This is a genomic window from Pseudogemmobacter humi (assembly GCF_900609055.1).
GTDB classification, from domain to species: domain Bacteria; phylum Pseudomonadota; class Alphaproteobacteria; order Rhodobacterales; family Rhodobacteraceae; genus Pseudogemmobacter; species Pseudogemmobacter humi.
On sequence record NZ_UXAW01000142.1, the window covers coordinates 1 to 54,213 of the forward strand.

62 protein-coding genes (1 of these 62 only partly in view) are annotated in these 54,213 nt (G+C 63.7%); 35 read left to right on the forward strand and 27 right to left on the reverse strand.

Features of this window, described 5'->3' with window-relative positions:
* The 3 genes from XINFAN_RS21250 to XINFAN_RS22085 form a co-directional block, all read left to right on the forward strand.
* Nucleotides 1-240, forward strand: a 240-nt coding sequence (locus XINFAN_RS21250) for a hypothetical protein (RefSeq protein ID WP_233352466.1), incomplete at its 5' end; no start/stop codon positions are given.
* 43 nt (nt 241-283) lie between these two features.
* Nucleotides 284-535, forward strand: a complete 252-nt coding sequence (locus XINFAN_RS21255; RefSeq protein WP_124088841.1) for a hypothetical protein — start codon at nt 284-286, stop codon at nt 533-535.
* Between the two features lie 55 nt (nt 536-590).
* Nucleotides 591-929 carry a hypothetical protein gene (locus tag XINFAN_RS22085; protein WP_199286504.1) on the forward strand — a complete coding sequence of 113 codons (339 nt, stop codon included), beginning with the start codon at nt 591-593 and terminating at the stop codon, nt 927-929.
* Nucleotides 930-1,160: 231 nt separating this feature from the next.
* Here XINFAN_RS22085 and XINFAN_RS21265 read toward each other — a convergent pair whose 3' ends face one another.
* Nucleotides 1,161-1,535: an ArsR/SmtB family transcription factor gene (locus tag XINFAN_RS21265; RefSeq protein WP_124088842.1), complete on the reverse strand. Its 375-nt coding sequence runs from the start codon at nt 1,533-1,535 to the stop codon at nt 1,161-1,163.
* A gap of 42 nt (nt 1,536-1,577) precedes the next feature.
* Here XINFAN_RS21265 and XINFAN_RS21270 point away from each other — a divergent pair, with 42 nt between their 5' ends.
* From XINFAN_RS21270 to XINFAN_RS21290, 5 genes are read left to right on the forward strand one after another with little or no spacing between them, the layout of a single operon-like run.
* A complete protein-coding gene (locus tag XINFAN_RS21270; RefSeq protein WP_124088843.1) occupies nt 1,578-2,099 on the forward strand; it encodes a DUF6428 family protein in 522 nt (173 codons plus the stop codon).
* Nucleotides 2,100-2,104: 5 nt separating this feature from the next.
* Nucleotides 2,105-2,641, forward strand: a complete 537-nt coding sequence (locus XINFAN_RS21275; protein WP_124088844.1) for an arsenate reductase ArsC — start codon at nt 2,105-2,107, stop codon at nt 2,639-2,641.
* 9 nt (nt 2,642-2,650) lie between these two features.
* Nucleotides 2,651-3,082, forward strand: coding sequence for an arsenate reductase (glutaredoxin) (arsC, locus tag XINFAN_RS21280; RefSeq protein ID WP_124088845.1), 432 nt, complete (start codon nt 2,651-2,653; stop codon nt 3,080-3,082).
* 15 nt (nt 3,083-3,097) lie between these two features.
* Nucleotides 3,098-4,189, forward strand: coding sequence for an ACR3 family arsenite efflux transporter (gene arsB, locus XINFAN_RS21285; RefSeq protein WP_124088846.1), 1,092 nt, complete (start codon nt 3,098-3,100; stop codon nt 4,187-4,189).
* 11 nt (nt 4,190-4,200) lie between these two features.
* The gene (locus tag XINFAN_RS21290) at nt 4,201-5,364 is read left to right on the forward strand and encodes an MFS transporter (RefSeq protein ID WP_124088847.1); all 1,164 of its coding nucleotides are present in this window, start codon (nt 4,201-4,203) and stop codon (nt 5,362-5,364) included.
* Nucleotides 5,365-5,416: 52 nt separating this feature from the next.
* On the opposite strand, the gene XINFAN_RS21295 is transcribed toward XINFAN_RS21290, so the two are convergent.
* Nucleotides 5,417-6,484, reverse strand: coding sequence for a helix-turn-helix domain-containing protein (locus XINFAN_RS21295; RefSeq protein ID WP_233352468.1), 1,068 nt, complete (start codon nt 6,482-6,484; stop codon nt 5,417-5,419).
* Nucleotides 6,485-6,604: 120 nt separating this feature from the next.
* Here XINFAN_RS21295 and XINFAN_RS21300 point away from each other — a divergent pair, with 120 nt between their 5' ends.
* Nucleotides 6,605-7,675 (forward strand): tyrosine-type recombinase/integrase, encoded by a 1,071-nt coding sequence (locus XINFAN_RS21300; protein ID WP_124088848.1) that lies wholly within the window; start codon nt 6,605-6,607, stop codon nt 7,673-7,675.
* Between the two features lie 30 nt (nt 7,676-7,705).
* Here XINFAN_RS21300 and XINFAN_RS21305 read toward each other — a convergent pair whose 3' ends face one another.
* The gene (locus tag XINFAN_RS21305) at nt 7,706-8,128 is read right to left on the reverse strand and encodes a type II toxin-antitoxin system VapC family toxin (RefSeq protein WP_124088849.1); all 423 of its coding nucleotides are present in this window, start codon (nt 8,126-8,128) and stop codon (nt 7,706-7,708) included.
* Nucleotides 8,118-8,372, reverse strand: coding sequence for a type II toxin-antitoxin system VapB family antitoxin (locus XINFAN_RS21885; protein WP_160144703.1), 255 nt, complete (start codon nt 8,370-8,372; stop codon nt 8,118-8,120). Before XINFAN_RS21885 ends, XINFAN_RS21305 begins: the two co-directional genes overlap by 11 nt.
* A gap of 864 nt (nt 8,373-9,236) precedes the next feature.
* Here XINFAN_RS21885 and XINFAN_RS21315 point away from each other — a divergent pair.
* The gene (locus tag XINFAN_RS21315) at nt 9,237-10,121 is read left to right on the forward strand and encodes an ArdC family protein (RefSeq protein ID WP_124088851.1); all 885 of its coding nucleotides are present in this window, start codon (nt 9,237-9,239) and stop codon (nt 10,119-10,121) included.
* 141 nt (nt 10,122-10,262) lie between these two features.
* Here the strand turns inward: XINFAN_RS21315 and XINFAN_RS21320 are convergent, their stop codons facing one another.
* The 3 genes from XINFAN_RS21320 to XINFAN_RS21330 are packed head-to-tail and all read right to left on the reverse strand — an operon-like array spanning nt 10,263 to nt 12,131.
* A complete protein-coding gene (locus tag XINFAN_RS21320; protein ID WP_148087165.1) occupies nt 10,263-10,664 on the reverse strand; it encodes a hemin uptake protein HemP in 402 nt (133 codons plus the stop codon).
* An 8-nt stretch (nt 10,665-10,672) separates the two neighbouring features.
* On the reverse strand, nt 10,673-11,407 hold the full coding sequence (locus XINFAN_RS21325) for a hypothetical protein (RefSeq protein ID WP_124088853.1): 735 nt from the start codon (nt 11,405-11,407) through the stop codon (nt 10,673-10,675).
* Entirely contained in the window at nt 11,397-12,131 is a 735-nt protein-coding gene (locus XINFAN_RS21330; RefSeq protein WP_124088854.1) for a ParA family protein, read from the reverse strand. The genes XINFAN_RS21325 and XINFAN_RS21330 overlap by 11 nt, the downstream gene beginning before the upstream one ends.
* Nucleotides 12,132-13,231: 1,100 nt before the next feature.
* Between XINFAN_RS21330 and mobC the strand changes: the two genes are divergently transcribed.
* The 5 genes from mobC (at nt 13,232) to XINFAN_RS21360 (ending at nt 18,828) form a co-directional block, all read left to right on the forward strand.
* Nucleotides 13,232-13,723 carry a plasmid mobilization relaxosome protein MobC gene (gene mobC, locus XINFAN_RS21340; protein ID WP_124088856.1) on the forward strand — a complete coding sequence of 164 codons (492 nt, stop codon included), beginning with the start codon at nt 13,232-13,234 and terminating at the stop codon, nt 13,721-13,723.
* Nucleotides 13,713-16,019, forward strand: a complete 2,307-nt coding sequence (locus XINFAN_RS21345) for a relaxase/mobilization nuclease domain-containing protein (protein ID WP_160144704.1) — start codon at nt 13,713-13,715, stop codon at nt 16,017-16,019. Before mobC ends, XINFAN_RS21345 begins: the two co-directional genes overlap by 11 nt.
* 11 nt (nt 16,020-16,030) lie before the next feature.
* Nucleotides 16,031-18,070 (forward strand): type IV secretory system conjugative DNA transfer family protein, encoded by a 2,040-nt coding sequence (locus XINFAN_RS21350; RefSeq protein WP_124088858.1) that lies wholly within the window; start codon nt 16,031-16,033, stop codon nt 18,068-18,070.
* A 177-nt stretch (nt 18,071-18,247) separates the two neighbouring features.
* Nucleotides 18,248-18,559 (forward strand): type II toxin-antitoxin system RelE/ParE family toxin, encoded by a 312-nt coding sequence (locus XINFAN_RS21355; RefSeq protein WP_199286505.1) that lies wholly within the window; start codon nt 18,248-18,250, stop codon nt 18,557-18,559.
* The gene (locus tag XINFAN_RS21360) at nt 18,556-18,828 is read left to right on the forward strand and encodes a helix-turn-helix domain-containing protein (RefSeq protein WP_124088860.1); all 273 of its coding nucleotides are present in this window, start codon (nt 18,556-18,558) and stop codon (nt 18,826-18,828) included. The genes XINFAN_RS21355 and XINFAN_RS21360 overlap by 4 nt, the downstream gene beginning before the upstream one ends.
* Here XINFAN_RS21360 and XINFAN_RS21365 read toward each other — a convergent pair whose 3' ends face one another.
* From XINFAN_RS21365 to XINFAN_RS21425, 13 genes are all read right to left on the reverse strand, one after another.
* Entirely contained in the window at nt 18,829-19,896 is a 1,068-nt protein-coding gene (locus XINFAN_RS21365) for a TrbL/VirB6 family protein (protein WP_124088861.1), read from the reverse strand. It lies immediately after the preceding gene.
* Nucleotides 19,897-19,898: 2 nt separating this feature from the next.
* Complete coding sequence (locus XINFAN_RS21370) at nt 19,899-20,327, reverse strand: hypothetical protein (RefSeq protein WP_124088862.1); 429 nt, start codon at nt 20,325-20,327, stop codon at nt 19,899-19,901.
* Between the two features lie 12 nt (nt 20,328-20,339).
* A complete protein-coding gene (locus XINFAN_RS21375) occupies nt 20,340-21,350 on the reverse strand; it encodes an ATPase, T2SS/T4P/T4SS family (protein ID WP_124088863.1) in 1,011 nt (336 codons plus the stop codon).
* The gene (locus XINFAN_RS21380) at nt 21,350-22,699 is read right to left on the reverse strand and encodes a TraB/TrbI/VirB10 family type IV secretion system protein (protein WP_199286507.1); all 1,350 of its coding nucleotides are present in this window, start codon (nt 22,697-22,699) and stop codon (nt 21,350-21,352) included. Before XINFAN_RS21380 ends, XINFAN_RS21375 begins: the two co-directional genes overlap by 1 nt.
* Nucleotides 22,696-23,388 (reverse strand): TrbG/VirB9 family P-type conjugative transfer protein, encoded by a 693-nt coding sequence (locus XINFAN_RS21385; RefSeq protein WP_124088864.1) that lies wholly within the window; start codon nt 23,386-23,388, stop codon nt 22,696-22,698. The genes XINFAN_RS21380 and XINFAN_RS21385 overlap by 4 nt, the downstream gene beginning before the upstream one ends.
* Before the next feature lie 17 nt (nt 23,389-23,405).
* Nucleotides 23,406-24,056 (reverse strand): VirB8 family type IV secretion system protein, encoded by a 651-nt coding sequence (locus tag XINFAN_RS21390; RefSeq protein ID WP_124088865.1) that lies wholly within the window; start codon nt 24,054-24,056, stop codon nt 23,406-23,408.
* A gap of 10 nt (nt 24,057-24,066) precedes the next feature.
* Nucleotides 24,067-24,876: a type IV secretion system protein gene (locus XINFAN_RS21395; protein WP_124088866.1), complete on the reverse strand. Its 810-nt coding sequence runs from the start codon at nt 24,874-24,876 to the stop codon at nt 24,067-24,069.
* Complete coding sequence (locus XINFAN_RS21400; RefSeq protein ID WP_124088867.1) at nt 24,873-26,015, reverse strand: lytic transglycosylase domain-containing protein; 1,143 nt, start codon at nt 26,013-26,015, stop codon at nt 24,873-24,875. Before XINFAN_RS21400 ends, XINFAN_RS21395 begins: the two co-directional genes overlap by 4 nt.
* A gap of 165 nt (nt 26,016-26,180) precedes the next feature.
* On the reverse strand, nt 26,181-28,562 hold the full coding sequence (locus XINFAN_RS21405) for a VirB4 family type IV secretion/conjugal transfer ATPase (RefSeq protein ID WP_233352471.1): 2,382 nt from the start codon (nt 28,560-28,562) through the stop codon (nt 26,181-26,183).
* A complete protein-coding gene (locus XINFAN_RS21410) occupies nt 28,552-28,830 on the reverse strand; it encodes a VirB3 family type IV secretion system protein (protein WP_124088868.1) in 279 nt (92 codons plus the stop codon). The genes XINFAN_RS21405 and XINFAN_RS21410 overlap by 11 nt, the downstream gene beginning before the upstream one ends.
* Nucleotides 28,831-28,832: 2 nt before the next feature.
* Nucleotides 28,833-29,126 (reverse strand): TrbC/VirB2 family protein, encoded by a 294-nt coding sequence (locus tag XINFAN_RS21415; protein WP_124088869.1) that lies wholly within the window; start codon nt 29,124-29,126, stop codon nt 28,833-28,835.
* Complete coding sequence (locus tag XINFAN_RS21420; protein ID WP_124088870.1) at nt 29,126-29,734, reverse strand: lytic transglycosylase domain-containing protein; 609 nt, start codon at nt 29,732-29,734, stop codon at nt 29,126-29,128. Before XINFAN_RS21420 ends, XINFAN_RS21415 begins: the two co-directional genes overlap by 1 nt.
* Before the next feature lie 49 nt (nt 29,735-29,783).
* Nucleotides 29,784-30,179 carry a hypothetical protein gene (locus XINFAN_RS21425; protein ID WP_124088871.1) on the reverse strand — a complete coding sequence of 132 codons (396 nt, stop codon included), beginning with the start codon at nt 30,177-30,179 and terminating at the stop codon, nt 29,784-29,786.
* Nucleotides 30,180-30,359: 180 nt separating this feature from the next.
* Here XINFAN_RS21425 and XINFAN_RS21430 point away from each other — a divergent pair, with 180 nt between their 5' ends.
* Entirely contained in the window at nt 30,360-30,656 is a 297-nt protein-coding gene (locus tag XINFAN_RS21430; RefSeq protein ID WP_124088872.1) for a hypothetical protein, read from the forward strand.
* A gap of 351 nt (nt 30,657-31,007) precedes the next feature.
* Here XINFAN_RS21430 and XINFAN_RS21435 read toward each other — a convergent pair whose 3' ends face one another.
* Nucleotides 31,008-31,454 (reverse strand): hypothetical protein, encoded by a 447-nt coding sequence (locus XINFAN_RS21435; protein ID WP_124088873.1) that lies wholly within the window; start codon nt 31,452-31,454, stop codon nt 31,008-31,010.
* A gap of 350 nt (nt 31,455-31,804) precedes the next feature.
* Between XINFAN_RS21435 and XINFAN_RS21440 the strand changes: the two genes are divergently transcribed.
* Nucleotides 31,805-32,497 (forward strand): hypothetical protein, encoded by a 693-nt coding sequence (locus XINFAN_RS21440; RefSeq protein ID WP_124088874.1) that lies wholly within the window; start codon nt 31,805-31,807, stop codon nt 32,495-32,497.
* A gap of 370 nt (nt 32,498-32,867) precedes the next feature.
* Nucleotides 32,868-34,040 carry a replication initiation protein RepC gene (gene repC / locus XINFAN_RS21445; protein ID WP_124088875.1) on the forward strand — a complete coding sequence of 391 codons (1,173 nt, stop codon included), beginning with the start codon at nt 32,868-32,870 and terminating at the stop codon, nt 34,038-34,040.
* Nucleotides 34,041-34,404: 364 nt separating this feature from the next.
* Here repC and XINFAN_RS21450 read toward each other — a convergent pair whose 3' ends face one another.
* Nucleotides 34,405-35,334: a hydrogen peroxide-inducible genes activator gene (locus XINFAN_RS21450; RefSeq protein ID WP_124088876.1), complete on the reverse strand. Its 930-nt coding sequence runs from the start codon at nt 35,332-35,334 to the stop codon at nt 34,405-34,407.
* Nucleotides 35,335-35,553: 219 nt separating this feature from the next.
* Between XINFAN_RS21450 and XINFAN_RS21455 the strand changes: the two genes are divergently transcribed.
* The 10 genes from XINFAN_RS21455 to XINFAN_RS21500 are packed head-to-tail and all read left to right on the forward strand — an operon-like array spanning nt 35,554 to nt 44,769.
* The gene (locus tag XINFAN_RS21455) at nt 35,554-36,258 is read left to right on the forward strand and encodes a universal stress protein (protein ID WP_160144705.1); all 705 of its coding nucleotides are present in this window, start codon (nt 35,554-35,556) and stop codon (nt 36,256-36,258) included.
* Nucleotides 36,259-36,265: 7 nt separating this feature from the next.
* A complete protein-coding gene (mbhE, locus tag XINFAN_RS21460; protein ID WP_124088878.1) occupies nt 36,266-38,521 on the forward strand; it encodes a hydrogen gas-evolving membrane-bound hydrogenase subunit E in 2,256 nt (751 codons plus the stop codon).
* Nucleotides 38,518-38,919 (forward strand): MnhB domain-containing protein, encoded by a 402-nt coding sequence (locus XINFAN_RS21465; RefSeq protein ID WP_124088879.1) that lies wholly within the window; start codon nt 38,518-38,520, stop codon nt 38,917-38,919. Before mbhE ends, XINFAN_RS21465 begins: the two co-directional genes overlap by 4 nt.
* Nucleotides 38,919-39,281, forward strand: a complete 363-nt coding sequence (locus XINFAN_RS21470) for a Na+/H+ antiporter subunit C (RefSeq protein WP_124088880.1) — start codon at nt 38,919-38,921, stop codon at nt 39,279-39,281. Before XINFAN_RS21465 ends, XINFAN_RS21470 begins: the two co-directional genes overlap by 1 nt.
* On the forward strand, nt 39,278-40,780 hold the full coding sequence (locus tag XINFAN_RS21475; RefSeq protein WP_124088881.1) for a Na+/H+ antiporter subunit D: 1,503 nt from the start codon (nt 39,278-39,280) through the stop codon (nt 40,778-40,780). Before XINFAN_RS21470 ends, XINFAN_RS21475 begins: the two co-directional genes overlap by 4 nt.
* Entirely contained in the window at nt 40,777-41,259 is a 483-nt protein-coding gene (locus XINFAN_RS21480; protein ID WP_124088882.1) for a Na+/H+ antiporter subunit E, read from the forward strand. Before XINFAN_RS21475 ends, XINFAN_RS21480 begins: the two co-directional genes overlap by 4 nt.
* Nucleotides 41,259-41,555, forward strand: a complete 297-nt coding sequence (locus XINFAN_RS21485; protein ID WP_124088883.1) for an MrpF/PhaF family protein — start codon at nt 41,259-41,261, stop codon at nt 41,553-41,555. The genes XINFAN_RS21480 and XINFAN_RS21485 overlap by 1 nt, the downstream gene beginning before the upstream one ends.
* The gene (gene mnhG / locus XINFAN_RS21490; RefSeq protein WP_124088884.1) at nt 41,548-41,838 is read left to right on the forward strand and encodes a monovalent cation/H(+) antiporter subunit G; all 291 of its coding nucleotides are present in this window, start codon (nt 41,548-41,550) and stop codon (nt 41,836-41,838) included. The genes XINFAN_RS21485 and mnhG overlap by 8 nt, the downstream gene beginning before the upstream one ends.
* Before the next feature lie 47 nt (nt 41,839-41,885).
* A complete protein-coding gene (gene trkA / locus XINFAN_RS21495; RefSeq protein ID WP_124088885.1) occupies nt 41,886-43,247 on the forward strand; it encodes a Trk system potassium transporter TrkA in 1,362 nt (453 codons plus the stop codon).
* A 19-nt stretch (nt 43,248-43,266) separates the two neighbouring features.
* A complete protein-coding gene (locus XINFAN_RS21500) occupies nt 43,267-44,769 on the forward strand; it encodes a TrkH family potassium uptake protein (protein WP_199286508.1) in 1,503 nt (500 codons plus the stop codon).
* An 84-nt stretch (nt 44,770-44,853) separates the two neighbouring features.
* On the opposite strand, the gene XINFAN_RS21505 is transcribed toward XINFAN_RS21500, so the two are convergent.
* Nucleotides 44,854-45,246, reverse strand: a complete 393-nt coding sequence (locus tag XINFAN_RS21505; protein ID WP_124088886.1) for a DUF6768 family protein — start codon at nt 45,244-45,246, stop codon at nt 44,854-44,856.
* Nucleotides 45,243-45,917, reverse strand: coding sequence for an RNA polymerase sigma factor (locus XINFAN_RS21510; protein ID WP_233352473.1), 675 nt, complete (start codon nt 45,915-45,917; stop codon nt 45,243-45,245). Before XINFAN_RS21510 ends, XINFAN_RS21505 begins: the two co-directional genes overlap by 4 nt.
* Before the next feature lie 732 nt (nt 45,918-46,649).
* On the opposite strand from XINFAN_RS21510, the gene XINFAN_RS21515 reads away from it, so the two are divergent.
* Nucleotides 46,650-47,036, forward strand: a complete 387-nt coding sequence (locus XINFAN_RS21515; protein ID WP_233352475.1) for a DUF3768 domain-containing protein — start codon at nt 46,650-46,652, stop codon at nt 47,034-47,036.
* A gap of 90 nt (nt 47,037-47,126) precedes the next feature.
* Entirely contained in the window at nt 47,127-48,578 is a 1,452-nt protein-coding gene (locus tag XINFAN_RS21520) for a DUF4942 domain-containing protein (protein WP_124088887.1), read from the forward strand.
* A 351-nt stretch (nt 48,579-48,929) separates the two neighbouring features.
* Here XINFAN_RS21520 and XINFAN_RS21525 read toward each other — a convergent pair whose 3' ends face one another.
* On the reverse strand, nt 48,930-49,151 hold the full coding sequence (locus tag XINFAN_RS21525; RefSeq protein WP_124088888.1) for a hypothetical protein: 222 nt from the start codon (nt 49,149-49,151) through the stop codon (nt 48,930-48,932).
* Between the two features lie 83 nt (nt 49,152-49,234).
* Nucleotides 49,235-49,564 carry a single-stranded DNA-binding protein gene (locus XINFAN_RS21530; protein WP_124088889.1) on the reverse strand — a complete coding sequence of 110 codons (330 nt, stop codon included), beginning with the start codon at nt 49,562-49,564 and terminating at the stop codon, nt 49,235-49,237.
* A gap of 760 nt (nt 49,565-50,324) precedes the next feature.
* Here XINFAN_RS21530 and XINFAN_RS21535 point away from each other — a divergent pair.
* The 5 genes from XINFAN_RS21535 to XINFAN_RS21555 all read left to right on the forward strand — a co-directional run bounded on the left by XINFAN_RS21535 (nt 50,325) and on the right by XINFAN_RS21555 (nt 53,576).
* Nucleotides 50,325-52,199, forward strand: a complete 1,875-nt coding sequence (locus XINFAN_RS21535) for a ParB/RepB/Spo0J family partition protein (RefSeq protein WP_124088890.1) — start codon at nt 50,325-50,327, stop codon at nt 52,197-52,199.
* A 50-nt stretch (nt 52,200-52,249) separates the two neighbouring features.
* A complete protein-coding gene (locus XINFAN_RS21540; RefSeq protein WP_124088891.1) occupies nt 52,250-52,564 on the forward strand; it encodes a theronine dehydrogenase in 315 nt (104 codons plus the stop codon).
* Between the two features lies 1 nt (nt 52,565).
* Entirely contained in the window at nt 52,566-52,802 is a 237-nt protein-coding gene (locus XINFAN_RS21545) for a zinc finger domain-containing protein (RefSeq protein ID WP_124088892.1), read from the forward strand.
* Nucleotides 52,803-52,917: 115 nt separating this feature from the next.
* Nucleotides 52,918-53,163 carry a type II toxin-antitoxin system Phd/YefM family antitoxin gene (locus tag XINFAN_RS21550; protein WP_124088893.1) on the forward strand — a complete coding sequence of 82 codons (246 nt, stop codon included), beginning with the start codon at nt 52,918-52,920 and terminating at the stop codon, nt 53,161-53,163.
* Nucleotides 53,160-53,576, forward strand: coding sequence for a hypothetical protein (locus XINFAN_RS21555; protein ID WP_124088894.1), 417 nt, complete (start codon nt 53,160-53,162; stop codon nt 53,574-53,576). Before XINFAN_RS21550 ends, XINFAN_RS21555 begins: the two co-directional genes overlap by 4 nt.
* 272 nt (nt 53,577-53,848) lie before the next feature.
* Here the strand turns inward: XINFAN_RS21555 and XINFAN_RS21560 are convergent, their stop codons facing one another.
* Nucleotides 53,849-54,213: the 3' portion of a hypothetical protein gene (locus XINFAN_RS21560; protein WP_124088895.1), read on the reverse strand. The gene runs 259 nt beyond the window's last position; only the last 365 of its 624 coding nucleotides appear in the window; the start codon falls outside the window, past its right edge; the stop codon is at nt 53,849-53,851.

Here is a 54,213-nt window from a genome sequence, read left to right on the forward strand (position 1 = left end):
CACCATAGGAGGCCACAAATGGCGACATATCGGCTCGGCTCATCTTCCGCCGTTCACACCCCCGGCATCATCGCATGGGCGATCAACGGCTATCACTTTGAGCGGGACCGCGAGCAGCTTCTGACCATCGTTTCGAGCACCTTCACACAGGTGCCCGTCGAGGCTATCGAGCAGCTTCTGTCCAAGGCGGTGCCCTACACCGTCGAGGGCGAAACGGTCGTGTTCACGGTTGAGGGCTGACGCCCACCCCTCCCCCCCAAATTCGCACCACAGGAGGCCGGACATGGCTTTTCAGATTGTCCAGAAGATCGACGGCTGCCACACGACCGTCTTTTGCGACCGGATCGAGGAGGCGATTGACCGCCTCGGGCTGGCTGTCACCGGCGTCGAAACCCGCACCAGCCTGCGGCTCTGCCTGCAAGGCAAGCCCAAGCTGGCGGGCTTCGTCGGCCCCTGTTTCGGCGGCGTGACCGACGATGGCGTCGAAATCATCCGCTACGAGGACACCGAAACCTACCGGGACTTTTCGCAATGAAGCCGGTCACGGGCGGGGTGCAGCAGCCCCGCCCGCTGCAAGGGAGACAGGAACCATGAACGACTACGAACGCCAGTTGCGCGAGCTTTGGACCGAGGCCGGGGTTTCCGAAGAGCGCCAGAACCAGATCCTCGCGGAGATATACGCCAAGGCGCAGCCGGGTGCCATGGTCGGACCGTTCAGGATTCCCGGAGGGCGGGACACGGACCAGCCGCCCGAACCGGACCCGAAGCAACAGGCCGCGCTTGCCGCCTTCGCTGCCCTGCACGGCCACCTCTGGAAGGCAGAGCTTCGCCGCCAATGGGAAGCTGCCAGCGCCGAACCCGAACTGCATCGGCTGCGTAACACGCACGGCCCGACATGGCTGGAGAACTACCGCCTGACAATAGGTTGATGCGAGCCAGACCTTGGCCCCGCCTTCGTGCGGGGCATTTGCATGTCTGGAGGGGTCGCGGCCTCTGCCATCAGGTTGTCCTGCCTTCCTCGGGGCGCAAGCGCCTCGAGGAAGGCAGGACCGGCGCTACCCGCGCCGGGGCCGCTTTGCGGCGAGTGTCCGGCGACAGGTTAATTGTTCGATCGACAGCCTTTTTCCCCTTCGGACAGAGGAAAGCTACCTAGCTGGAGGTCAACGCTCAGCTGTTTGACCGCCACCCTGCTGGTCGATCATGCGTGTGTCACACACTACCGTTTCCTCCGCATCGACGCACAGGCCGATCTGCCCGGCGCAGCAATCCTCCATCAGGAACCGCACCAGGCCGTTCAGCGCCCCGAAATCGACGCTGTAGAGGATCGAACGGCTCTCGCGCCGTGAGGCCACCAGCCCGGCGCGCTCCAATTCCTTGATGTGGAAGCTGACGTTGGAGGCAGATACCCCCGCCTGGTCCGCGATCAGCCCGGCGGCCAGCCCCTCGGGTCCGGCGACGACCAGCAGGCGCAGGATGCGCAGGCGGGTTTCCTGGGACAGCGCGGCGAAGGCGGCGAGGGCTTGACGCTCCTGCATATTTCTACAATCCTAAAAGTGTCGAATCGAAAGGTATCGCAGATGACCATTCAAGGCAACCTCGGCGCGCTGACCGGCGCGGCCGACCCCGAAGACATTACCATCGGCGAGCTGCTGGCGGCACTGGACGGCGTAGCCGATCTACCACTGGTGTTCAGCTATGACGGCCGGGACGTGAAGCCCGGCTACCACGTCACCGAAGTCAAGGCTGGCCGCTTCGAGGCGCTGGACTGCGGCGCGAACCCGGAAAGCTGGACGGAGATCTTCATCCAGCTCTGGGACGTGAATGAGGACCGCAGCCATATGCCTGCGGGCAAGTTCGTGAAGATCATCGGAAAGGTGATCGAGCATGTCGATCTGGACCCCGGCGCGAAGCTGACCTTCGAGGTTAGCGACGGGGTGCAGCCGATGCAGCTTCACCGGGCTAGGCTGCCCCGGATCGAAGGCGGGCAGGTCCGCGTGGCGCTCTCGCCGCGACCGGCGAGCTGCAAGCCCCGCGACCGCTGGCTTCAGGACCAGAAGAGCTGCGCCGCCCCGGCCGGGGCGCAACCCTGCTGCGGGTGAACGCGATGCCGGACCAAACCTCGCGCGTGTTCAACGTGCTCTTCCTCTGCACCGGCAATTCGGCCCGGTCGATCATCGCCGAAAGCGTGTTGCGCCAGGACGGGGCCGGGCGCTTCCGCGCCTTCTCGGCCGGAAGCCATCCGAAGGCGGAAGTCCATCCGACCGCCTTGCAGGTGCTGGAAAACTTCCACTACCCGACCGATGGCCTGCGCTCGAAGAGCTGGGACGAGTTCGCCCGCCCGGACGCGCCGGTGATGGATTTCGTGTTCACCGTCTGCGACAACGCCGCCGGGGAGGTCTGCCCACTCTGGCCCGGCCAGCCGATGACCGCGCATTGGGGGATCGAAGACTCTGCGGCTGCTGTCGGCACCGAGCTTGAGCGCAAGATGGCCTTCATCAATGCGCTGCGCTACATGAAAGCCCGCATCGCGGCCTTCTCGGCTCTGCCGGTGGCCTCGCTGGATCGGTCGAGCCTTGCGACCAGGCTGCGCGAGATCGGCCGGGCCGAGGGCGCAACCCGGCCCCGGCCGGATGTGGCGTGAGGGCGGATCATGGATGTGGTGATCTACCACAACCCCGACTGCGGCACGTCCAGGAACACCCTCGGCCTGATCCGCAACGCGGGCGTCGAGCCGCATGTGGTCGAATACCTGAAATGCCCGCCGTCGCGGGAACTGCTGGTGCAGCTTGTCGCCCGCATGGGCATCCCCGTGCGGTCGCTCCTGCGCGAGAAGGGAACGCCCTTTGCAGACCTCGGCCTTGGCGATCCGGCGCTGTCCGAGGACCAGCTTCTGGATGCGATGATGGCGCATCCGATTCTCATCAACCGGCCCATCGTGGTCAGCCCCAAGGGGGTGCGGCTCTGCCGTCCCTCCGAGGCGGTGCTGGACCTGCTGCCGCCGCAACGGGCCGCGTTCTCGAAAGAGGACGGGGAAGCCGTGGTGGGGGCTGACGGCCACCGCCTGAAGCCCACCACAAGTTGACCGGAGACGAAGCCCATGACTGCCCACGCGCCGCCCTCACGGCTCTCTTTCCTCGACCGCTGGCTGACGCTGTGGATCTTCGCCGCGATGGCGCTCGGCATCCTGCTCGGGACGGTGTTCCCCGGCCTGCCGGGCGCCCTCGATGCGCTCTCGGTCGGGACCACCAACATTCCCATCGCCATCGGCCTGATCCTGATGATGTATCCGCCGCTGGCGAAGGTGCGCTACGAGGAACTGCCCCGCGTGTTCCAGGATCGGCGGGTGCTGATCCTGTCGCTGGTGCAGAACTGGATCATCGGCCCGGTGCTGATGTTCGCGCTCGCCGTGATCTTCCTGCGCGACCAGCCGGAATACATGACCGGCCTGATCCTGATCGGGTTGGCGCGTTGCATCGCCATGGTGCTGGTCTGGAACCAGCTCGCCCGAGGCGACGGTCAGTATGTCGCGGCGCTGGTCGCCTTCAACTCGGTGTTCCAGATCCTGTTCTTCTCCACCTATGCCTGGGTCTTCCTCTCGGTGCTGCCGCCGCTGTTCGGGCTGGAAGGCAGCGTGATCGACGTGAGTTTCTGGACCATTACCGAGGCGGTGCTGATCTATCTCGGCATCCCCTTCGCGGCCGGGTTCCTGACCCGGCGCATCCTCGTCTCCCGCAGGGGCGAGGGCTGGTATGAAACCTCCTTCCTGCCCCGCATCGGGCCGATCACGCTGGCGGCGCTGCTGTTCACCATCGTTGCCATGTTCAGCCTGAAAGGCGGCGACGTGGTGCGGCTGCCGGTCGATGCCCTGCGGATCGCGGTGCCGCTGGCGCTCTACTTCGTCATCCAGTTCATCGTCAGCTTCGCCATGGGGCGGCTGATCGAGGCGGATTATCCCCGCACCACCGCCATCGCCTTCACGGCGGCGGGCAACAACTTCGAGCTGGCGATTGCCGTCGCCATCGCCGCCTTCGGCCTGGCCTCCCCGGTCGCCTTCGCGGCGGTGATCGGCCCGCTGGTCGAGGTGCCCGCGCTGATCCTGCTGGTTCATGTCGCCTTGCGGCTGGGTGCCCGATGGTTTCCAGATGATGCAAAGGCCCGCGAGGCGACGGATATGGCGAAGGCAGGATGACAGCCGCTGGAATGCCAAGCGTCCGGCGCTGGCCGGTGATCTCTGCCCTCGGGATCGTCCAGATCTTCGCCTGGGGCAGTTCCTACTACCTGCTCGCGGTCTTCGCCGCACCCATTGCCGCCGATACGGGCTGGCCGCTGTCATGGATCGTCGGTGGCCTGTCCCTTGGTCTCTTTGTCGCCGGACTGGCCTCGCCCCGCGTGGGCGAGGCGATCCGGCGTCATGGCGGCAGGCCCGTGCTGGCGCTGTCGAGCCTCCTGCTCTCCGCCGGGCTGCTGATCCTTGCCACCGCGCCGGTGCTGCCGGTGTTCGTGGCGGGGTGGGTCGTTCTCGGGATCGGGATGGGCGCGGGCCTCTATGACGCGGCCTTTGCCACCCTGGGCGGAATCTACGGCCGCGAGGCCCGATCCGCGATCACCACGCTGACACTCTGGGGCGGGTTTGCCAGCACGGTCTGCTGGCCGCTGTCGGCACTCTTCATCGAACATCTGGGCTGGCGCTGGTCCTGCGCCGCTTATGCGGCGATCCAGCTCGGGCTGTGCCTGCCGCTGATCCTCTTCGTCCTGCCGGGGAACGGCCGCGCCGCTCCCGCCCCCGAAGATCGGCATGGCCCGATCCGGCTTTCCGGCCCGGAGCGGCGAGCCTATGTCACCATGATGGCGATCATGGTCCTGGCGGGCCTCTCCGTCACCATCGTTTCGGTCCATCTGCTGACCATGCTGCAAGGCCGGGGCCTGTCCCTGGCCGAAGCCGTCGCCCTCGGGGCCTTAATCGGCCCCGCCCAGGTGACGGCCCGGCTGATCGAGATGGCGAGCGGCGGACGGCATCATCCGATCTGGACGCTGGCCGGGGCGGTGGGCCTGTCCGCCGTGGGCCTGGTCATGCTGGCCCTCGGCCTGCCACTCGTCGGGGCTGCGATCTTCCTCTATGCGGCCGGGAACGGCATCTTCTCGATAGCCAGGGGCGCGCTGCCACTGGCCCTGTTCGGGCCGGACCGCTACGCCCCGGTGATGGGCAGGCTGGCGCGGCCTTCACTGGTCGCGCAGGCTCTTGCGCCAGCCTTGGGCGCAATGCTGCTCTCCGCTGCCGGGACCGATCTGACTCTGAAGGTGCTGGCGCTTCTGGCCGCTGCCAATGTCGCATTAGTTCTATTCCTGTGGAAGGGTATCGACTAAGAAACCATCCCGTCGGGTGTGGCGGGTATCCGTATCGCCCGACACCTAGTGATCAAATCTTCACCGTCCAGACCTTGAACCTTCCCTGCCCGGTGACTTCGCGCACCAGCTCGCGCTTCTCGAAAATCGCAAGGTTGCGCAGCACAGCCCTACGGGAAGCGCCGGTCTCGGTCACGAGTTGCGGAGCCGCGATCATCGGATGGCGCAGCAGCCCCTCGATCAGCCGTTCTGGCGTCCGCCCGGACAGATCGGCGGTCGCGGCCTCGGCCCGCGCGCGCCAGCGCCGCAGCCGGTCCATGGTCATCAGCGCCGACATCACGGCGTTGTGCGCGCCGGCGATCCAGCCTTCCAGTCGCCGCTCTGCGGGTCCAGCGAGCGTCAGGGCGCGCATTCCAGCCAGCGACAGCGGCAGAAATCCAGGTGCCGATCCTTCGAGCCCGAGACGGGCACCGAGCACTGCCGCCTCGATGTCGCGCAGATGCGGCGGGCGTTCATCGAGTGCGCGCCAGACATGGAACGCCGCGCAGCCGGTGGCGACCGGCCCCAACTCGCCCGGCGTCGGAAGCATGGCGGCGAAATCCTCGACCAGGCCGGAGGGAAGGGCGTCATCGAAGCCGAGATGGGCCGCGATCGCCGCCGCCCTCCCCTGCCCCGCCGGTCTCGGTGACGCCAGCCGCCGCGCGGCCCAGGCGTCGCGGATCAGCGCCGCGCTGTCCTCGCCGGTCGCGCCGATGCGCAGGGCCAGCCAGAGCGCGATCCGGTCCGGCGCGATCCGGTCGCCGGTCCACCAGCTCAGGGCGGCCGCCTCGGCCTGGGCCAGTCGCTCGCAGGCGTGCGGCCCCAGAGCCTCGACCCTCTCGATCAGGCGACCGAGATCGAGCGCCAGATCGGCGAGCGGCTGCGCCAGCGCCGCCTCCGCCGCGCGCCATTCCGCCGGATCGAACAGCGCCTGTCGCGATGCCCGGGGCAGCGGCGGCGCGAAGGGATCGGTGTCGTCGTTCGGGTCCGGCCCGGGCAGGAACCACAGATCGTCCTCGGACGGCGCGGCGTCATAGGGGCCGGTTTCGCCCTCTTCGGCGTCCGGCTCATCGGCCCTGATATGTGGGCGTTCGATTTTCACAGGGCCAAAATTAGCATATTATGCGCTTTACTGAACCAATTTTCTGGCGGCACCTCAACCTGCGATAATTTGCGATTATCGCAGGTTGACAGATCAGCCCGGAAGCCCCATCCTCGCGCCATGAAACCGCCAGCAAAACTCCGCAGCGCGCCCCTGCCCTCCCCTGTCGGCCTCTCCCAGTCCGACATGGACCGGCTGACCGAGCTTTTCGTGCGCGGGACGCCGGCGAACACGCTCCGGGCCTGGGAAAGCGACCTCGGCTATATCACCGCCTGGCGTCAGCACCGTTTCGGCGCCGGGCCGCACTGGCCCGAGCGCGAGGATGTGGCGCTGGCCTTCGTGCTGGATCACAGCCGCGATCTGGCCGAGGCCCCTGCCGGTGATGCCGCCCGGGCGGCGGCCGAGGCGCTGATCGCCGCCGGGCTGCGCCGCGGCCTCGCCTGCCCGGCCCCCTCGACGCTCGACCGCCGCATCGCCTCTTGGCGGGCCTTCCACCGGATGCGCAATTTCACCAGCCCGTTCGAGGCGCCGATCCTGCGCGAGACGCGGGCCAAGGCCCGCCGCGCGGCGGATCGCGCCCCTGCCCCGAAATCCGCCCATCCGGTCACGCGCGAGGTGCTGCATCAGCTCATGGACGCCGCCGGGCCGGGTCTGCGCGGATTGCGCGACCGCGCCGTCCTCGCCCTCGGCTGGGCCTCGGGCGGGCGGCGGCGGTCGGAAATCGTCGCCCTCGATGTCGATGACCTCGACCTGACGGCCTTCGATGCCGAGGGCCTGGTCTGGCTGCGCCTGCCCGGCACCAAGACCACGACGCGGGGCGACACGCCGCGCCTGGTGCTTCAGGGGACCCCGGCGCGGACACTGGTGGCCTGGATCGACGCCGCCGGGCTGACCTCCGGCCCGATCTTCCGGCGCATCACCCGGCACGACACCCTGGGCCGCAATCGGCTTTCGGCCGTCGGGGTGGCCGAAATCCTGCGCCGGCTGTTGCGCGACGCCGGCCTGCCGGCGGGCTGGGCTTCGCCGCACGGGCTGCGGTCAGGCTTCCTGACCCAGGCCGCGCGCGATGGGGCTCCGCTGCAAGCTGCGATGAAGCTTTCGCTCCATCGCTCGCCGCAGCAGGCCCAGAAATACTATGCGGATGTCGAGATCACCGAGAACCCGGCGGCGGGGCTGTTCGACGCCGGTTAGCGGACCGGGCGAGCCTGCCCGTCCTTGCGGTCACGCCAGATCGGTTTTCGAGAAATCCTCGCCCTTGTAGAGCAGCGGCACCCGGTAGTTCTTCGCCGCCGCATAGGCGAAGCAGTCGCCCATGTTCAACTGCGCGGGATGGCCCGCGATCTTGCCGTAGCGGCCCGCCGCCTCGCGGGCGAGCTTGCCGATCGCATCGCCCAGAAGCACGTCCTTGGCGCCGATTTCATGCAGCAGCTCATGCACCGCGACCTCTGCCGCTTCGAGATCTTCCGGGGTCATGGTCTGGAAGCCCCTCTTCCGCGAGGCTTGCACCGCCAACGAGACCACCGCCTCCCAGCGGGCGATCTGCGAACAGAACGCCTTGTCTGCCGCTTTCAGCGCCGCGATCATCGCCGTCGATTCCGGTTCGCGCTTCAGGATCGCCACGATGGCCGAGGCGTCAATGAACATCGGGTTCCCCGGAAAGCTCGTCCATCAGCGCCTTGTCGTCCCAGCCGTCCGGTTCGAGCCCCAGCGTTGCCGCGGCCTTCTCTTGGACCTGCGCAATGCGATTCGCCAGGGTCTCATGGTTCCGGTAGGCGTCGATCTGCGCCATAAGCGCCATCCGCACGGCTTCGGTCTTGTTCTTGCCGGTCAGCTTTGCGAACTTGTCGGCAAGGTCATTCACCTCGTCATCCCTGATGAACAGCGGCATCTGACCATCCTTCCGCCTATCTCTATAGCATATCCAAGATAGGCGCTTTTGCATATCTCCGCAATGGGCAAATCCCGCGCGGACGCACGGGACCGGGCTCCAGGCTTGGGCCGCCATGGGCGTCCGCGCGCCCCGAGCCTCTGGTCCCTCCCCTCCCTGCCGCCGGAAAGCGCCGGTCCCTGTCTCGATCCGAGCCAGCACACGGCGCGGCGGCATGGTCGGTCCAGTCCCGCCGTCTCGGCCCATTCGGGTGACGATCCCTTTTGCGACCCCCGCGCACCTCGCGCGGGTAGAGCTGCCCCCTTCTGCAGGGTCTGGCAGTTGTCCACCCCGGCCGGCAGGCCGGGGCTTGCAAGGGCCGAACCGGACGGCGCCCCCACAGCGCAAAGGTAGGTGAGGCCCTTGTGGTCAACTGCCCGCAGATGTGTTGCCCCGTGTAGAACGGCCCTCTTGGCGATCCGACGGCGGGAAGAAGATCGGATGTGATCCGCGCCGGGGCGCGCGGATCGTGGTCGAACCGCAGCCGTGCCGGAGGATCGACCGGGCCCTGCCCGGCTCACCCCCTGCCCGACGCCTTTCCTGTTTGGTGGATTTGTCCGCCACGCATCCGGCTGTCTGGCCGTCAAAGGGCAAGCGCCGCCGGTGGCGTCGTCAGGGTGCAGGGCCGTGTCCTCGCCTGCGGCTGCGGGCCGCACCACCCCAGCCCCCTGCCCCATGACCGCCAGCCATCCGGCCGCGGGTCGGGCTGCGCCCTCTCCGCTCTGCCTCCGGGGAAACATGCGTTTCCCGAAGTCAGTCCGGCGAGGCGCTGCCCATCGGCGGATCAGGGCAAAGACCCTCCGCCCCCACCATAGGAGGCCACAAATGGCTGAGAAATTCGACGTTCACGCCTATGTCACGGATGCGATCATTGCTGCGATGGAAGCGAGCACCGCGCCGTGGCGCCAGCCCTGGACCGGAGAAAAGACGGGTGCGGCTTTCCCCCTGCGCGCCAACGGGGAAGCCTATCGCGGGATCAATGTCATCATGCTTTGGCTGACAGCGGTCCAGAAGGGATATGCGTCGCCCTACTGGTTCACCTTCAAGCAGGCGAAAGAGCTTGGGGCGCATGTCCGCAAGGGTGAGAAATCGACCACCGTGGTCTATTACGGACAGGCCGAGCGCGAGAGCGAGGACGGGGAGGAAGTCAGGTTCAGCTTCGCCAAAGCCTACCGGGTTTTCAACGCCGAGCAGATCGAGAACCTGCCCCCGGAATACTACATCGAGAAGGCGACCGAGGCCCGCGACCTCGGCACCGCGCCCGATCCCACCCTTGAGGGCTTTTTCGCCAATGTCGGGGCGCGGATCGAGACGAGCGACGAACCGCAAGCCTATTACCATCCGCAGCACGACCACATCCACATGCCGCCGATTGCGACCTTCCATTCCGCGAACGGCTACTATGCCACCCTGGCCCACAAGCTGACCCACTGGACCGGCCACAGCAGCCGCTTGGACCGCCTGAAGAAGGGCCGGGACCGGACCGCCTATGCCTTCGAGGAACTGATTGCCGAGATCGGGGCCTGCATGGTTTGCGCCCATCTTGGCCTTGTGCCCGACTTCGAGCAGTCCGCCGCCTATGTCGAAAGCTGGTTGCGGGCACTGAAAGACGACAAGCGGCTGATCTTCACCGCCGCAAGCGAGGCTCAGAAGGCATATGACCTCATCACCCAGAGGGCAGAGCGGAACCCTTCCACTCTGGCGGCATGACGGAGGCCGGAAAGCAGCAGGAGCCCCGCCAGCGATGGCGGGGTTTTTCATGGAGGTGATGGCGGGAAGATTTTCGAGCGCCCCACCCTGTCGGGCGCGGCGCTCGAAAATAGGGCCTGTCCCGGCACGCTGGGACAGGCCCTATGCGCTGCATGAAAAGGCCGCCGGCCCTTGCAGGTCCAGCGAATACACCGCGCCGCCATGCTCGATCTGCACCGCCCCTTCGGCGCCGAGCAGATCGAGCATGGCAGACCACGCCGGCGCATTCGGTCCGATCCGTCCGCGGAACGCCGTCGCTTCCAGCGACGTTCCCTCAGCCTTGAAAACGACCGGCCCGCTGGGGGCACCGGCAGCGCCAAGCTGAAGCTCGATGCCGGAATTGTCCGATCCATAGACACGGGCGGGGTCGCAGATCACATTGACGGCGATCCCGCCTGCCCCGCTGGCCTGGTAGAGATCGAGGCCGCGCATGGTTGAATGCGACCAGCTATCCGCATGGGCTATGGCAGGCACAACCAGCAATGCCGCAACCAGTTTCTTCATGGGCAAACCTACTTCCCGAGTTGCCTCGCCGTGTTCAGGATGTGGCTCCTGAACGCGGGCACGGCTTCGTGCCGGACAAGGAGCCCGTCGCTGTAGGCGCCGAGCTTGTCATACTTGGCCCGATAGCGTGCCAGAACGGCGGATGACACCGGAAAGATCAGGTCGGCGCGGTATTTGCGCACGACCTTGCCGGCCGGTTTCAACTCGGGTTCCTGGGCGGGGTCCAGCGTCAGCATCGGCGCATCGAACTCCCGGATCAGTTTGCGCATGAGCATTTCCGGGGTTACGCCCCCGATCTTCTGCGCTTCTGCTTCGAGGAAAGCGGCATCCTCGTCGGACAGGAAGATTGCGACTTTGACCTTGGCCGTATCGGCCTTGCCGCCCGCATTTGCAGTGGTTCGAGTGGCCGCCCTCTTCGGGGGCTTCGGTTCCGCGGCGATCCGTGGTGGCGCAGACCTTTCTGGCGAAGCCTCGCCCGCAGGTGGCTCAGGCCGTTCCGGCGCGGGCGACGGTTCCGAGATTTCAGCGGCGGTCCCGGCATCCCCGGAAGGCGGGGCGACAGCAGGCACCGGCGGATGCGCGGTTTCGGTGTTGAGCAGGTCCATCGCCTTCGCGTCGGGCGCTTCCGTCTCTCCGCCGGTGGTTAGCTTGGGCGGCAGGCCATCGGTCGGAACCGGGATGGAGCGGCGGGCTTCCATCCGCTCGCGACGAGACCGCCCTGCCCCTTCGAGTTTAACCTTCATCGGTGAACTCCATCACTTCGTTGAAGATGTCTACCGCCTCGCTCAGCGTTTCCTCGATGTTCTTCACTTGCAGCCTTTCCGCCGGATTTTCCGCGATCCGCTGCCGCAGCACATGCAGGAAACCCTCTTCATCCATCTTGATGTAGCTGGCCCGGGCGACGAGGACGGTAGGCACAATCGGGAACTGGCTCGCAATCTCCGCGACGGATCGTTCCTCGGCTTTGGATCGCTTGCCATTGGGCGGAACGCGCGTCAGGACACAGGCTAGAGGCGGAAAGTCATCCGGGTGCATCTCCCGAAGATCCTCGTAGAAATCCAGCGTCTGGAGCTGGATTTCTATGTCGGTCGGTGTGGGCATCACTGGCATGATCAGCCGATCGGCTTCACGCATCACCTTGCCGGTCCATTCGGTCAGCTCGCCCTTGGTGTCGATCAGCACCAGGTCGGTGTCGCCGGCCTCGTATAGCTCGTCAACGCGGGCCGCAAGGGCATCCGCATCATGTTGGACCTCGATATGGAACCGATCCTCTGGCAGCGCCCCACCGCCGTTCTTGCTGACCCGTGCATACCACCTCGAAAAGGCTGATTGCGGATCGGTATCAATGACATGGACTCTTTGCTTCGACGCGAGAGCGGCCGAGGCTAGAACCCTGGCCAATGTCGTCTTACCGGCCCCGCCCTTCTGTCCGACAATGGCGATTGTCGTCATGTTCTCGTTCGGCATGGTTGATCCTTCTCGATAGTCTTTTCGTTGTCTGTTGGCCGTTGGCTCGCGCCTATTGTCTTTTGAGTGTTGATCGTTGGCTTTTGGGTGTCGGCTGTTGACTATACCGCTGTGCCGCTCGATCTTGCCTGTTGCCTGTTGCCTGTTGCCTGTTGCCTGTTGCCTGTTGCCTGTTGCCTGTTGCCTGTTGTTTGGTGACTGGTGGAGTTTGATCTTTGTCCTTTATCTCTCACCCGTTGGTGGTTGTCTAGTGATGATTGGGTGTTGGATGTTGTGTTCCGCTTGTTGCTAGGTGGGCTTTGGTCGTTGAAGTTGGTCTGTTGGAATTTGGTGGTTGACTGTTGCTGACCCTGAACCTGGCGGGCTCACTGCGGAGGGTTCAGGCTTATCGGTTGGGTATTGGATGTGGAGCTTTGGCATTGGGCGGTTGATAGTTGCGAGTTGCCTGAGTGAACGACGTTTATGGAGTCGGTCGTGGCTGTCCCGTGGGCGCGAAAGGGGGCGGGGCAGGCGCGCTGCGTCGGGCATGGCTAAGCGCCCATAGCTTTGCCGGATATTGGCGATTGTCTTTTGACTGTTGATAATTGGAAATTGGCAATTGGCTTGCTTCTGTTGTGTATTGACCTTTGGGAGTTGATCCCGGGCATTCCTGGGCGACTATCCGCATCCGGCGCAGCCTTCAAGCGCATCGCTCTCGGCAATCATCGACCTCGATCCCGGTCATATCTTGCCTTGGAAAGGGAAGCCGACCCGCAGCGCCCCATAGGGACGCTGCGGGTCGGCTGGATCGGCCGCCTTGCCGTCGGCGCGGCGGCGGGGCGATTGCATCGCCCGAGGCCCGGCCCCGTTGGGGCAGGGCGCGGCGCAAGCGCCGGGGCTTCGCGGAGCCTTCGGCCCCGCTCAGGCGGCCAGGAGAGTGAACGACGTTGTGCCGGGTCCTCTGGAATTGACATCGGTGGCACAACTGTTCACCCTCCTGAAGTTGGCAAGAAATAGAGTTGTTAACTTCCGCATGTCGAACGGCCGCCGCCTCACGGCAAAGCAGCGCCAGGCGCTCCTTAGCCCAACGTCGAAAAGGCGTTGGAACAAAGGAACTTGCGGTGAGATTCGGGATTTCGGACCGGGCCGTCAGAATGGCTCTGGCGGCGGAGAAGCAGCGGAAGATAACGGCGCAGCAGAAGGACACGACGATAGCCGTCAGGATCGACGCCGAGGCCGTCATGAGCTTCGATGCGGTGATCTCGCGCCTCGATTTTAGGAGCCGATCCGAGGCGTTGCGGCGGATGATCTATGGTGCTTCGGGCTTCTTCGCACCCGACGAACAGCTTTCGGATGAGGTTCGGCGAGCCGTCGGTGAGCTGGCAAAGGTCGGATCGAACGTCAACCAGATCGCGCGGCGCCTCAATCAGGCCGCGATGATCGGGTCGCCGGGAACGGTTTCAAAGGCCGAGCTTGCGGAAGTGCGCCAGATTTCCGTGCTGGTTCAGGACTTGCGGACCGATCTTCAGGCCGTGATCAACAGGCGGCGGCAGCAGCTCGAAAGCGTGCTGCGCGAAGTCCTAGACGATGATGGGGCCGCCGATGAAGGCTAGGATCATCGGAGAGCTGTTCGGGGAAGGGTGGTCGAAGGTCAATCGTTTCAGGACCGAACGAACACCCCATGTCGGAATCGCAGCGGCCAGAAGCACACGGGGCCGAATGTTGCTCCGGGCGGCGAAGGGAGTCCCGCCGGCGGTATTCAAGCCGGTGAAGAAGGGGGGATGCCACACCACCGCGCAGCTCCGAAACCAGCTTGCCTATGTCTGTCAGAAGTCCACCATCATCGTTGATCCGACCGGACGCTTTGATGGGCGGGAGGTGTTGACCGACAAGGAAATCAAGCGGGTTGCCGAGACCTGGGCCGATAGCTGGACCCACAAGCCGAGGTTGGGGCATACCACGCATATGATCATGGCATTCCCCAGGGGGACGACAATCCAGCAGGTTGCGGCGATTACCTCGGAAATCTGCGCCGAGAAGTTCCAGAACGCGACGGAACACTACGATTACCTGATCGCAGTGCATGACGACCGCGACCACAAGCACGCCCACATAATCCTTAACCGCTACAGCAATGTCGCCAAGGGTGAGCTTTTCTACCTGTCGAAGGACCACCACTACAACTACGACGCCTTCCGGGAGGCCATGGTGGAGGTTGGCGAGCGGCATGGCGTGACCGTGGAGGCGACACGCAGGATCGAGCGTGGTGTCATGACGTGGCGGGCTCCTATCGAAGAAATTTACCGCGCCAAGGCCGAAGGCCGTGCTCCCGTCGAGGCGATGCGGACCGGCACTGCCCTTGCGATCGGGCAGCGCGCCGCGGCCGCCTCGGCCTCGACCATCGCCGATATGGCCGAAGCGGCAACCCAGTTTAAGCGATCCGCAGAGGCAGACCGCCTTATCCGAGCCGCCAGTGTCCTGCGAGCAGGGCAGGCACTCACCCACCACAACCCTGTTGCGACCGTTCAGGAGGTTGTCATGTCAGAACGCACCCTCGATTCCACAATCGACCGTTTCAACGCCGCTTACGACACCGCCGTGGACCGGATTTCCAGAATCGACGCAAAGGATCGTCCCGGCGCCCAGAAGGAGCTGGCGGAGATTCTAGCCCGGATCGAGCGCCTGCGTCCCTTGGGCGACAGGTCGCATGAACTGAACGAACGGGCCAGCGATGCCGGGGTTTACTCAGCAACCGCCAACAGGCCGGATACACGCGAAATCCTGGAAAGGGCCGAGGTGCAGGCCCGGGTTCAACACGCCCTGCAGGGCACCGGCATCCGTGCCGAAGAGGTCACCGAGCGGGTTGCGGTCAGGGCTGAGACCGTTGCCGTCGAAAGGGAATGGGAAACGGAGGACCTTCGGGCGATTGCGGCTGAAAAGGGTCTCGATCTGGAGCGGGACGAGGATCTGAACGAGGCGCTGCGGGAATTGTCCGCCGTTCAGGACCGGCTCGCGACGGTCCTGCGCGAGGAAAATGTCCGGCTGTCGGATGACGAGATCGAGCGCAGCCGACCGGACGTGTTCAGCGAAGGGGAACGGCAGGACTTCCGTCAGCTCGTCAGCCAGTTCCGCAGGACGGATTTCAGCTATCCGTATTCCGACGACCCGGCGATGCGCAGGGCAGGGCGGCAGGAGGTCGAGGACGCTCGGGTTGCCTTCGAGGGCTTCGCGCAGCGGTCGCGGCAACATGCCGAGCTGGCGACGATGGCATGGGAACAGGCGACCGACTTCATGCGGCCGCCCAGACATGCCGTTCCAGAAAACGCGCGGACGCTCCATGCCGGCGATATGGAGCTTGCCATGCGCGATCCGTCCGAGCGCCTTGGCCCGATCACCGAAGAGGCCCGCACTTTGGCCCGCTATCGTGCCGAAATGCCGGATGACGAGCTGAGGGAAGTGATTCAAGGCGAGATCAACCAGCTCCGTGCCAGAGGCGCGTCTAGGGCTCAAATCAGCGAGCGCAGCATCGAAATCGAGGACCGCATTCGCCAGACCTACGCCGAGCGTCGGCATCTTGAGCAGACCGCCCCGGAGTTGGTGGCGGTGATGCGCCAGGCCAGCAGTGGCAAGGTCGAACCCATGTCCGAAGCCGATCAGCAGCGCCTTGTCGATCAGATCGACGCGCGCCTGACGCCCGACGACATCAAGGAGCTTCAATCCGGCAATGTCGAGGTGCTGGACAGGATCACCGACAATCGGCTTCACCAGCTTGAGCTTGCGAAGAGCTATCTTCAGGCCAACAAGGCGACGGCCAGCGGCCCCGCCATGGATCGCGTTCTGGGCGAGATCGTGCGGCATCGCCATGGCGTCGAGCAGTTGCGCGACACCGATAGCAACCTGAAGCACTGACCGGGGGCATCATGTCGAAGTATCGCCCGCTGGCGGGCTTTCTAATCGTCGTCCTGACGTTCCTCAGCATCGGCTATGTGATCGCCAATTCCTACCTGATCGCCCGGATTTTCGGTTTCTCACAACTGTCCAACCCGGATTTCGGGTTCCTCGCGGGGAACTGGTCCGATCTGCGCCTGCACCGTCCCGACGATTTCAAGGCGTCCATGGTCATCATCGGCCTCGCCGGCGTTCTCGGCCTCTATGTCGGTGCCGTTCTGGCTGGCGAAGCATTGACCCGGTTCGGCCAGACGCGCTGGCAAACCTTTGCCGACCTGAAGGCCAACGGCTTCTTCGGGGCAGGGGGGCGATCCTTCGTCCTCGCCAAGACGACCCGGCCCGGGAAGGCAGGCAAGTATCTGGCTTCCGCCCAGTTTCCGCACTGTCTTGTCGTTGCACCCACCGGCCGCGGCAAAGGTGTCGGCTTCGTCATACCAAATCTTCTCCTCTACAAGGGATCGAGTGTCGTCCTGGACGTGAAGGGTGAGAACTTCCTGAACACGTCGCGCCACCGGAAAGGGCAGGGGGACAAGATCTTCCGCTTCGCGCCCAGCGATTGGGACCGGGCCACGCATCGCTACAACCCGCTCGATCGTATCGCCAGGATCGAGAACCCCAACCGGCAGCTCATGGAACTGCAACTGACCGCCAACCTGTTCCTTCAGGCAGACAATGATCGGGTCGCCGGCCTTCTGGACGGAGGTATCGACCTCTTCGTCGCGGCCGGGATGCTCGCGTTCGAGCGTGGCACGCCGACCTTGGGTGAAATCTACCGGATCGCGGCTTCGGGGGGCGACAAGCGGCAGGAATACCTGTTGCGGTCGGAGGAAGTCCGAAACCCTGCGGCAAAGCTGATCTTCGAGCGGCTGGCCTCCACCAACAACGATACGCTCACGTCCTACCTCTCGCTGCTGATGACCAGCGGTCTGAAAACCTGGTCGAACCCGGCGATAGACGCCGCGACCGCGGTTTCGGATTTCTCGTTCCGCGACATCCGGCGGATTCCACAGTCGATCTACCTCGTGGTGGAACCGGACATGATCAAGCCGCTTGCGCCGCTGATCCGCCTGTTCTTCTCCGACCTGATCGTATCCTTGCAGGCCAAGGAGCCCGCCAAGCATGAGCCGTGGCCGGTCATGATCCTTCTCGACGAGTTCGACCGTCTGGGGAAGATGCCCATCGTTGCCGAGAGCATAAAGACGCTGCGGGCCTATGGCGGTAACCTCGCCATCGTCACCCAGACGATCCCGGCGCTTGATGAAATCTACGGGGAGAACACGCGCCTCAGCTTGCAGGGTGGGGCAGGGGTCAAACTCTACCTCACCCCTTCTGAGGAAAAGACGGTCGAGGAGCTTTCCCGCGCCGTGGGCAAGACGACCAAGCGCGTGGTCACGAAATCGAGGTCGATCACGGCCAACCCGTTCAAGGGTCGCACCATTTCTGAACGCACCGAGGAAGTGTCTCTGCTGCCCGAAGATGAAGCCAGGCGCATGAGCCTTGAGGACGTGGTGCTTGTGGTGGATGCGCAGCACCCGATCCGGGCGAAGCGCATCGTCTATTATGAAGATCCCTATTTCAAGGCTCTGCACCAGGCGCAGACCGGCCCGCACCCTTATCCCCCCGAGCCCTCGCCGGAGATTGCCGAGTTGCGCCAGGAGGTCCACAAGCTGAAGGCCGCGCAGTTCCCGGCGTTCCCTATCGCCGACGAGGCCGGTCCTCAGCCAGAACCCGAGGCCGAAGCCCCGAAAAGTGCGCGCAGATCGCGTGGTCCGCTGCGCGGGGCATCCGGCGTCCGGCTGGAGAAGGGCCAGGTAGTCCAGGCCATGCTGGAGGCTTCCCCGGAAGGCCCGCAGGACGTTCCGTCGGATTCCGGCACCGCCTCGGCCGAGGTAGACGAAGAACAGATGATTTCCGAGATCGAGGCGGCTGCCGGCGACCTTGAGGCTTTGGTTGCGAAGTATGAGCCCGACACGCAACTCGATCTGTTCCAGCACGAGGCAACCGGCGTATAGGAGGGCAGGGCGCGCGCTGCGCGGTTGCCGTGCCCCTGATCGCCGCAGGTGTTCATCTTGGTGCGGCCATGGATTCGGCCTCGGTTCCGGTGCTCACGGGTATCCGAGGGGAACGGCTGGGAAACCGGGCATTGAAAATTATAGCGGATCGGGTATATAGCGAATATGAGATGGACTGTGGAGACCCTGGAGGTCGTAGACGCCGAGATCGCAGCACTTCCCCCGAAGCTACAGGCCCGGCTCCTGCGCTTGATGGAAATGGTGGAAAACGTGGGTTTGGACCGAATCCATGAGCCCCATGTCAAGCACCTCGAAGGCAAGCTCTGGGAGTTGCGGGCGAAGGCGGCCGAGGGGATCGCGCGAGGCATCTACGTCGCCGTGACGGGGCGGCGCGTCGTCGTTCTCCACGTCTTTGTGAAGAAAACACCCAAGACCCCGAAGCAGGCCCTGGAGCTTGCATGGGAGCGGATGAAACAGGTGGACCAATGACGAAGCTGGCTGATCTGAAGAAGAAGCTGATGGAGAACCCGGAGGTCCGGGAGGAATACGCCCGCGCCGATGCCGAGTTCACGCTGATCGAAACCATGATCCGAGCCCGGCTGGAAGCGAAACTAACGCAGGCCGAGCTGGCCGAGAGGATCGGCACCACGCAGTCGGCCATCGCGCGGCTGGAGGGTGGCCGGGTTTCGCCCTCGATTTCGACGCTGCGGCGCTACGCCGAGGCGACCGGCCACCAGCTCCGGGTCGGTTTCATCTGATCACTTTGAAAGCGTCCGATTGCGTGTGACCATGCGATTGATCGCCTGGCCGGCTTTCTGTGCGGTGCTGCCGGCTATCCTTCCCGCCACGGCGGCGGCAGGGGCAACCCCTCGGGATGCCTGTGCCTGGTGGACCTGGGTATTCGCTGCGCCCCTCCCAAACCTTAGCGCGGTCAGGGCGGCGGCGCTGGCGCCCGCCCTTGCCATGGAACCGAGCATAATCCCCTGACCCGCGAGGGCGCTCGCCGAAGCCATGGCAAGGTTGCCGGACAGGGAGCTGACCAGTATCGGCGTGACCGCCATCAGGCCCATCGACAGCAGGATCATGGCGAAGAAGGGGATGAGCTGGCCCATCGAGGTTGCGTCCTCGGGATCACCAAGCACAGCGGCAAGGTTTGTCGTCAAACCGATGATCGTGGAGAAGATGCCGGCGATGACCACCGGATACAGGGCATAGCTGACGGTGTTCGTCAGCCACCGATGGAAGTAGTCCTTGGTGACCTCGAACATCGAGGCGATCAGCATGATCGGCGCGATGGCGAACATGAAGCTCAGCATGATCTTGGTGAAGATCAGGATGCCGGCGCAAAGGGCGGCCAGCAGGCCCAGCATACCTGCACCAATGCCGCCGACCATCGCGCCGGTCATCCAGCCCATGTTGCTCGTCGCGGCGTTCAGATAGTTGGAAAATTCCGCGATGATCCCGTCGAAGGACTGGGCGAATGACATGAAGCCGCCCCCGCCCGGCGCCCCGCCGCTGACCGCCGCGATCAGCGCCGCCGCGATCCTGTTGAGTCCGTCGATCACGGCATTGGTCACGAGGTTGAACTGCGTCCAGTTGAACGCGAAGATGTTGATCAGCGACAGCTTCACCAGCAGCAGGACCGCGGTGCGGCCGTCCATCGACCGGACCTGAAGGACGAAGTTGATCAGGACCACTACGATAAGCACCGTCGCCAGGAGGATGAAGATCGTGCCCAAGGCCGCTGCCATAGCGCCGAACTGGCTTGAGGCCGTCGCGTTCAGGAAAGCCTCGGTCTGGGTCAGGAGCCATTCGACAAAGCCCATGGCTATCCCTGTGCTTCGAGGGTTTCGCAGAGGGCAAGCATGTCGCGCCGGAAGCGATTATAGTGCTGGTTGTATTCCCGGCCGATCCTCTGGTGCTCGAACATATCGAGACCGTGATAGCGTTCCTGATAGATCGCATCGGCCGCATCCCAGCTTGGGTAGCGGGTCTCGCAGGTGCAGCTTTGGGCCTCGACCACCGCCTCGGCCGCCATAGCGCGGTAAATCTGTTGCAGCAGCAGCGCCCGGTATCCTTCTCGGGCCGACAGGCCGAAGGTCCAGGCCGGAGTCGGATTCTCGACCCTGTGGCTGGCGCAGGTTTCGGCCCGTGCAGCCGGATCAGACATATCGGGCAGGGTCAGATCGAGTTGCTGACCCGCCGCGGCACTGCCCAGGCATCCGACCAATGCCGCCGTCATCTTCAGCATCTTCATGTCTGCCCCCTGTCAAATAGCGTGCAGCTTCGGGCGGCCCGCGGTGCCTTCGGCCTGGTCGCCCGGAAGGTAGAACTCTGCAATGCCGCGCTGTCCATCGGCCCGACCGGCCTGGATGATCACGTCGATCGACGCCTCGATATAGTCGATCATGTCGGCATAGGTCATGGGCACCTCCGTTTTCAGCGCCGCGATCGCCAGACGCTGAACAGCGAGCTGGGGGGTTTCCGCATGAAGGGTCGTCAGAGACCCGCCGTGGCCGGTATTGATGGCTTCGAGAAAGGTCAGCGCCTCACGCCCGCGGACTTCCCCGAGCACGATCCTGTCGGGGCGCAGCCGAAGCGTCGCGGTCAGCAGGCTATCTGCCGTTCTTTTTGGGTTCTCCCGGTCAGCCAGCAATGTGACCGTGTTCGGCTGAGGCGGAAGAAGCTCCGCGGCATCCTCGATGGTTACGATCCGCTCGACTGCGGGCACGAAGCTCAGGATCTTCCGGGCGGCGACCGTCTTACCCGTCGATGTTCCGCCGGCGATGATCATGTTCAGCTTGTGCGCGACACAGAACCGGATGGCTTGGTAGAGGTCGCCACCCTTCACGATTTCCCGTAGCTCTTTGTTCCGCTCGCGGCGCAAGGCTTCGAGAGAGCGTTGCTGCCCGTAGAGATACTTCAGCTCGATCTGGTCGAGGGGCAAGGTCGAGAAGAAGCGCAAGGATATTGCGACGCCGCCGCTGACCGCCGGAGGATGCACCACCTGCGCCCGGATCAGCCGCCCCCTGTATTCCACGCTGCATGAAATGATCGGATTGCTGTCGCTCAAGGTTGCCTTGGCCGAAGAAGCTATCCTGTGCGCCAGATCGCGGGCATCCTTCTCGGAAACCGTGCTGCGGGTATCCGCCATATGGGTCGCGCCACGGTGCTCGACCCATTTCCGCCCATCGGGGTTGATGCACAGCTCGATCAGGTCCTCGCGGCGAACATCGTCACCCAGCAGGTCGAGAGACGCTTCCAGCCAGCTCGCGCTCATCAGAAGATCTCCAGGTCGCGATCCACCATCACGGCGATCCGCGCACCCTGATCGACGCGGATGATCGGAGGCAGCCGCATGTATTCCGACATGATTGAGCCCGTCGTGTCTTGCAGGTCCTCTGTGACCCCGCGGGCGGTATCCCGCGTGGTCGTGTCGTCGATCTGCGCCGCGGCAATGGCCGGGCCGGCACCGATCAGCGAAACCAGAGCGGCCGATCCGAACCGGGCGCCGAACCGATTGTCCACCGCGCCCGTCGTGCCCGATCTGCCCAGAGCATCGGCACCATAGGCGCTCAGCTCGACCGACTGGTTGTCGGGCAGGATTATCCGGTCCCAGGCCACCGTCACGCGCTGCTGGCCTATAGCGATCCTGGCATTGTAGCGGCCGACAAGCTGCGATCCCCTCGGGATCAGAACCCGCGCCCCGTCATAGCTATGCACATCCTCGCTCACGATGGCCCGGACTGTGCCGGGGAGCGAGCTGTCCAGCGCCGTGGTCATGACCGCTTGGATGATCGTGCCCTGGACGACCGTATTCGACGGGTTGGCGATCACCACCGCCTGCGTCACGCGGGCGACGGCGGCCCCCTCCCGCACGAAGGCGTCATCGGGATGCAGACGGGCTTCCGCGGCGGGATCGCTGTCGGTTCCGCCGCTGCCATAAGCTATCATGGGCGACCGGATGCGGGCATCAAGGGCGGCGGCCTCGGCCTCGCGCCGCCTGCGCAACTCTTCGAGCCTCGCCTGCTCGGCTTCCCATTCGGGATCGACAGCAGAAGCCGCAGGGGCAGGCGGGGCGAGGCGGGCAAGGTCGAGTTCGCTTTGAAGGCGGCGCAGTTCGCGATCGCGCTCCTGCGCTTCGCGCTGCCGTTCACGCTCACGCTGTTCCGCGTCCCGTTGCAGTTGCGCTAACTGCTGGGAAAGAAGGTCGATCTGTTCTTGTGCGGCCCGTGCGGCGCTGTCATCGGTCGAAGGTGTGGCTGCCCTGATCGCCTCGATCTCCGCCCGCAACGCAGCAACAGTTTCCATCAGTGCGATTTCTGTCTCGCTCGGGCCTGTCGCCTGCGCAGGTTCGGACTGGACGGGAGCGGGAGCTGGTTCGGGCGGCCAGGCGGGAACCTGGCCAAACCCCGGGCCAGCTTGCTGAAACTCGTCTGGAACCGCAGTTGGCAAGGGAGGCTCGGCCCGGTCGCCATTCGAGAGGAGATATATCAGGCCACCGCCGATTCCGATTGCCGCTACACCGAGAATGGCCACCGCCGGCGAGGGCTTCGATCTGCCGCTCTGGACCGGCCCGCCTGAAATTTCTTCGAGGCGTTTGTTGAGGTTGATTTCTTCTTCGGTCACGAACTCACCTCCGGCAAAGCCTCGATGCAGACCACCCGGTCACCAAGCCTGAGCACCCATCGCCCGCTTACGCCCGAAACACGCATCACGCCGTCCTCATGTGGCATACTGTTGACCGATCTTTCCCGACCGTCGGCAAATCTGAAGATTGCGGGCATCGGGGCGTTCGGTGCGAAGCGGAAATAGGTATGCGTTCCGTCATCCCAGACAGAAACCGGAGTGATTTCGGTCTGATCGTTTGCGCCATAGCGGGTATTCGGGGCCGCGGCGGCAACGGCGGCGGCAGGCGTGGTGTGGCTTCCAGGATAGTTGAAACGGACCACATAATGCGTTGCGCCCGTGGTTTCATGAACGGTGAAGTAGTAGCTCCGCTGATTGGTATAGACGGTGATATTCGTGGAAACTCCGCGGGCAAGCGGCTTGATCGCAAAGGCCCGACCGCCCGGGACGGCATCGAAATCGAAGCCTTCCGTATCGCCGGCAATAATGGACCGGATCGTTTCGCCCGGACCAAACTCGACGCTGGTGACATGGGTCAGGCTGACATTGATTCGATAAACCTGCCCATCGACATAGGTTGCAACCCGGACACGCTGATCGTGCGGGCCGCGCGCCGGTGTCACCTCGGCGATTGCCATGCCGGTGAAAACGACGGTCGATACGGACAATATAAAGGCTCTGAAAATCATAGGTGCCCCAGAATCTCTCATTCCAGCCGATCCGACCGGATGGCGTATTCCCGGACGGTGAATCCAAATGGATTGCGCCAAACATCGTCGATCGAGCGCGCGGCTTCCGGGTTGAACTCAAAGAGCATTGTTGCGGTGAACAGCCCCGTGCTGTCTCCCCGATTGGAGGAAAGGCGCTTACGGAGCCTGATCTGCGCCCGATTGTTCGAGATCAGGGTGATGCTGAGGATTTCCACATCCATCTGGGCCTGGGGACCATAGAACGTCGGCGGGTAATTATCGTGACCGCTGGTCCAGAGCTGTCGCAACGATGCCGCGGCATTGCCGGCCGATTGCGCCAGCACACGCATGATGCGGGCATCATTGTCGAGCTGGTTGTAGGTCTCGCGATCAAGCACATAGCGATAGATGTTGGACTCGATCACCGCCGGACGCTCCAGAAGCGTTCTCGCACGCACATGGGCTTCCGGCAGGGCGAGGCCGGTTTCGGCATCAATGGCGACGACGACAGGAGGCGTGGGGACGGAGAGAATCGCCAGCGCCGCAGTCGTCAGGCAGGCAACAGCGCCGAAGGCGGCGCAGATGCCGGCGATCTTCTTCCATTGCCGCTCCCGGCGCAGGGCGCCGTAGACAAGCTCTTCCTCGATCACGTCATCCATGGAAGCCATGCTCTGAAACTCACTGAAGATCGGGGATCGTGAAATCCATGTAGCGGCGCTCTTCGGCGATGGTCGCGGCATCGAGGACGCCCCCCTGACCGGCCGCAAGGGTGGCGACGGATTGCAGTTCGAGCATTTGCAGGAGGATCACTCCCAGCTCGGCCGTGACCCGCGTGTTGAGATCGAGGCTTTCACGGAAGGTCTGCTGGTCCGGTATCGAAGCGACGAGGGTTTCGATCCGCTCATAGGACCGACCCGCGTTTTCATGCGATGTCTGACCGACGGCGGCGGTCATTGCGCCGGTCGTTGCGGCGAGGGCCGTCCGCTCGGCGCCGGCAACACCGCTGGCCGCCATGTTGCGGATCGTGTCCTCGTCAAAGCCTGCCCGGGCGAGAACGAGCTCCATCTGGGTTCTCATGCGGGGGCCGTTCGGCCCGATAAGCTCGCTCCAGTCGCCGTTCTGCACGTTCTGCACCAAGGCCAGGATGTCACCAAAATCCGCTTCGAGCAGGGCGTCCTGGTCGCCGCCCATGATGAGCCCGACCTGATCCCGCGCCTCCTGAAGGACGCGCACAATTTCCGTAAGCTGGGCATATTGTTCGTTCAGAACATCGAGCTGTTCGAGCAGGTTGTCGAATATATCGGTCTGGATGCCGAAATCTTCGAGAAGCTGTTGATATTGCGTAATTTGCTGCGCGATAGCCCGCGTGTCGATGGTCGGGACGCCCTGAGCCATTGCCGCTTGCGGAGCGAAGGCGACTGCAAGCCCCGCCGCACTTGCACAGACCGGCCAGGCGGAAAGGAACGCGGTTCTGATGAGATTTTTCATTCCATGCTCCGTAGGGTGAGGTTCATGAACTGCCGCTCGTGGGCGATTTCCATTGCAGCAGCGACCTGTTCCGCGCTGATCGTCTGAAGATCCGTAGCGCGCAGCCGCATCGTCATGGTCAGCAGCCGGGCAAGCTCGGCGCGTGCATAGCTGTTCAGCGCCATGGCTTCCTGCACGTCGGAGGCATGGCTGATCTGGCTGACGATCGCGTGCAGGCGCTCGGCCGACATGCGGGCCAGGACCATCGAATGCGCGCCATAGGCCATCGACGCATCCGCGGTCAGGCTGAGGTGTGAGCCCGCAGCAAGGATGGGCTCGATGGTTCCGAGGGCGTCCGGGCCGCCGACCGTGCGCAGATATTCGTTATATTTCTGCGGGATTACCTGAACATAGTGCTGGGTTTCGTTGAAGGGCGGGACGCCCCCATACCGTTGCACATTGCCCGGCCCGGCATTGTAGGCGGCGAGGGCATGGATCACGTTGCCCCCGAACATATTGAGCATCTGCGCGAGGTAGCGGGCACCGCCCTGCACTTGCAGATAGGGGCTTTCGTAGTAGGCGGGGTAGATTCCCAGATCGCCAGCCGTTCCGGGCATGATCTGGGTCAGGCCGAACGCCCCTACAGGGCTGCGGGCACCAATCTGAAAGCGGGACTCCTGCCAGATAAGCGCCTGGAGCAGGCAGCGCCATTGGACCAGAGTCAGCCCGGCACGACCGACACCGGGCAGGGAATGGGTTTCGGCAGCGACCCGAACGATCAGTTCTTCCACCGTGACATTGGCATCGCCGAAAAGACGTTCCGCGGCCGGGTTCGGATCGGTCGCGCCGTAGAGATCGCTGGCGGGCATCGGCCCGGCGTTCTCCAGAGAGCTGACCATACCGCTTGCGAAGGCGTTGCCGGACAAAGACCCGACGAGCCTTTCCAGCTCCGCGAGTTGTTGCCGTTCTATTTCGGCAATCTCGCGTTCGCGCTCAAGCCGATCCCCCTGAAGGTTGAGGTCCTGGTTGCGCTGTTCAAGGATCGCCATCAGCCTTGCGAATGATCCGGCATCGAAGGTCGGAACGCCTTGCGCGCTCGCGGTCGCGCCGGCTGCGAGCAAGGCGGCGAAGCTGATGCCCCTCAGCCAGGTTCTAGACATCCACGCCCCCCGCGGGACCGGCCAGGGGTGTGAAGATGCAGTCCGGGGTGGCCGTATCCGCTTCCACGAAAGCGACACGATGCTGCCAGCAATTCGCAGCGGGCTCACGATGTGCGGCGCAACCTGCCAGAAGCAGGAGCCCAGACATGATGAACGTGATACGGATCATTCCACTCTCCAGAAATCGGGGCGGGTGCGGTAGTCGGCACCGACCAGCTTTTCTCCGGCTTCCATCCCCCCGAGGATCGTCACCAGCTTGCCAAGGCCAGAAAGGTCCGCGTCGATGACCACGGCCCCCTGATCGTCGCGCAGCAGACCCAGCCGGGAGCCGGTCCCTGCCTCCAGCAGGATTCCCAGCTCCTTCTCGTTGAGAGAAAGCATGTCGTAGTCGCTGACCTTGGCGCGGGTGTTCGGCAGCAGGATCTGGGTGGGCACCGCCTCGATGATGGTCTTGCCCGTCCGGGTCCGGGCAAGCTGGCTCGCATACTGCGTGAGCATGAGAACCACCGCGTTCTGTTTCCGGGCGGTCACGAGCCAGTTGTTCAGCCGTTCCGCGAAATATTCGTTGTCCAGAGCCTTCCAGGCTTCATCGACCACGATCAGCGTTCGCCGGCGATCTTCGATCAGCCGCTCGACGCGACGAAACAGGTAGCTCAGGACCGCCATCCGCTCCTTGTCGCCTTCGGCATCCAGAATGCCCGTCAGATCGAAGCCGACGACATCACCCTCTAGGCTGAACGTGTCCTCGCGCGACATTCCGAAAATCCAGCCATACCGTCCGGTCTCGGTCCATTCTTGCAACCGCTGGTGCAGATCACCGCCATCGTCGGCCGAAACCATGAGTGAGGCGAACTGGTCCCATGTCTGTAGGTCGGGGTTCCGGGCCTCGGCGTTCTGGCGCACCACCTCCCTGATCCAGTTGGTCTGGATCGGGGACAGGGGCTTTTCGGGACGGGAGAGGATCGTCACCATCCAGTCGGCCAGCCATGCCTGGCCACGTTCATCGACTTCCGTCCTCAGGGGGTTCAAGCCGGTCTTTGCCCCTGCCTTCACGGAGGAATAGGAGCCGCCGAGGGCACGCAAGGCCATTTCCAGACCCTGCCGGTAATCGAAGGCAATGATCCGGGCGTCGAGCCGCCGGACCTGTGCCATCAGGAAGGCCGCAAGCACCGACTTGCCTGAGCCAGGCCGGCCTAACACGAGGGTATGGCCGCTGGAAGGTTCCTTGTCCGGGCTTCCCTTTTCGTGGAAGGAGAACCAATAGGCCGAGCGTTCGGGAGTCGGGAACATCGTCGCCGGCTCGCCCCACGGCAAATCCGTCGCGGTTTTGCCCATCCGCGCCCTGTGAAGCGCGGCCATGTCGGCAAAATTCCGGTTGGTGATCGCAGCGATCCGCGACCGCATGGGCGCAGCGCCAGGGTGCTGAGCGAAATAGTGGGTGCGCGCTGCGAACCTTTCGTTCACCAGCACGATCCCCTGCGACGAGCTGATATTGCGCACCTCGGACGACAGATCGGCCAGCTTTTCGAGCGTATCGGCGTAGATCGCCACGGTCATGTGATGATCCCCGAAGCTGAGCCGCCGCGACTCCAGGTCATCCAATGCCTCTGTAAGTTGCGCCAGCAGGGAGATCGCGCCGTCATCGGTCGAGCGCATCAGGCGTTGCTGGCGCTTGATCCGCTCAGCCATGATGTTCGAGTTCACCGGGACGAACGAATGGGAGATCACCATGTCCGTGGGGAGCGCCAGTTCATCCAGCATGTCGCAGGAGGTCCTGCCCGGGTAGTTCTTCACCGCGAAGATGGTGCCGAAGCGCCTGCCTGCCGGCCCTTCCGATATTTCATACTGGGAGCCGCGAAAGGTAACGCGGGTGTTGGCTACATCCTGGGACAGGAAACCAAGCGGCGAGCCCGGCAGGATGGGGCGCTCTTGTCCCGTGTTCAGGGCGCCGAGGAAGCCAAGCAGGTCGCCGGATCTGGCATCGAGGATGCGCGGGTTCTGATCGGCGAAGGTTGACCGGAGGAATCCAACCACCTCGCCAAGCTGCCGAAGCGCAAGCTCCGTCTCCTGCTGCATCCGTGCGAGGGACTTCTTCTGCGCCAATGGCACCTTCTTCAGGCCACTCGGCCTGCGCACGACGGTGACGGTCAGGGTGCGGTCGCGCAGGTTTGCGGTGTCGAGGGCGGCTTGCCAGCGCCGGTTAACAGCCGCAGCGAAGTCGTCCCCGGGCAGGGGCGAAAGGCCGTGGCTGATCGCCCGCGTGACCTTGTGGACGTAGTAGGAGAAGCCAGTTCCCGACTGCGCCAGGATCGAGGCGAAAATCCGCGCTGTCTTGTCGAGCACGTCATCTTCCGTCGTGAAGCTATTGATCCCCTCCAACCTGATGCACTGGAAAAGCTCGCCGCTCCTTGTGCGGATCGTGGTGTCGTTGACCAGGGCAACATAGGGCAGCATCAGGGCAAGCCGCGCTTCCCGATCCCACCACGTTGGCAGATAGTTGGTGGGGTCGAGCCCGGCAGAGCCCATCGCGTTCCTGTCAGGGCGCATAGCTATTGCCCTCGTGAATCTTGCGGTTTCGCGTCGGCGGCGTGTTCTGTAGCGTGGTCACAACCACGTCCAAAAACCGCTCGTCCCAATCGGCGGCTTTCCAAAGAGCAGGGTAGGCCGCGAGACACAGCACCGCGACAAGCCAGTGCTGCGTCCAAAGAAACAGGAGGGTAGAGCCGAACAGCCACACCATCGCATAGGAGATCGGCAGCCCGAATAATTTGGGCGGTCGGATCAAGCCAATGAATAGCTGCGTCTGTTCGGCCATGATCAGTTCCAGATCGCGGCGACAATCGTGGGGGCAGCCGCGATACCGGCAATGGCAACGACCACCCAAAGCGCCTGCATGAAATCGAGGCGGCCGAAAAGCCACATCAGGAACACACCGATCAAAGCCAGGGTGCCAATTACGAGACCGAGCGGACCCGTGATAACGTCAACGATCCCTTGCAGAAGCTGTTGAACGGGAGAAAGGTCGAGCGATTGCGCCATCGCCGGCGAAGCGGCGAATAGCGTCAGTATGACCGCAAAGGTCGCGAAACTACCGAGTTGCTGCCTGGACATTAGACGTCTCCTTTGAACCGGGAAAAAACGGCCATAACGCTCTGCACATGGCCTTGTGTTTCCGCATAAGGGGGGATGCCGCCGTGGCGCGTGACCGCCTCGGGGCCAGCGTTGTATGCGGCCAGCGCAAGTTCGGGACTTCCGAACTGCGCAAGCATCGCCAGAAGATACCGAGCCGAGCCGTCCAGGTTCTGACGCCAGTCGTGGGGATCGACCCCCAGATCGTTCGCGGTGGCCGGCATGAGTTGACCCAGCCCGATGGCGCCGGCGCTGCTAGCTGCGGCAGGGTCGTATCCGCTCTCGATTTCAATGTTCGCCCGGTAGAGCAGTGCCCATTCCAGTGTCGTCAGCCCTGCCTGCCGGACGCCCGGATGCTGCGCATAGCGCAGGGCTACGGCGTCGATCTCGGTCGAGATTTCCGGGTGGGCTGCGCGGGGGACATGGGGAAGCGCAGTGGGTTGCGCTGCGCCCTCATCCTCTCGATCTGTCCGGTTGAAGAGGAAGATTTCCCCGAGCGGGCTGCGCGTGGCGTCACCGTAGTGCCGGGCAAAGCCGCGTTGGGTCTCGGAACTGACAAGCGAGCCATCTTCTCGGAGGGTAAGAACCACGTCCGATGCGGCTGGACTCGCCAGACAGCCGCAAAGGAAAACGACGAAACTAGTCGTCGTTCTCCATTGAATCTGTCGGGTTTTCCGGGTTCGGGCTGCTGCCCGACAAGCTACATCGTGCCGTCTCGCCCTTGTCCATGGGAACAGTGATGGTCCGAATGCCCGTGCCGCGGAGGAAGCTCGCGAGCCCTGCCAAGGAAGTGTATTCCTTGTATTCGACGTTTTCTTCGCCTCGATACACACTTCGTGCAGCCCGAACCGTCACAACCGGGCGGCGCTTGTCGGGGGCTTCGGGGTCGATCAGGTAAAGTCGCCAGCGGCCGACCCAGACCCCCTTGCGCGGAAGTTCTGCTGTCTCCAGGCACTCGACCTCGATCATCCACCCGTCCGCTACCTGCCCCTTGGCGCGCTCCTCGGTCGTGTAACCTAAGGTGTCTATGTCCATTTTCTTCTCACAGTTCAGGCACGGCAGGCGCTTGGACTGTTCCCGACCCGGTTACTGACCGGGCGAGTCTGGGTCAAGCACGAATTGCACATTTACTAGTTTTTGTGCAGATAGATCGGGTGGGCGGGGCGGCGGGCACCGCTCTTATCCTTGGGTTTGCGGCATATTACGGAAGCTCCTATGTCAAACAAGTGCGTCTTGCCCCTCACCGCAGTCATCGCAATAGTTGCAACCGGAGCGGGTGCTTGCACCGCGCCCGAGCGGCCATGGCTGCCAACCGATCCGAACGACATGCGCGAGTTCGTCGACCTGCTTCAGGGCGACTACGAGCGATACTGGACTGATGTTGAGGGCTATATTCGCTGCCTTGATGCTGAACGCGCACGGGTGTTCGAGGAGGCGCGCGATGTATCGAATGAATACGGGCGCTTTCTCGATCAGACGCGCACAGAAAGAGAACGCAGGGCAAGCCAGTGAGTTCCGGGCCTGCCTCGTATCGGCGGTTTGCTGTTCGATTGGGCTGGATCGTTGCTTCGTATCCCCTGATCTCTGATCGGGGAGTTGAGAAGCCTCCAGACAGGACGACCGCTTACACCTTTGGGCCTGGCGGCCTTGGACATGCGTGTAAGCCTCCCCGACCACCGAGGTCGAGGAGTGCGGGTAACGGCTGCACTACATCGAGCCGCTGTCTGAAGGGGTTCTCACGCCCCGGATCGCGCATGTGGCGCGACCCGGTGACAGAATAGCAAAAGCATGGCCGTGTTCAAGCGCGGGTTGCCGAGGGCGCGGCGGGTTGAAGTGAACAGCAGTGCCCCCGTCTTTTTCGCCCTACCTTGTCGGCCTGCCGTTCACTACGGGAACAACGCCGCCGATAGGTGAATACAACCGGAGGAATTGGGTTGCCATTGCCGCCACAAATAACATCGACATGACGATAACGGCGGGGCCGACAATATAGCCGATCCCGACCTGCAATACTGTCCCGGCCAGCGCAGTTGCCGGCGCTGCAACCCTGAAGTTGCGGATTGCAACAGCCGTCCACATTGCCCCTGCCAGGCTCAAAAGACCGACGCCGAGAACGGTGCTTCCGAATGGAAGTGTCTCTTGTATCATTCCAAGTCCGAGCCATCCCGCGATACCACCGCCGCAAAGTGCGGTGATCGTTCGGCTGGTCAGGAAGCGTGCGCCACCCACTGCCCCAAGCAGCAGGTCGATCCCGAAGGCCGCTACGAAGAATAGCGCAATGAGGAGCAGGTTGATCAGGTGGATAGTCATGGAACGCTTCCTCGTCTGCTACAGCAGCGCACAAACCTTTGAGCGATAGTCAAGGTAATTCCTTGTCTGGCCGCAATCTTCATCTACCATCTGCCCGGGCTATGCCGCCCCGAGGCTTCCTCGCCCTCGTTGCGACCTATGGCGGCGCCTTCCCTCCCCTGCTTGTCCGCTGAGGATCGGTCCCCGAGGCTGTTCCTCCTCATGTCCTGAATGACCCGGCGATCGCCGCCACCGGAGCCCGGCACTTCTCTGCTAGACACTCCTGATTTACACATAGTATCTGTTATGTGCAATTCTACCAGAGGTGCAGTATGTTTGGTGCAAAGCTCAGAGCTGCGGGAGCAACGGCGATGATGTTCGCGGTCGCGGCCGCTGCCTCGCTCACGCCGCAGCGTGCGGAAGCCTATCCTATTGATTGCGCCATCCTTCTCTGCTTGGCCGGTGGATGGCCCGCATCCGCGGAGTGTTCCCGTGCCCGTGCAGAGTTTGTGCGGCGGATCACGCCCTGGCCGGTCGAACCGCCGCTACAAATCTGGCGCTGCCCCATGCACACCACGGCGGGACTGGACGATGCGCTTGGCGGAACACAGGGCGCCATGACCAGGCTCGTCGCCGCGATCAGCCGTGCCAATCCGCAGCAGGGGCTTGAACAATCGGTTCCCGAAGTTGCCCCCGCTGTTCTTCACGCAGTGGATCGCGAAGCGCTTCTCGGCGCCATCCTGCACCAGGTGCAGGTCGAAGGTGACGCAGCCGACATCGACATCAGTGGTCCCGAGTTCGATTTCGTGCGTTCGATCCGCGTCTGGCATGTGGTCGCCTCTCAGCACCAGGGCCGAGACGACTGCATCCACAGCGACGGCACTCGGCTGGGTCAATACACGACACAGGGCCAGTATCACTGGCAAAGGTCGCATGTCGGCACCCTGCCACCGGCCTTTGGGCACAACCCGACGGGATGGTGCTCATCCTACCGCTACCGGGCTGTGTTCGTGGACTGGCGCGATCACGAGGGCAACTATGGCTATGAAAGGGTTGACTACTGAGGTCCAGAGCTAGGGGCTGACCCGTGCATATGGGTCCCTATTCGTTGTCCGATACGACAGTTTGTGCCATTACAAGGGTCATGCCACCGCAGAATCGCGGGGGCAGATTCGCGGGCCACGATCAACGAGCCCGTCGAGAGAACCACAGAGAGCAGAGGAACACGACCGACTACAAATGAAAACCCCCGCGTGGCGGCAACCAACACGGGGGGGGTTTTAGGGCCTAGGGACGGCAATCCCGAGAAGCACTGACGATCTAGTGCCGGTTCTAACACCCTCTCCCGAATCAGAGCAAGTAAAAAACGCACCTGTGCGAACGGAAAAATCTTGCCGGTTGTCAGCCACTTCGACAACGAAGTGAGGAACAGGCATGAGCATTGCAGCAGCGCGCCAGCGCGTAGAGAACACATATCCAACCCTTCCGGGCCGCTTCCAAAGGTCTGATGTGGAACGGGTTCTGACCTCCATCTGCCCCAGACTGGGCTTGTCCAGCGGCCAGCTTCGGGCCTTGCTGATCATGATGCAGGCCACCAGGCCCTCGGATTGGACCAGCCCCGGCGTCGATGCGATCTGCTACCTGCGGCAGATGCAGGTCGCCGAACGGTTGGGGATCACCCCAAGGGCCGTTCGGAAGCACGAGATCAGCCTTGAGCGGAAGCGCCTGATCGACCGCAACCTCGCGGCCGACGGCAGCCGCGGTCGGTTTGCAGACGGTGAGCTGATCCAGGGCATCAGTTTCGCGCCGCTCATCGAGCGGTTTCCCGAGTTTCTTGATCTCCTTGAAGATCAGGAGGCGGAGCTGCGGACTTGCCTCGTTCTGCGGCGGAAGCTTTCGGCGGCGAAGCGGCAGCTCACCCGGGCGGTTTCAAGCCTCGTGGAGGCGGCCCCCGAGCATCCGGCCATCGTGGATCTGCTGATCGTTCTGCAGGGAGCGCCGCGTCGCTACGAAGGGCTATCCTCGGCGGCTTTGCAGGCCGCATTCGAGCTTGTGGATAACGCGGCCCGAGATGCCCTCTATCATCTGAATTTTGATGATGATTCTACCGGCGATGCGGAACCTGAGTTCCGGCCTCATATACAAGATACAACGGATGAAAACCTTGAATCTTGTAGCGGCTCCGAGCATTGCTTAGAATACAAGGATCGCAGGTTCGAGCGTGGTTTCAAGCCCGGATACCTCGAAACCTTCACCCCCAAGCAGCTCTACTCGATGGCCGGCGAGGACTTCCGCATGTATCTCGACGGCAACCGGCGTGATCATCACCCGCTCACGGAACACGATTTCATCCAGGCCGCTTCCGATCTTCTCCGCGATCTCGGTATTCACCCGACTGCTTGGGCGGAAGCGGTCGATGTGATGGGCGAGCTGGCGGCAGCCCTGTGTGTTCTTGTGATCGACGCCAACCGGAACCGCCCGGAGAAGCCGGTTCGGCAGCCCGGCGCAATGCTGCGGGCCATGACGCGGCTGGCCGATACCGGGCGGTTGAACCTGCATGGTTCGCTCATCGGCCTGAAGCAGAGGATGTGGTTACAAGATGAGTGACGAAGAGACCGGTCAAAACCGCATATGAACACCCGCGGACAGCGAGCCGGGCGATGGCCGGCTGTTATCTACTCGCTGGGGGGGTTCATCGGTGCAGTTCGACCCTGGGGCCTTCTACCCCGCCCAAGCAGCCGTGGCGAGGAAACCTTGCGCTCGCTCTATCTGCCCCGGGGATGAAGGTTCTGGAAGCCTGGGGCCTTGCCGAGCAGGACGGGCTGAACCTGATCAGATCCCTGATCGGTCTGAAGCAGCGCGCGATGGCCAATTCTGGGGAGCGATGAAATCTAAGCGGTTGTGCGCCGGATTCGGTTTCGGAGCAACGGTGCTGAAGGACGGCTTGCGGGAATCATCTGCCCTGGCCACGCTAAGATTCGGTATCTGGAACAGAAACTTGAGGCGCGCGGCTGCGGAGGATTTCCATCATGGTCCCGGCTATCTTTTCAAAGCTCTCTCTGCGAAGGCTGCCCTCCCTGAAGATCAGGCCGATCGTCCGGTCGGGTGCAGTTCCGGCCAGCGGTCGAGCAACTACCAGCTTCTCCCGTTCGACTTCGGATCGGACGTAGAGGGCGGGTAACAAGGAAATCCCCATGCCCATGGCAACCATCTGGCGCAATGTGTCGAGGCTCGTCCCTTCGTAATCATAGGAGAGCGATGCGCCGACATCCTCGCAAAGCTGGCTGACCTGTTCCGACAGCTTGTGTCCTCTCTCCATCGTCAGGATCGTTTCGCCCTTGAGGTCAGCTCTGTTGATCTCCTGCTGCGAGGCAAGGGGATGGTCGTACGGTAGCACGACCAGAAACGGCTCCGTAAAGAGCTGGACCCACAGAAAATCCCTGCGAAGCACCGGGACAGGGCAGATCAGAATGTCATGGCGCCCATCATCTAGGTGATTCATGAGCACATCGGGCAATTCTTCCCGGATGTAGAACCGCAGTTCGGGATAGCGGGCCCTGAACTCGGGCACCACCAATGGCAGAAGGTAGGCGCCGAGCGTGTGGACCACTCCGACCCGTATCGTGCCGCCCAGCCCTGAACCCTGTGTTCTGGCCAGCGCGTAAATATCCTCGATCTCGCTCAGGATGACCCGCGCCTTCTTGGAAACTTCTTCGCCCAGATGTGTCATCACGACACGGGCGCGATTGCGCTCGACCAGCTTCGCGCCGACGCGGCGTTCCAAGTCCTTGAACTGCATACTCAGGGTGGGCTGCGTCACGTTGGTTATCGCCGCTGCCCGGCTGAAGCTCAACGTATCCGCGAGGGCCACAAGGTAGCGGAGTTGCTGGATCGAAGGCATGGCTTCCCTCTCTTATAGATCGCCTCTATGATGAGTCCACAATTTTCCGATTTTATCAACAGGTCCTTTTCTGGCATGATGATGGCCTAGACCAGCATCGCGGGTTCGGGAGGGGAGATTCTGAAACCTTTACTTCTGAATATGTCGGCCAGCATGGCGCCGCCCGGCGGACTACTTGCGGCAGGGCTAGCTGACGAGCACCAAGCCGGGATCGAGACCATGAAGCTCGACCCTGCCCGTCCCTTGCCGTTCGAGGAAATCCTGGAGCGGGTATCCGCCCTGAAGCCCGACATAACCATCATCGACTGGCCCAAGGCGGATGGCATCCTTGCGCGCCGGAAGCGAAATCACGCGATCTCCCTGCTTTCAAAGCGTATCGATTGCCCCCTTGCCGTCGTCCACGAAAAGTCCGGGTCCGAGTTCGGCGCGGTGCTGGCTGCCCTCGACCCGGACCCGACGGATGAAATCGCTCTGCACTTGTCCCGCGAGGTCTTGCGGTTCTCGGCGGCGCTGGCCGCGACGCTTGGCCTGCCGCTCGATCTGGTGAACGTTTGGCGGCTTCCCGAGGAACATATTCTGCGCTCCCCCCGCGTGAACGAACATCAGGAAGTGGTCAACCGCATGGTTGAATTGGAGCGCCAAAGAAGCCTCTCACGTTTGAACGATTTCATCGACGCGCATCTGCCGCCCGGCGGCTATCGCAACCTGATCCACAGGAAAGGTGGAACCACCCATCAGCTCTGCGACGTCACCCTTTCCAAGCAGGACAGCATCCTGGTGCTGGGATCGCGGGGACGGGAGGGCCTTGCCGGGTTCATTCTCGGGGATCGTGCAGAGAGGGTCATCGACAGCGCAAATAGTGCGGTCGTGGTGGTGAAATCGCCGACCGGGCCCGGGACGGTCAACGAACAAAGGGCGGCCTGATCCCTCCATGACGGCCCCCACCATGTCGAAAGACGCCGGCGAACGGCCCGGCTTTGCTTCGTTGATTCCGGCACTCCTTGCCGCAGCTCTGTTCGCTGCGTTGTCCTGCGCTGTTCCGCCGGTACTAGGCGGCACTCCCCTTCGCTGGAGTTACGATTGGATACCCTCCCTCGGTATCGGGCTGGTCTTCGCGATCGACGGGCTGAGCCTGATCTTCTCGCTTCTGATCAGCGGCATAGGGGCGCTGGTGATGCTCTACGCCCGCAGCTACATGGCCGGGCATCCGCATTTCGCGCGCTTCTTCTGGTTCCTGACAGCCTTCATGCTGTCGATGCTGGGACTGGTGCTGGCGGCGGATCTGATCGCGATCTTTGTGTTCTGGGAGCTGACCAGCATCACTTCCTATCTTCTGATCGGCTTCGGCCACGACAAGGCCGAAGCGCGCCGCTCGGCCCTGCAGGCCATGCTGGTCACGGCGGCGGGCGGGCTGGCGCTGCTGGCGGGGTTCGTCCTGATGGGAACCGCCTCGGGCAGCTATGACCTGACGCAGATTCTGGCGGGCGAGGGGCTACAGGGCCATGCGCTCTACATGCCGATCCTCGTGCTGGTGCTGCTCGGCGCCTTCACCAAATCGGCGCAGTTCCCGTTCCATTTCTGGCTTCCCAACGCGATGTCGGCGCCGACGCCGGTTTCCGCCTATCTGCATTCCGCGACCATGGTGAAGGCCGGGGTCTATCTGCTGGCCCGGCTGCATCCCGCTCTGGGCGACACCGCCGCCTGGACAGGCACCCTGACCGCGGCCGGGTTGGTGACGGCGGTGATTGCCTCGATCTTCGCCCTGCGGCAGACCGACCTGAAACAGGCGCTGGCCTATACCACGTTGATGGCGCTCGGCACGATCACGCTGTTTCTGGCGGGCAGCTCGCCCTATGCGCTGACGGCTGCGATCAGCTTCCTGATCGTCCATTCGCTTTACAAGGCCGCGCTGTTCCTGGTGGTCGGCGCCATCGACCACGGCACCGGCACCCGCGATGTAGCCCTGCTGGGCGGCCTGCGCCGGGTGATGCCGGTGACGGCGCTGGCGGCGGCGCTGGCCGGGGCCTCGATGGCGGGCCTGCCGCCGATGATCGGCTGGATTGGGAAGGAATTGCTCTATGCCGGTTCCGCGACGCTGGCGCCATCGGTGCTGGTGATGGTGGGCGTGCTGGCAGCCAATGCGCTGATGTTCGCAGTGGCGGGCATGGTCGCGCTGCGTCCCTTCTGGGGACCGGAGGGCAAGCCGCCGCACGAGCCGCACGAGGCGGGATGGCAGATGCTGGCCGGGCCGCTGGTTCTGGGGCTGCTTGGGCTGATCTTCGGCCTCGGGGCGGGACTGGTGCAGCCATTTGTCGATGCGGCCGTGACCGGCAGCCTGGGCCAGCCGCGCGCGGCTGGCCTGCATCTTTGGGCTGGGATCAACCTGCCGTTCTTCCTCAGCCTGGCCACATTCGCACTCGGCACCCTGATCTATCTTGCGCGCGAGAGGTTGCGCGGCGGGATTTCCGCCACGCTTGACCGCTTGCCCGGCTTCGATCCGGGCTGGGACAAGCTGCTGGACGGCTTTCGCGCCTTTGCTGGCTGGCAGGCGCGGATCATCCAGACCGGGCGGCTCACGCAATACCTGGCGGCCACCTTCGTCGTGCTGGCGCTGACGCTCGGCGGCACGCTGATCGTGACCCGGCCTGTGCTGGTGCCGGATACCTCCGCGCCGCTGCTGGTCTGGGTGATCGCGGGCTTCACCGTCGCAGGGGCGGCGCTGGCGCTGAACCCCCATTCCCGCATCGCCAATATCGGCGGCATAGGCACCGTGGGCATCGGGGTCGCGCTGATCTTCATCATCTTCGGGGCGCCCGATGTCGCGACGACACAGTTGATGGTGGAAACCCTGTCGGCGGTTCTGTTCGGCATCGCCATGCTGCGCCTGCCGGGGATCATCGAGCGCCGGACCGGGGCGCAACAGATGCGCCATGCGGTCATCGCCGGTGCGGTCGGCCTGTGCATGACCCTGACGGTTTTGGCCATCGTCTCGCATCCGCTGGATCGTCATATCACCGCCTATTTCGAGGAAAGCTCCTATGCCTTGGCGCATGGGCTCAACATCGTGAACGTGATCCTGGTGGACTTCCGGGCCTTCGACACCTTCGGCGAACTGACCGTGGTGTTTCTCGCCTCGATCGGGGCCTACGCCGTGCTCAAGCGCCGCGCAGGGAGGGCTCGCAAATGAAATCCCTGATCCTGACCACCGGCGCGCGGCTGCTGATCGCGCTGTTCCTGGTCTTTTCGCTCTACGTCCTGCTGCGCGGACACAACGCGCCCGGCGGCGGCTTTATTGGCGGGCTGATCGCGGCCTGCGGCTTCGCCATTCACGCTTTCGCCAGCGGCGTGGCCGAGGCGCGGCGCGCGCTGCATGTCGATCCGCGCACCATCGGCACGCTCGGACTTGCCTGCGCCCTGATCGCCGGGCTGATGGCGCTGCCGCTCGGCGCCGAACCTTTCGCCGGGATCTGGGGAGAGATCGCCGACTACAAAATATCCAGCGTCCTGCTCTTCGACATCGGCGTCTACCTGGCGGTGGTGGGTGGCATCCTGACCCTGATCTTCGCGCTTGAGGAGACGCTTTGATGGAAACCGTCGTTGCGCTTCTGTCGGGCCTGCTGACCGCCGCCGCGGTCTGGCTGATGCTGTCGGGCAATCTCCTGCGCTTTCTGTTCGGCCTGCTTCTGCTGTCGAACGCGGTGAACCTCGCGATCTTCGCCGCCGGGCGGCTGACCGAGGGCGCACCGCCCTTGCTGGGGGCGGATGGTGCGCTTCCGGGACATGAAATGGCCAACTCCCTGCCGCAGGCGCTGCTGCTGACAGCCATCGTCATAGGCTTCGGTCTGTTTGCCTTTGCCCTTGGGCTGACGATCCGCGCCTATCGGAGCTTCGGCCATCTGGAAATCGACCGGATGCGCCTGGCTGAGCCCGAAGAGGGCGAGAAATGAGCTGGACGCTTGCCCTGCCGATCCTCGTCCCGTTCGTGACGGCGGCGCTGGCCTTCCTCTTGCGCAACCGGCGCGGGTCGGGCTGGATTTCGGTCGCCGGCGCGGTCGTGTCACTGGTGCTGGCGATCCGGCTTCTTCTGGCTGTCCTGGAGCACGGGGTCGTTGCCACGCAGATGAGCGCATGGGCCGCGCCTTTCGGCATCACGCTCGTCGCCGACTATTTGGGCGCGGCGATGGTGCTGATCACCGCGATCATCGGCCTGGCCGTCGCGGTCTGGGCCATGGCCGAGGTGGGGCAGACCTCCGCTCGCCTCGGCTGGCACGGACTGTTCCAGACGCTGATCGGCGGGGTGACCGGGGCCTTCCTGACCGGAGACCTCTTCAACCTCTATGTCTGGTTCGAGGTGTTGCTGATTTCGTCTTTCGTCCTGCTGGTGATTGGCGGGCGGAAGAAGGCCATCGACGGCGCGGTGAAATACGTCACGCTGAACCTGATCTCGACGGTGCTGTTTCTATGTGCGGCAGGGCTGACCTATGGCGCGACCGGCACACTGAACATGGCCGATCTGCGCGCCGCGGTTTCGGCGCATCCCGATCAGGGCCTGATGACCGTGATCGCCATGATGTTCATGATCGGCTTCGGCCTGAAGGCCGCGGTCTTTCCACTGTTCTTCTGGCTGCCCGCCTCCTACCACACACCGCATTACGCGGTCTCTGCGGTGTTCGCCGGGCTGCTGACAAAGGTGGGCGTCTATGCGCTGATCCGGGTGTTCACCCTGATCTTCGTCGGCGACCAGGGCTATACGCATGAAATCCTGCTCTGGGTCGCCTGCCTGACCATGCTGACCGGGGTTCTGGGTGCGGCGGCGCAGTCGGATTTCCGCAAGATCCTGTCGTTCCACATCATCAGCCAGATCGGCTACATGGTTCTGGGCCTGGCGCTGATGACGCCGCTCGCGGTGATGGGGGGCGTCTTCTACCTGCTGCACCATATTATCGTGAAGGCGAACCTGTTTCTGATCGCGGGTGTCTCGCGCCGGCTGACCGGCAGTTCGGACCTCTACGTCATCGGTGGGCTCTACCGTTCCGCGCCGCTTCTGGCGGCGCTGTTCCTGATCCCGGCCTTCTCGCTGGCGGGCTTCCCGCCCCTGTCGGGCTTCTGGGCGAAGTATGTGCTGGTCAAGGCATCGCTCGATCTGGGGCAAGGGCTGGTGGCTTTCGTCGCGCTGCTGACCGGCCTGCTGACGATCTACTCAATGACGAAGATCTGGGCCGAGGCGTTCTGGAAGGCCCACCCCGATCAGCGCCAGCCCGCGCTGTCGGCCATTCCCACACGCGCGCGCTGGCTCCTGCTGTCTCCGATCATCGCCCTGGCGGCGATGACGGTGCTGATCGGTCTCATCCCCGAACCCTTCGTCACCTTCGCCACCACCGGGGCGGAACAGCTCCTGGACCCCTCGGCCTATATCGCCACCGTGCTAGGGGGGGACGCTCCATGACCTACCTCGCCATGAACGTCCTGCTGGCCGTGGTCTGGGGCGCACTCTGGGGCAGCTTGGCGCCTATCGACCTGGCGGGCGGATTTCTGTTTGGCTTCGCATCCCTCTGGTTCGGGCGGCTGCTCGTCGGTCGCGATGAAGATGCGCGATACTTCCGTGCCTTGCCGCAGGCCGCGGTGCTGCTGGTCTATTTCATCAAGGAGTTGGTCAAGTCCTGCCTGATGGTGGCCCGCGACTGCATCGCGCGGGAACCCGGGCTGCATCCGGCCATCGTGAGGATGCCCATCGGCCCGAAGAGCGATCTGGAGATATTCATCCTCGCCAACCTGATCACCCTGACGCCCGGGACTCTTACGCTGGACGTGGCCGAGGACAGGAGCTTCCTGGTCATCCATTCGATCTACGCCGAAGATGCCGCGGCGCTGGTGGCCGATCTGAAATCCGGCATGGAACATCGTGTCAGGGAGGTATTCCGCTGATGACTACGACAGATTTTCTTGGCTATTGCCTGAACATCGGCCTTGCCCTGATCGCGTTTGCGATCGTGGTAGGGTTCATCCGGCTCTGGTGGGGGCCTACCCTCTCCGACCGGGTGGTGGCGCTCGACATGATGACTTCGGCGATCATCGGCTTCTGTGGCCTGTTCGCGGTCCGGGCGCAGGTCGAAGGCTATCTGGACATCGCGGTTGCGCTGGCGCTGGTCAGTTTCGTCTCGGTCGTGTCCCTGGCGCGCTACGCCGAACGTCTTGCCCGCAGGAGCGACAACGATGATTGAAGTGATCACCGGCTTTCTTGCCCTGTTTGCGGGTGGTTTCGCACTGGTCGCGGCCGTGGGCGTGCTGCGCTTTCCCGATGCCCTGACCAGGATGCACGCATCATCGAAGGTTGCCTCGTTCGCCGGTGCGCTTGCGCTGCTGGCGGCGGCGGTGGACATCGGCACGGTCAGCGCGGTGACGCGCGCGATCTTTGCCATTTTCTTCATCATGCTTACCGCCCCGATCGGCGCTCATCTTCTCGGGCGCGCTGCCGCATGGCGCCGCAAGCTGGGTAAGGAGTGACGCTGCGCGCAGGTGTGGCGTCCTGTAACCGACCGGAGGGAGCTTTCATGCGGATCGTGATCTGTGGTGCCGGTCAAGTCGGCACCACCATTGCTCGCCATCTGGCCACGCGGGGCGACAATGTGACCGTCATCGACGAGAACGCGGATCGCGCCCGGCGGATTGGCGAAAGCTACGACGTTCGCGCGATCCTGGGCCACGCTTCGCATCCCGAGGTTCTGCGTCGCGCAGGCGCACAGGACGCCGACATGCTGATCGCCGTCACCCGTTCCGACGATGTGAACATGGTGGCCTGTCAGGTGGCCTATTCGTTGTTCTCGGTGAAGCGGCGGGTTGCGCGGTTGCGCCATGCCGGGTTTTTGGAACGCGATGGTTCGGGACTGTTTGCTGCCGAGCATATGCCGATCGACGTGCTGATCTCGCCCGAGATTGAGATCGCGGAAAGCATCGCACGCCGTCTGCGAACACCGGGCGCATTCGAAGTGGCGCCCTTTGCGGAGGGCAAGGTGGCGCTGCTGGGCATCCATGTCGAGGATTCCCGTGCTCCGCTGGCGGGTGAGCGGCTGTCCGAGGTGCAATCCCGCCCCGAGGCGGTGGCGATGATTCCGGTTGCTGTCCGGCGCAAGGGACGGATCTTCGAGCCTGGCGCCGACTACCGATTTGAGGTCGGAGACGACCTTTACGTCCTGGCCGAGGCCGAGCGGCTGGCAGAGGTGCAGCAAGCCTTCGGCCACCGCGAGCGCCGGGCTCGGCAGATCGTCATCGCAGGGGCAGGAAACATCGGCGTGCATCTGGTGCATCGGGTCCGCAGCACTCTGCCCGGATGCGACATAAAACTGATCGAGATTGACCGCGCCCGCGCCGAGAAGGTTGCGGGAGAGCTTGGCGATATCGCTCTGGTCCTGAACGGCGATGCACTGGAACAGGAATTGCTGGAGGAAGGACAGCTCGGGCTGGCCGATACGATGGTGACGGTCACCAATGACGACGAGACCAATATCTTCTCTGCTGTGCTGGCCAAGCAGGCTGGCTGCAAGCGGGCCATCGCCCTGATCGAGAAAGGCTCCTATCAGCGCCTGATCCCGACTCTTGGTATTGATTCTGTCCTGGACCCGAGTTCGGCCACCATCGCCACCGTGCTGCGGCACATGCGGGGCGGGGCTATTGTCGGCGCCCATGACATCGGCGAGGGCTTTGGCGAGGTGGTCGAGGTCGGCGTGTCGGCAGGAAGCACGATCGAGGGCCGATCCGGTGACGACCTTCATGGCGAGGGCGTCCGGCTTCTCGCGCTCATCCGGGGAAGGAAGATGTTCGCCGAGTTGGCCGGGCAGAGTCTGCGGGCCGGGGACAGGGTGCTGTTCCTTGTCGCGAAGGGTCATTGGCCCGCGGCGGAAAAGCTCTTCGGATGATGGCGGGGCGAAAATAGCCGTGAAACAGGTCAGACCTCGCAAGACGGCCAGCCGCATCCTGTCACGGCAAGGGCTCCGCCCGGTCCTTTTTCTGCAAGGCACGATGCTGCTTGCTTCGGCGCTGATGATGCTGCCGCCGATGTTGGTTGACCTCTGGTATCGCAATGCGGACTGGCTGGCCTTCGCACTCGCAGGGGCAATCTCGCTTCTGGGTGGCGGGTTGCTGGTCTGGCGTAATGCCGGAGGGCTGCGGCACGGGCTAACGCTGAGGCAGGCATTTTTGCTGACGCCCACCAGTTGGATCGCGGTTGCGGGTGTCGGTGCGCTGCCGTTCTGGCTGGCGGAATATGGTTCGGTCAGCGGGAATCTGGCGAATGCGGTGTTCGAATCTGTTTCGGGCATCACCGCAACCGGGGCCACGGTGATGTCCGGCCTCGACCACGCGCCCCCGGGGATGCTGCTGTGGCGTGCTATCCTGCAATGGATGGGCGGAATCGGGATCATTGCCTCTGCCATCGCCATCCTGCCTGCGCTCGGGATCGGGGGGATGCAGCTTTTCCGCACGGAATCCTCTGATCGGTCGGAAAAGGCTCTGCCGCGCGTGCGGCAGGTCGTTCTCGTGATTGGCCTGACCTATTTGGGGCTTACCATTCTTGCCGCATTGAGCTTCTGGCTTCTGGGAATGCAGCCTTTCGATGCGGCGGCTCATGCGATGACCACGGTATCGACGGGCGGGTTCTCCACGTCCGACAGATCCTTCGGCGCCTGGGAAGCCAATGGCATCCAATGGGTCGCAACGGCTTTCATGCTCGCGGGTGCCGTGCCCTTCGTCCTTTATGTGCGGATGCTTGCCGGGGACGCGAAAGCCCTGTGGGACAGCCAGGTGCGCACCATGCTGACGATGCTCAGCGTCGTCGCCATCGCGTTGGGAGCCTGGCTTTTCCTTTCCGGGCAATACGGGCTCGAACACGCCTTTCGCCATGCCGCCTTCAACGTGGTCTCGGTCGTGACGACCACCGGATTCGCCAGCCAGGACTATTCCCTGTGGGGGAACGGCGTTGTCGGGCTGTTCTTCATCCTGACCTTCGTGGGCGGATGCACCGGCTCGACTTCGGGCGGGATCAAGATCTTCCGCTTCGAAATCCTGGCAATCATGCTACGGGGCCATTTCCGACGGCTTCTCAACCCCAACGGCGTGTTCCCCAGGACTTACGCCGGGCGTCAGGTCGAGGACGGGGTGATCAACTCGGTCGTCGCATTTATGGCAGTGTTCTTCATATGTTACGGCGTGTTGACGATCTGCCTGATGGCTTTTGGTCTGGATTTCATGACCAGCGCCAGCGGCGCGGCGACGGCGCTGGCGAATGTCGGTCCGGGCCTCGGTGTCGAGATCGGCCCGGTCGGCAATTTCGAGGCGATCCCCGCAGGGGCGAAGTGGCTGCTTTCAGCTGCCATGCTTCTGGGTAGGCTTGAGCTGTTCACAATCCTAATCCTGTTTTTGCCGCGCTTCTGGCGCGAATAGCGTGGAGCTTCGCAAGGCAAGTTGATACCGGCCGCGTTCGACCGGGCAGGCGTGGTTCGCGCCTGCCCGGTCGTCATTCTGTCCTCAAACTGTGGTCCGCCCGCTATCCGTCTGACCAGCGTTCCGCGCGAGTTGGAGCTGGATCAGCTTCAGTTCACGCAGCAGCCGGTTGGCCTGGAAGGAAGGCCAGACCATCATCTTCAGCATGAGGCCCATCAGAAGCAGCACGGTGGCCGGCAACCCCCATCTCAACTGGCTTACAGGGTCGCCGGCCGCGAAGAACATCCATGCCGTCCATATGCCGGTGAGAAAGAACACCGTCTGCACCACCATGAGCACGGCGTTCACCCATCCGGTGCTGCCACCGAAAATCCCCGACATCTGGTTGAAGAAGCCGGGTTCCTCGCCGATCCGCCGCAGCAGTTCGCGCTCTTCTTCCCCGATGGCTTCGTCGATCATCTTGTCCAGCTCTTTCATTGTCGATCCTCTTCAAGCGTTGCGCGCAGTTTTTGCCGGGCGTGCATCAGGCGCGTCTTCACGGTGCCCGCCGGAACGTCGAGTGCCACCGCCACCTCCGCAATGCTCAGATCCTCCAAGTGAAAGAGCGCCACCGCAGCGCGCTGACCGGGGGGCAGTTCGCGGACCGCCGCCCGCAGCCTGTCGATGTCCGTGCGGGGCGACAGGTCGTCTGCTTGCACCTCGGGCTCGGCCAGTATCGCCTTTTCCAGCCTCCGCTGCCGTTGTGTGTGGCCGATCTGCTTGGCGCACCTGCGCGAGACGATCCGGTAGGCCCATGCCGGAAAGGCCCGCTCATCCTTGAGCCGGGCGATGCCCCGGACTATCTCCGCCCAGGCTTCCTGCACCGCGTCCCTTGCGTCCTCATCGTCCGCGAGCAGTCGTCGGGCATGGGCAAGAAGCCTGCCATTCCACCGCCCGACCAGCAGATCAAACGCCCTTCGATCACCTAACCGCACCGCTGCGACCAGATAGCCGTCAAGAATCCGCTCTCTTTCCCTTGTCTGATCCAAGGCATCGCCATTCGATGTTCCGTATAAAGGTGGCCCTGCGAGGACGAACGGTTCAATGGCCTGCATGAAAATTGCGCCGAGGTCGCCGGAACGACCTACGGTTTCCGCCCCGGTTTTCACTTTCCAGCATGTTTTCTGGCCTGTCCTCCGCTGTTGCGGAGGTTCAGGCCCTAGGCTCCGGCCTGCGCAGCGGCCTACGCCCCGAGCCCTTCCGCCCCGTTCTCCCTGCCGCCGGCGGGCGGCCGCCACGGTCTCCTCCGAACCCGCGCCAGCCGCCCGCCGGCGGCGTGGTCGCCCGGAACCGCCGCTCTCGACCCATGCGGGTGATGGTCCCTCAGGCAGGGGTGTCACCTCCCCTGCCCTGCGGATTTCCACCCCGGCCCGACTAGGCCGGGGCTTGCAGGCGGCGAGCCGGACAGCGCCCCATAGTGCAACGGGAGGCGAGCCGCCTGTGGTAATCATGACGATGCGGTGATCCGCGCGGGCGCGCGGATCGCGGGGGCGAATGTCGTGGCCGGGGATCGACCGGGCAGGCCCGGCTCACCCCGCCCCCGCCTCCTGTTCTGTTCTCATGTTGTCGTCCGCCCGGCATCCCCGACCGGGCCGGTCAATGGGCAAGCGCCGCGTGGCCGCGTCGTCCGGTCCCGGGGCCGTGTCCTCGCCTGCGGCTGTGGGCCGCTCCACCCCCGGTCCCGGACCCTTGACAGTCCCGGGCGGGGCCGCGGTCGGGCTGCGCCCTCCCCGCTCTGCCTTCCGAAAAGCATGGCGCTTTTCAGAAGGCAGAACTGGGAAGCGCCGCCCATCGGCGGAAGGGGCGACAGACCCCCCGCCCCCACCAAAAGGAGGCCACAAATGGCTGTCGTTTCCGACCCCATGACCGAGGAACAGCGCGCCGTCCAAGCCGCGATCATTGCCCGGCAGAATGACCTTTTCCGCACCGCGTTCCCGTTGGGAGGGTTCGCCGAAGTCCCGGGCCGGGTCGTTTGCACCCCCGGCGTCGTGGAAAAAGGCCCGATGTTCCTGACCTTGTTGCAACTGACCGTGGCGGCGTTCGATACCTTCACCGAAGAGAACGACCCTTGGGGGGACCATTCCTTCGGCGTGGTCGAGGTCTCCGGCATCCGCGTTTTGTGGAAAATCGACCTTTACGACCAGAGCTATGAGTTCGGCGCCGAGGAACCGGCGAACCCGGAACGCACCCGCCGCGTCCTGACGATGCTTCTGCCGTCCGAATACTGACCAGCCCAGCCCCCGCGCACCGACGCGGGGGACTCTCCCCGCATGTTCGCGCTTGAGCATAGCCAGCGCCCCGCAGACAGGAATCCGCATATGTCGATTGTCGAGAAATTCACCGCCGAGGATGGCAGCACCGCCAACGGCCTGATCTCCCTTAACTTCCTTGAGAAGATCGAGGAAGCCCGCACCGCCGCCCTGAAAACCTACGAAGCGGGTGCGGCCCAACTGGTTGCCGGTTTCGCCACGATACAGGAGGCCCGGAAGCTGGCCGGGATCGCGCATGGCGGGCATGGCTTCTACCGCGACAGCACGAAGGAAAGCGCCCATCTCGACCGGCTCGGTGGCAGGGACTTCGACGCCGAGGTCAGCCTTGCCGCCGTGCGCCGCACCCTTGACGCCGCGATCTGGACCCGCCTGCTGGAACAGACTGGCCTGCGCAACATGATGGACAAGCAGGAGCGCGATGAGTTTGACCGCGCCCTGCGCGGGGACGATGTGCCGGAGGCCACCCTTGAAACCATCACCGCCACCTTCCAGCGGCTTTGCGGGGAGGCGGAATTGATCTTTCAGCGCGGCCTCGCCCGTGCCTTTTCCTCGCTGGACCGCCGTTTCAAGAGCCATGACGGGTTCAAGATCGGGGCGCGCGTGATCATCGACCGGCTAATGAGCGTCGAGAGCGGGCACTGGCACTATGGCGGCTCCATGGAGGGAACTTTCATCGACCTGGAGCGGATCTTCGCCATTCTGGACGGGCGCCAGCCCGCCCCCGGCACCTTGCGCCGTGCCATCGAGGCCGACCGGCCCGGTTGGGGACCGAAGCAATCCGAGACTGCCACCCGCTACTTCAAGGTGCGTGTGTTCAAGAACGGCAACGCGCATCTGTGGTTCGAGCGGCCCGATCTGGTTGCCAAGGTCAATGCGACGCTGGCTGAATACTACGGCGAAGCCCTGCCCGATGCTGCGCCTGTCGATGCCAGCCCGGATATTTTCAGGAACCGCACCAACCTGCCCGCCAAGGATTTAGCTTTCTATGCCACACCGGGGACCGTGGCGGAGGAAGCCCTGCGCGATCTCTATCTGAGCCCGGGCAACAAGGTTCTGGAACCCTCGGCAGGGATCGGAGGGCTGGTCGCCCCTTTGGTTGAAAAGGGCTGCATGGTCGATGCCATCGAAATCCACCCCGAACGCGCTGCCACGCTGGCGGGCCGAAACCTGCCGGGCGTCACCGTGCGCTGCACGAACTTCCTCGGCCTGACGCCCCGCGAGGACTATGACCTGGTGGTGATGAACCCGCCTTTCGCCGGGACGCATTGGATGGATCACGTTATGCAGGGATGGGCCTTCCTGAAACCGGGCGGGCAACTGGTGGCAATCCTGCCCGCCTCGGCCGAGGTCAACGAAACCCCGAAGCACGAGCGGTTCCGGGCATGGGCCGGGAAGGTCGGCCGCGACCGTTGGGGGCGCATGTTCCGCGACTTGCCGCCCGAAAGCTTCCGCGAGGTCGGGGTGAACATCAACACTGTCGTTCTGACCATGAGGAAGTGAAGATCTCCCCCTCGCGCATCCGATGGAGAACCCCGCCTGGTGCGGGGTTTTCTTGTTTTTCGGTTCAACCCGTCCAAGGGTGTCCGGGACCGCAGGGGCCGGCGGCCCCGTCAATCCCGGACCGGCGCTATGCGCGCCGCAGGCCCTTCGGGCTGGATGGGGGAGGGACTCAGGTGTCTACCCCTGCCTGTCGCGCTCATGAAGGTTGCCGCCAGCAGACTGGTATGAGAATCGGCAACTGCCAACTGCCAAAAGGCAACTGCCAAATGGCAACATACAATTATCAACTGGCCTGATAGCGCATATGCTGCCGGAGCATATCCGACGGTAAGTTAGGCCGCAGGGCGAAGTTTACTCATCCTCAGATGAATCGCGGTTGGCCGCCAAAGGTAAACTGGGCGGGTCCATGTCGCTCCAGAACAGGAGATCGCTGCCGTCCGCTTCTTCCCAGAGATTCAGACGGGTGAACCGCTTTCCCCCTACCTCGTATTCAACGCCATCTCCAATGAGTCTATATTCGGTGAGCCCATCCGAGGTAATAACAGGGGAAAAGATTCGGAACGATTCGCTCATACAGACTTCCTGCACTTGGGAGCAAGCCGACGCCGGTCCTTTAAAAAAGGGCTCGCTATAAGATACGGGTTAGGAAGGTGGGATCAGGCTGCCGCGTTCGCCTTCTTTGCCAACAAGTCGAACTCATCAGCGGCCAGCGTTACAGTATAGATGGTTTGCCCATCTTTGTCATAGTTTGTCTGGCGCATGGTTCCCATGGCGATAACAAGATCACCCGCCGAAATGTTTTTCTTGATCCAATCGTATCGGGATGTTTTGAAAATCGTTACCTCGTTCCAATAGGGTTTGGAGACGAAGCGGCCTTCCTCATCCTTCTTCCCATATTCGGCGGAGATCGTGATGCGCAATGTCTGTCCAACCATATGGACTTTTCCGACATGGCCGATGATCTGGAACTCGCTGAAAGTCCTCATGAGACCTACCCCCTAACGACAAACACGTTGATGAACGGTAGCGAGCGGGAATCCGCACTGCAACCTGCGGTGTTCAGCTTTCTCTACGTTTTTCGTAGAACGCGAGTGTGTTAGCGTTCACCTGCGACGATTTGTCCGACAGGGGTGGCCGGCATCGGAGTGGGGGTTGGCCTGCTATAGTGTTGGTCGGGCAAAGTCTATCAAGACGAGCTGATCCGGGAGCTCCCTCTCCCAAGCTTCGTTCGCTTTGATCGGAAGTGTTGCGAGGCAAATCCCGCACTACGCGCGGGACCGGGCTCCAGGCTACGGCCGGACACTCCGGCCCGCGCCCCGAACCCCTGCCCCCCGTTCTCCCTGCCGGCGCAGGACGGTCGCCGCGGTCTCATCCGAGCCCCCGCCATCCGTGGCGGCATGGTCGCCCGGAGTGCCGGGTTTCGGCCCAGACGGGTGATGATCCCTTTTGCGGATGCGGCGATCCGCGCGGGGGCGCGCGGATCGGGACGGGTTCGGCAGGGCCGAACGCCATCCCTTGGGGGAAATGCCGTGTCGGGGGATCGACCGGGCCTTGCCCGGCTCACCCCCGCCCCGACGATTTTTCGGTTTCTTTCGAGGTCCGCCCAACATCCCCGGTCGGGCCGGTCAATGGGCAAGCGCCGCGTGGCCGCGTCGTCGGGCCCCCCGGGCCGGGGCACCCCCACGGCGGGGGGGCGCGCCCCCCCCCCGGGCCGGCCCCCCGCCCCCACCTTGAAAGGACACGGCTATGAACGCCATCATCAAGACCCTTGCGCCCGCCACCGAGATTTTCCCGCTGGCCGACCTCTACCTTTCGACCCTGAATCCCCGGCAGGAGCATGACTCCGAAGGCATCGCACTCATGGCCGACAGCCTTGTCGCCTGCGGCCTGATGCAGAACCTTGGCGGTCTGCGCGATGAGGATGGCCGGATTGGCATCGTCTATGGCGGTCGCCGTCTGGCCGCGCTGCGCCTTGCCGTGGAACGCCGCCCGGACCTCGCCTTTGTCCCGGTGCGGATCGCCCCCGATGCCGAAACCGCTCTGGCATGGGCTACGGCGGAGAACACGGCCCGCGAGGCCCTGCATCCTGCCGACGAAATCCGCGCCTATGGCCGGATGGCCGAAACCGGGGCTGGTATTTCGGCCATCGCCGCCGCCTTCGCCGTCACCGAGGCGCATGTCCGCCGCAGGCTGAAATTGGCGACCTTGCCCGGGCCGGTTCTGGACGCGCTGCGCGCCGGGGAAATCAGCTATGGCCACGCCACGCTGTTCACCCTCTGCAACGACGAGGTCCGCGCCCTTTCCGTGCTGGATGAACTCCGGGGGCGGCAAATGTCGGAACACGGCCTGCGGCAGTTGCTGCAATCGGGCAGCATCCGCCCGACCGACCGCCGGGTGCGCTTCGTCACGCTGGAAGCCTATGAGGCCGCAGGCGGGGCCGTGACCCGCGATCTGTTCTCGCAGGATGTGTTCGTTGAGGATGCCGGTCTGCTGGACGATCTGTTCGCCGCCAAACTGGCCGAAGCCGCCGAGGCTGCGCAGGCCGAGGGGTGGAAATGGGCGGAAACCTACACCGAAGGGTCCATCGGCTACTACCAGTTGGAGGAAAGCGACTTCGCCCGGCTCTATCCCGAGGAAGGCGAACTCACCGAGGACGAGACCAACGAGTATGACGAACTGGCCCAACTCGCGGAGGCCGAAGCACTGGACGAGGCCGAGACGGAGCGGCTGGCCGAACTGCAAGACATGCTCGACGGCGGTTATACGGAAGGGCAACGGGCGCTGTCCGGGGTGATGGTCTATGTCAACGGCCAAGGGGTGCTGTCCCGCGCCGAAGGTCTGGTGCTGCCCGAGGACAAGCCCGCCGCCATCGAAGCCGGGTTCCTGCGCGCCTCGGTTCACGCGACCCGCGACACGGGCGATGATGAAGAAGTGTCCGACGCGCCGAAGTCGCCCTATTCCGGGGCACTGGTGCAGGACATGAAGGCGGTTCGCCTCGCGGCGGTCCAGACGGCCCTGCTGGCGAAGCCGGAACTGGTGCTCGATCTTCTTGCCTTCGGTCTGTCCATGGCCTCGGGTGTCTCGACCACCGTGTTCGACCTCACGCCGGGCAGGCCCACCAATCGACCCACCAAGACCGAGGGGCTGGTAGAGAACGACCGCCTGAACCATCCCCCGGCTGCGCATGAGGCGTGGAGCCGTCCCGAACTCAAGGTGGACGATCTGGCCGAGGCGTTCCGCAGCTTCTCCACCAAGGGCAAGAAAACCCGCAACGCAGCCATCACGGAGGGGATCGCGCGCACTCTGCCCTATGGCGCGGGAGGCGGGGAGTTCTTCGCGCTGATCGAGGCCGACAGCGGGGCCAGCATCCGCAAGGTCTGGACGCCGACCGCCGAGAATTTCTTCAACCGGGTTTCCGGGGGGTATCTGGACGATCTGTTCTCGGACCTGCTGGACCTCTCGGGCACCGACCTGCGCCTGAAAGGCTTCCGGGCCAAGAAGAAGGCCGACAAGGCCGCGTCGATGGAGCGCCTGTTCTCGGATGCCGAATATCAGGCGGTGCAAGGCGTCACGGCGGATCAGAAGGCCCGGATCGACGCATGGGTTCCCGATTGCCTCTGAAACCGGACGGGGCGGCGTCAGCCGCCCCGCCACCACCGAAGGCCATGCCGATGTATCGCTTCACCCTTGCATGGGGAAATCCCCATATCCCTTGCCCCGGCGACCGCGTTCTTGTCAGCATCGACACTCCCGGCTCGGGTATCCCCGCCGGGATCATGGCACTCTGGAAACCCGGCACAGGTTACGCCGTGTTCTGCCAGCCGCTCCTGCCGGAACGGAAAAGCCGACGCTGGAGCCTTGAGGCCAAGGCACGGGTGCGCCGCGCCAACCTGCGCCGGAGGCTGGACCGCAAGATGCCGCTCTTCGCGGCTTCTCTCTATGAGGCCGAGATTGCCGCCCGGCCCGCCTATTTCGATGGTCAATGACATGCCAGACTTCACCGCCCACGCTCACCCCGTCCTTGCCGTGCGCTGCCCGGAATGCGGCAAGGCCCCGGGCATCTGGTGCCGCCGCCCATCCGGCCACCGCGCCAGCGAACTCCATGCCGGACGGAAGGCCGAGGCCGACCGTATCTTCATCGACCAGCACGGCGAGACGGCCAGCATCGAGCGGCTGCCCGCCGGGGGCTGGATCATCGACCCGCGCGGCCGCAGCCGCGACTGAACCCCGAATCCTCATGGTGGGGATCAACTGCCGTCCCCTCGGGGGCGGCTTTTTTCTGGAAAGCACTTGCCTGTTTGGTCTCAAATGCCTATTTTAGACCAAAGGAGGACTTGCAATGCGTTCCTTTCCATCGTCCGAACTCAAGCGCACCCTCGGCGACGTGCTCGACGCGGCCAGCCAGGAGCCGGTTGCGATCACCAAGCACAAGACCCCGCGCTATGTGCTGATGAGCATCCACGCCTACGAGAGCCGCTTTCCGAAAGACGAGCGCCAGACCATCGCGGTCGAGGACATGCCGGACGAGCATCTGGCGAAGCTGGAAACTGCTCTGTCTGGTCTCGATGAGGAAGGCAAGGCATGAGCCGCCCCGAACAAGGGGATGTGTGGTCCTACAACTACCTCTGGCGCTGGCAGCACGAACGCGGTGAAACCGAGGGGCGCAAGACGCGCCCCACCGCCTTCGTCGCCACCGTGGCCGCAGCCGATGGCCGCACCGACCTGTTCATTCTGGCGATCACCAAGACCGAACCGGGACGGGATCGCCTCGCCGTCGAAATCCCCCAGATGGAGCGGGTCCGGGCTGGTCTCGCCGCCGATCTGCGGCTCTGGATCATGCTCGACGAGTATAATCACGACTATCTGGAATCCTCGTTCTATCTTGAGCCGAATGGCCGCATCGGCAAGTTCAGTTCCGCTTTCCACAAGCAAGTCCTGTCCCGTTTCGTGGAGGCGGCGAAGGACAGGCGCGTCAGCAAGGTCACGCGCACAGATTGATCGGGATCAGGGCCTTGGAGTGATAGCAGCCCCGTCAGGGGGGCTATTCTGCGGGGGGCAGGTCGATCCGTTGTTCCTGTAGTCCGGCCCGGCGCAGCTCCCCGGAGCCGCGCCGGGCCGGACATGCGCTACCCGCGCAGGGTGCCATGCAGGGCGCATGGCGGGCAGAGCCTGCTGGCGACATTCAGACCAGTCGCAACGGCGATAACTGTTCGCGAGTATGTCCTTTCAATAGGAGAGAGAAAGCCCGCTGAACGCGGGCCTTCATCTGTTCAGGCATCCTCATACCAATCGTCGTTCAGCTCGCCACCAATCATGAAATCTTCCTCGCCAAAGCAGGTATGCCCAGCCACGCGATCGAGTTTTATGGTTGCGGTCATGTCGATTGTATCACCCGCGAACACGCGGTCTGGATCGTTGCTGCCATAGTATTGACCGGCGGCTTCGATGATCATGCCATCATTGGTGCGCGTGACCTCCACCTCTTCAAAATAGGCTTCATCGAAGTAGGCGTTTGTTTCTGCCATGACGCCCGATAGCTGGTTCATGATCTCGTAGTCCTTCTCCACGAGATAGACCTCTGTGACATAGTTTTCGACGGTTTCGTATAGCCAAACTGTGCCGCCGAACCATCCGT

Coding starts and splice junctions, on each gene's coding strand:
- XINFAN_RS21255 (WP_124088841.1), top strand. CDS start 284: ATGGCTTTTCAGATTGTCCAGAAGATCGACGGCTGCCACACGACCGTC.
- XINFAN_RS22085 (WP_199286504.1), top strand. CDS start 591: ATGAACGACTACGAACGCCAGTTGCGCGAGCTTTGGACCGAGGCCGGG.
- XINFAN_RS21265 (WP_124088842.1), bottom strand. CDS start 1,535: ATGCAGGAGCGTCAAGCCCTCGCCGCCTTCGCCGCGCTGTCCCAGGAA.
- XINFAN_RS21270 (WP_124088843.1), top strand. CDS start 1,578: ATGACCATTCAAGGCAACCTCGGCGCGCTGACCGGCGCGGCCGACCCC.
- XINFAN_RS21275 (WP_124088844.1), top strand. CDS start 2,105: ATGCCGGACCAAACCTCGCGCGTGTTCAACGTGCTCTTCCTCTGCACC.
- arsC (WP_124088845.1), top strand. CDS start 2,651: ATGGATGTGGTGATCTACCACAACCCCGACTGCGGCACGTCCAGGAAC.
- arsB (WP_124088846.1), top strand. CDS start 3,098: ATGACTGCCCACGCGCCGCCCTCACGGCTCTCTTTCCTCGACCGCTGG.
- XINFAN_RS21290 (WP_124088847.1), top strand. CDS start 4,201: ATGCCAAGCGTCCGGCGCTGGCCGGTGATCTCTGCCCTCGGGATCGTC.
- XINFAN_RS21300 (WP_124088848.1), top strand. CDS start 6,605: ATGAAACCGCCAGCAAAACTCCGCAGCGCGCCCCTGCCCTCCCCTGTC.
- XINFAN_RS21305 (WP_124088849.1), bottom strand. CDS start 8,128: ATGTTCATTGACGCCTCGGCCATCGTGGCGATCCTGAAGCGCGAACCG.
- XINFAN_RS21885 (WP_160144703.1), bottom strand. CDS start 8,372: ATGCCGCTGTTCATCAGGGATGACGAGGTGAATGACCTTGCCGACAAG.
- XINFAN_RS21315 (WP_124088851.1), top strand. CDS start 9,237: ATGGCTGAGAAATTCGACGTTCACGCCTATGTCACGGATGCGATCATT.
- XINFAN_RS21320 (WP_148087165.1), bottom strand. CDS start 10,664: ATGAAGAAACTGGTTGCGGCATTGCTGGTTGTGCCTGCCATAGCCCAT.
- XINFAN_RS21325 (WP_124088853.1), bottom strand. CDS start 11,407: ATGAAGGTTAAACTCGAAGGGGCAGGGCGGTCTCGTCGCGAGCGGATG.
- XINFAN_RS21330 (WP_124088854.1), bottom strand. CDS start 12,131: ATGCCGAACGAGAACATGACGACAATCGCCATTGTCGGACAGAAGGGC.
- XINFAN_RS21345 (WP_160144704.1), top strand. CDS start 13,713: ATGAAGGCTAGGATCATCGGAGAGCTGTTCGGGGAAGGGTGGTCGAAG.
- XINFAN_RS21350 (WP_124088858.1), top strand. CDS start 16,031: ATGTCGAAGTATCGCCCGCTGGCGGGCTTTCTAATCGTCGTCCTGACG.
- XINFAN_RS21360 (WP_124088860.1), top strand. CDS start 18,556: ATGACGAAGCTGGCTGATCTGAAGAAGAAGCTGATGGAGAACCCGGAG.
- XINFAN_RS21365 (WP_124088861.1), bottom strand. CDS start 19,896: ATGGGCTTTGTCGAATGGCTCCTGACCCAGACCGAGGCTTTCCTGAAC.
- XINFAN_RS21370 (WP_124088862.1), bottom strand. CDS start 20,327: ATGAAGATGCTGAAGATGACGGCGGCATTGGTCGGATGCCTGGGCAGT.
- XINFAN_RS21375 (WP_124088863.1), bottom strand. CDS start 21,350: ATGAGCGCGAGCTGGCTGGAAGCGTCTCTCGACCTGCTGGGTGACGAT.
- XINFAN_RS21385 (WP_124088864.1), bottom strand. CDS start 23,388: ATGATTTTCAGAGCCTTTATATTGTCCGTATCGACCGTCGTTTTCACC.
- XINFAN_RS21390 (WP_124088865.1), bottom strand. CDS start 24,056: ATGGCTTCCATGGATGACGTGATCGAGGAAGAGCTTGTCTACGGCGCC.
- XINFAN_RS21395 (WP_124088866.1), bottom strand. CDS start 24,876: ATGAAAAATCTCATCAGAACCGCGTTCCTTTCCGCCTGGCCGGTCTGT.
- XINFAN_RS21400 (WP_124088867.1), bottom strand. CDS start 26,015: ATGTCTAGAACCTGGCTGAGGGGCATCAGCTTCGCCGCCTTGCTCGCA.
- XINFAN_RS21405 (WP_233352471.1), bottom strand. CDS start 28,562: ATGCGCCCTGACAGGAACGCGATGGGCTCTGCCGGGCTCGACCCCACC.
- XINFAN_RS21410 (WP_124088868.1), bottom strand. CDS start 28,830: ATGGCCGAACAGACGCAGCTATTCATTGGCTTGATCCGACCGCCCAAA.
- XINFAN_RS21415 (WP_124088869.1), bottom strand. CDS start 29,126: ATGTCCAGGCAGCAACTCGGTAGTTTCGCGACCTTTGCGGTCATACTG.
- XINFAN_RS21425 (WP_124088871.1), bottom strand. CDS start 30,179: ATGGACATAGACACCTTAGGTTACACGACCGAGGAGCGCGCCAAGGGG.
- XINFAN_RS21430 (WP_124088872.1), top strand. CDS start 30,360: ATGTCAAACAAGTGCGTCTTGCCCCTCACCGCAGTCATCGCAATAGTT.
- XINFAN_RS21435 (WP_124088873.1), bottom strand. CDS start 31,454: ATGACTATCCACCTGATCAACCTGCTCCTCATTGCGCTATTCTTCGTA.
- XINFAN_RS21440 (WP_124088874.1), top strand. CDS start 31,805: ATGATGTTCGCGGTCGCGGCCGCTGCCTCGCTCACGCCGCAGCGTGCG.
- repC (WP_124088875.1), top strand. CDS start 32,868: ATGAGCATTGCAGCAGCGCGCCAGCGCGTAGAGAACACATATCCAACC.
- XINFAN_RS21450 (WP_124088876.1), bottom strand. CDS start 35,334: ATGCCTTCGATCCAGCAACTCCGCTACCTTGTGGCCCTCGCGGATACG.
- XINFAN_RS21455 (WP_160144705.1), top strand. CDS start 35,554: ATGAAGCTCGACCCTGCCCGTCCCTTGCCGTTCGAGGAAATCCTGGAG.
- mbhE (WP_124088878.1), top strand. CDS start 36,266: ATGACGGCCCCCACCATGTCGAAAGACGCCGGCGAACGGCCCGGCTTT.
- XINFAN_RS21465 (WP_124088879.1), top strand. CDS start 38,518: ATGAAATCCCTGATCCTGACCACCGGCGCGCGGCTGCTGATCGCGCTG.
- XINFAN_RS21470 (WP_124088880.1), top strand. CDS start 38,919: ATGGAAACCGTCGTTGCGCTTCTGTCGGGCCTGCTGACCGCCGCCGCG.
- XINFAN_RS21475 (WP_124088881.1), top strand. CDS start 39,278: ATGAGCTGGACGCTTGCCCTGCCGATCCTCGTCCCGTTCGTGACGGCG.
- XINFAN_RS21480 (WP_124088882.1), top strand. CDS start 40,777: ATGACCTACCTCGCCATGAACGTCCTGCTGGCCGTGGTCTGGGGCGCA.
- XINFAN_RS21485 (WP_124088883.1), top strand. CDS start 41,259: ATGACTACGACAGATTTTCTTGGCTATTGCCTGAACATCGGCCTTGCC.
- mnhG (WP_124088884.1), top strand. CDS start 41,548: ATGATTGAAGTGATCACCGGCTTTCTTGCCCTGTTTGCGGGTGGTTTC.
- trkA (WP_124088885.1), top strand. CDS start 41,886: ATGCGGATCGTGATCTGTGGTGCCGGTCAAGTCGGCACCACCATTGCT.
- XINFAN_RS21505 (WP_124088886.1), bottom strand. CDS start 45,246: ATGAAAGAGCTGGACAAGATGATCGACGAAGCCATCGGGGAAGAAGAG.
- XINFAN_RS21515 (WP_233352475.1), top strand. CDS start 46,650: ATGGCTGTCGTTTCCGACCCCATGACCGAGGAACAGCGCGCCGTCCAA.
- XINFAN_RS21520 (WP_124088887.1), top strand. CDS start 47,127: ATGTCGATTGTCGAGAAATTCACCGCCGAGGATGGCAGCACCGCCAAC.
- XINFAN_RS21525 (WP_124088888.1), bottom strand. CDS start 49,151: ATGAGCGAATCGTTCCGAATCTTTTCCCCTGTTATTACCTCGGATGGG.
- XINFAN_RS21530 (WP_124088889.1), bottom strand. CDS start 49,564: ATGAGGACTTTCAGCGAGTTCCAGATCATCGGCCATGTCGGAAAAGTC.
- XINFAN_RS21535 (WP_124088890.1), top strand. CDS start 50,325: ATGAACGCCATCATCAAGACCCTTGCGCCCGCCACCGAGATTTTCCCG.
- XINFAN_RS21540 (WP_124088891.1), top strand. CDS start 52,250: ATGTATCGCTTCACCCTTGCATGGGGAAATCCCCATATCCCTTGCCCC.
- XINFAN_RS21545 (WP_124088892.1), top strand. CDS start 52,566: ATGCCAGACTTCACCGCCCACGCTCACCCCGTCCTTGCCGTGCGCTGC.
- XINFAN_RS21550 (WP_124088893.1), top strand. CDS start 52,918: ATGCGTTCCTTTCCATCGTCCGAACTCAAGCGCACCCTCGGCGACGTG.
- XINFAN_RS21555 (WP_124088894.1), top strand. CDS start 53,160: ATGAGCCGCCCCGAACAAGGGGATGTGTGGTCCTACAACTACCTCTGG.